Origin of the sequence: Actinophytocola sp. (assembly GCF_035762905.1) — a bacterium.
GTDB lineage: Bacteria > Actinomycetota > Actinomycetes > Mycobacteriales > Pseudonocardiaceae > DASYTH01.
Window position 1 is genome coordinate 1 of sequence record NZ_DASUCC010000097.1, and the last position, 54862, is coordinate 54862.

A 54862-nucleotide genomic window follows, 5' to 3' on the forward strand; every position below is an offset into this window, starting at 1 on the left:
GCCTGGGTCTTGATGATCTTGGCGGCGGCGAGGACGTTGTCTTTGGTGACGGTGAAGGTGCCGGAGGTGAGGGCGCTGTTGTAGGTGTCGAGGTCGGCGAAGGCCTGGGTGAGGCCGCGGCCGATTGGTCCGAGAAGGTCCATCCCCTGCACGCTCCCTGTGACCGTACGCTCTCGCTTCGCAGGCTACCCCACTTGGACGGGGGATCTGGGGGGTTCGGTTCCCCGGGCGGCGTGCAGGGCGATGTCGGTGCGGTGGTGGGAACCGGGCAGGTGCACGGCGGCCACCTTGTCGTAGGCGGCGGTGCGGGCCGCATCGAGGGTGGCGGCGGTGCCGACGGCGCAGAGCACCCGGCCGCCGGAGGAGACGATGGCGCCGTCTTCGCGGCGGCGGGTGCCGGCGTGCAGGATGCCGTCCAGCTCGGCGCCGGTGATCACGTCGCCGGAGCGCGGGCGGCCGGGATAGCCGTCGGCGGCGATCACGACGGTGACCGCGTAGCCGTCGGACCAGTCCAGCGGCGGTTGGGCGGCAAGGGTGCCGGTGGCGGTGGCGTGCAGCAGGCGGGCAAGGGGGGTGCGGAGCAGGGGGAGCACGACCTGGGTTTCCGGGTCGCCGAACCGGCAGTTGAACTCGATGACCTGGGGGCCGCTGGAGGTGAGCGCGAGGCCGGCGTAGAGCAGGCCGGAGTAGGGCGTGCCGCGGGCGGCGAGTTCGGCCACCACCGGACCGACGATCCGGTCGACCACGTCCGCGACCAGGTCGGGGGCGGCCCACGGCAGCGGGGCGTACGCGCCCATGCCGCCGGTGTTCGGACCGGTGTCGTCGTCGCCGACCCGCTTGAAGTCCTGGGCCGGCAGCAGCGGCACCACGGTGGTGCCGTCCACCAGACAGAACAGCGACGCCTCCGGACCGTCCAGAAAGGACTCGAGCAGGACCGGGTGGCCGGCGTCGAGCAGGGTCATGGCGTGCGCCCGGGCGGCGGCCGGGTCGGCGGTGACCACGACGCCCTTGCCGGCGGCCAGACCGTCGTCCTTGACCACCCAGGTCGGGCCGTACCGGGCGAGCGCGGCGTCCAGCCGGGCCGGGTTGTCCACCACCTCGGCCTTCGCGGTGGGCACCCCGGCCGCGGCCATGACGTCCTTGGCGAACGCCTTGGAGCCCTCGATCCGGGCCGCCTCGACCGACGGCCCGAAGCAGGCGATTCCGCGCGCCCGCACGGCATCGGCGGCACCGGCGACCAGCGGCACCTCGGGCCCGATCACCACAAGCTCTGCCCGCCACTGCACGGCCAGGTCCGCCACCGACGGCGGCGCCGTCACGTCGACGCCGTAGGACTCCGCCAGCGCGGCGGTGCCGGCGTTACCCGGCGCGCACGCCAGCGCGGTCACCTCTGGGTCGTGCGCCAGTGCGAGCAGCAACGCATGCTCGCGGGCGCCGGACCCGATCACGAGGACACGCACGGTGACGAGCCTAGATGTTCGCCCCTGGTCAGCCGCCGAGGGCCTGCCGCGCGCCGGGGTGCAGTGGCACCGGGTCGGTCTTCGGCGCGGTGTCGCGCGAGAGTTCCTTGGCCGACGGGTGCACCTTCTCCAGGTCGGCCTGCTTGTCGAAGATCAGCTTGGTGATCGCGCACGCGTTGCCGGCGGTGAAGTCCTCGCGCACCAGCAGCATGTTGGGCACCACGATGGTGGGCGCGTCGCCGGGCAGCTGGTAGGTGGCGGCCGGGATGCCGCCCCGGTCGTACACCGGGTTGATCTTCTTCAGCGCGTCCAACTGGCCGGTGATGTCGATGAACTTCACCTGGTCCCGCAGGGACGTGGTGAGGTCGGTGATCTCCGGGGTGGGCAGGCCGCCGGACCAGACCAGCCCGTCGAGCTGACCGGACTTCATGCCGTCCACGGTGGGCCGCAGCGCCAGCCGCTGCGCCTGCACGTCCTTGGCCGGGTCGAGGCCGGCGGACTGGAGCAGCCGGTTGGCGATCACCTCGGTGCCCGAGTTGGCCGAGCCGGTGGAGATCTTCTTGCCGCGCAGGTCGGCGAGGCTGTTGATCCCGCTGCTCGTCCGCACCACCACGTGCGTGTAGTTGGAGTAGATCCGGGCCAGCGCCGCGACCTTCTGCTTGCCCTCGAAGCTGCCGGTGCCGTTCACCGCGTCGGCCGCGGTGTCGGCGAGCGCGAAGGCCACGTCGTAGTCGCCGGCCACCAACTGCTTGATGTTCTGCACCGAAGCGCCGGTTTCCGCCGCGGTGGCGCGCAGCTTGGTGTTGGCGCTGATCAGCTGCGCCAGCCCGCCGCCGAGGGTGTAGTAGACGCCGCCGGTGTTGCCGGTGGCGATGGTGATCCGGCCGTCCGCGGCCTCGCAGGCGACCTGCTCGCCGGACCCGGCGGCGTCGGACGGCGCGTCGGTGCGCTTCCCACCACATCCGGTGCCGATCAGGCCGATCGCCAACAACCCGGCCAGGACTGACAACTTACGCGTTCGCACGGTCGGCCTCCTTGCCCTCATCCGCTTCCTCGGCTTCTACCGGGTTCCTTCGGCCGAGCACGTGCACGACGACGGCGGCGGCCAGGCACGCCACGCCGATGCCGACGGACACCGGTTGCAGGTACAGCAACAGCGCCGCGGCCGGCAGGCAGAGCAGCCGCTCGGGCAGCCGCGCCGGGCCGAGCAGCCAGCCGCCGGTCAGCCCGGCAAGCGCCGCAACGCCCAGCGCCGAGGCCGCGGTCACCCACAGCACCTGGAGCGCGGTGCCGTTCAGCAGCAGGGCCGCGCCGTTGTCGGTGAGCACGAACGCGATCGGCACCAGGAACGCCGGCAGCGTGTACTTCCAGGTCTGCCACATGGTCGCGGTGACCGAGCCACCGGTGATCGCGGCCGCGGCCACGGCGGCCAGCGCGGTCGGCGGGGTCACCTCGGAGAGCACCGCGTAGTAGAAGATGAACATCGCGGCTTCCGGCCGGTCCACGCCGAGGTCGATCAGCGCCGGTCCGATCACCACCCAGGCGATGATGAACGACGCGGTCACCGGGACGGCGAGGCCGAGCACGCTCACCGCGACCGCGGCGAACAGCACGGTCAGGATCAGCACCACGGTGGCGTTCGGCGACAGCAGCCGGGCGAACTCGACCAGCGCCTCGGCCAGCACCTGGCCGAGCCCGGTCTTGGTGATCACCGACGTGATCACCCCGGCGGCCGCGCACACGGCGACGACCGGCAGCGCCCCGCGGATGCCCTCGGCCAGCGCGCCGGCGAGCGCCGCCAGCCAGCGCCGCAGGACCCGGACCCACAGCGGCCGGCCGTCCGGATCCTCGGCCCGGACCGCGAACACCGTCGCGCCGAGCGCGAACAGCGCGGCCACCCCGGTGGCGTAGACCACGGCGGTGAACGGCGGGATGTCCAGCGCCAGGAACACCACGATGACGGCCAGCGAGGCGAAGTGGTGCACGCCGCGGCGCAGCACCCGCCACACCCCGGGCACGTCCACGGCCACCTCGCGGGCGCCGAACCGGCGCGCGTCGATCTCCACCGCCAGCACGATGCCCAGGTAGTACAGGACGGTCGGGATGATCGCCCAGACCATCACGGTCAGGTACGAGGTCTCCAGGTACTCGGCGATGATGAACGCCGCGGCACCGAGCGTCGGCGGCGAGAGGATGGCGCCGATGCCGGACGCGGCGAGCAACCCGCCGGCATTCTCCTTGGGGTAGCCGGCTCTGCGCAGCACCGGCCAGGTCACCGCGCCGAGCGTGACGGTGGTCGCGGTGCCGGAGCCGGACACGGTGCCGAGCAGGAACCCGGACGTGGCCGCGGTCCGGCCGGGCGCGGTGCGGGAGCCGCGGAACAGCGCGAAGCTGAAGTCCACGAAGAACTTCCCGGCGCCGGAGGAGTTGAGCACCGCGCCGTAGATGGTGAACAGCACGATGTAGCTGGCCGCCACCCCGGTCGGGATGCCGTAGAAACCGCTCTGGTCGTTGAACAGTCCGTTCACGATCTGGCTGAAGTCCACGCCGGCGTGCGCGACGCCCCAGTTCTGCGGCAGGTAGCCGCCGTAGTAGGCGTAGCCGAGGAACAGCAGGCAGACGATCGGCAGCACCAGCCCGGTGGTGCGCCTGGTCGCCTCCAGGATCAGCAGGAGCAGCACGGTTCCGGCCAGAATGTCCCATGTGGACAGTTGGCCGCCACGGTCGAGGAACGCGTCGTAGCCGCCCGCGAAACCGCCGGACCCGAACGGCAGCACCGGATACAGGCCGGTCAGCAGGGACAGCGCGGCCAGCGTGAGGTCCAGCGCGCCGGGATCGTCGGCGGCGTCCGGGTCACGGCGGCGCGCGGTCCGCCGGTAGCTCAGGAACACCAGCGGCAGGGTGAGCGCGACGAAGATCATCAACCAGAACTGCACGCCCTGGGCGAACGGGAAGAACACCTGCCAGAGCACCAGCAGCGCGATGCCGATCGCGCAGACCTGGACGAACCGGTCCCACCAGGGGCCCAGCCGGCGGGCCGGACGCTCCTCGTCGTGCGCGCCGACGGTCTCGACCGGCGCCGGGCGCTTGTCGAGTTCGCCGGTCGGTGGTTCCTGGATCATCAACTGGCAACCTACCCGTGGTGGGTGTTCGAAAGAATTTTTCCGCCGTACCGTCAATCGGCGTTTATCGCACCGTGACCTCTTGGGAGACGACCATGCGCACGAAGATCCCGCGGCTGGCTGTGATCTCGACCCTGACCCTGGCGCTGGCCGGCGGCGCGTCGGCGGTGGTCGCCGAGCCCGCCGCACCGGCCGGCGGGGACGGCCGCAACGAGGCGCGGCCGCTGGTCCTCGGCCACCGCGGGGCTTCGGGCTACCGGCCGGAGCACACCCTGGCCGCCTACGAACTCGCGGCGCGGATGGGCGCCGACTACATCGAGCCGGACCTGGTGATCACGAAGGACGGCGTGCTGGTCGCCCGGCACGAGCCGGAGATCGGCGGCACCACCGACGTGGCCGACCGCCCGGAGTTCGCCGCCCGGCGCAGCACCAAGTCGCTCGACGGCGTGCCCACCACCGGCTGGTTCACCGAGGACTTCACGCTGGCCGAGCTGAAGACGTTACGGGCAAAGGAACGCATCCCGCAGTTGCGCCAGGAGAACACCATCTGGGACGGCCGGGAGCGGGTGCCCACCCTGCAGGAGGTGATCGACCTGTCCCGGCGCATGTCCCGCGAGTTGGGCCGGGAGATCGGCATCTACCCGGAGACCAAGCACCCCACCTACTTCCGCAAGCAGGGTCTCGCGCTGGAGCCGCGGCTGGTGGCCACGCTCAACCGCAACGGGCTGAACCGGGGCAATGCCAAGGTGTTCGTGCAGTCCTTCGAGGTGTCCAACCTCAGGGCGCTGGACCGGGAGCTGCGGGTGCCGCTGATCCAGCTCACCTCATCGGTCGGCGCCCCGTTCGACTTCGTCGACACCGGCGACCCGCGCACCTACGCCGACCTGGTCACCCCGGCCGGGTTGCGGGAGATCGCCCGCTACGCCGACGGCGTCGGTCCGGAGAAGGTCCAGGTGATCCCCCGGGACGCGGCCGGAAACCTGACCACGCCGACTCCGCTGGTGCGCGACGCGCACGCGGCGGGACTCGAGGTGCACCCGTACACGTTCCGCGCGGAGAACAACTTCCTGCCCACCAACCTGCGCAGCTCGGCCGACCCGACCGCGTACGGCAACCTGTTCGCCGAACTGGACGCGCACTTCGCCGCCGGCATCGACGGGTTCTTCACCGACAACACCGACATCGGAGTAGCCGCCCGCAGCTAGGGCCTGTCCCTTGGATCTTGTGTGAAAGTCCGCACCCGGCCAACAGTTACCTCAGGGGCACCGTGACGGCACCCAGCCACAATCAATCCGCCAACCGCACCACCGGCTGGAACGCATCAACAGCAGTTGATCCCCGGAGAGGCGGAACAGTAGAGCCGTGGGGTGGGGAACTCCTCTGGGTTGGGGTCGCGGCGGTGCTGCTCGAGGACCGCGAAGCCGGCGGCCTCGAGCAGCCCGGCCAGCTCCGGCAACTCCACCAGGGTGGCTCGGGTGGACACCGCGCGGCCGAACCAGTCGTCCACGCCGACCTCGCCGGTGCCGCCGTGCATGGCGATCAGCAGCTCGCCGCCGGGTGCCAGCACCCGGTGGAACTCGGCGAACACGGCCGGCAGCTCCGGCCGGCGAATGTGGATCACCGAGTAGAACGCGACCAACCCGGCCTGGCTGGCATCCGCGACCGGCAGCGCCCGCAGGTCGGCGACCGCGAAGCCGATGTCGGGATGGCTGGCCGCGGCCAGCGCGACGCCCTTCGGGGAGAGGTCCACGCCGTGGATCGCGACGCCGCGGTCGGCCAGGTAGCGGGCGATGTGCCCGGCCGGCCCGCAGCCGACGTCGAGCACCGGGCCGCGGACCCGCTCCGCGAAGGCGTCCAGCAGGCCCCGGTCGAACGGCTTGCCGGCCAGCTCGCCGGCGAACCGCTCGGCGTAGTCGGCGGCCACCGCGTCGTAGGTGCGCGCGAGGTCCGGCCAGGCTTCCGTCACGGCGTGAGGTCGTGCCGGACGATCGTCTGGTCGCGGCGCGGGCCGACGCCGATCGCGGAGATCCGGCAGCCGGCCAGCTCCTCGAGACGCTCCACGTAGGCGCGCGCGTTGGCCGGGAGGTCGTCGAACGTGCGGCACTCGGAGAGGTCCTCCCACCAGCCGGGCAGCTCCTCGTAGACCGGGTGGGCGTGGTGCACGTCGGTCTGGGTCATCGGCATGTCGTCCACCCGCCGGCCGTCGATCTCGTAGGCCACGCAGACCGGAACCCGGTCCAGTCCGGACAGCACGTCGAGCTTGGTCAGGAAGTAGTCGGTGATGCCGTTGACCCGGGCGGCGTACCGGGCGATCACCGCGTCGAACCAGCCGGTGCGCCGGGCCCGGCCGGTGGTCACGCCGACCTCGCCGCCGGTCTTGCGCAGCCGCTCGCCCATCTCGTCGTGCAGCTCGGTCGGGAACGGGCCGGAGCCGACCCGGGTGGTGTACGCCTTGAGGATGCCGATCACCGTGTCGATCCGGGTCGGCCCGATGCCCGAGCCGGCCGACGCGCCGCCCGCGGTCGGGTTGGACGAGGTGACGAACGGGTAGGTGCCGTGATCGACGTCCAGCAGGGTGCCCTGCGACCCCTCGAGCAGCACCACCTCGCCGCGCTCGAGCGCCTGGTTGAGCAGCAGCCGGGTGTCGGCGATGCGGTGCGCGAACTTCTCGCCGTGGGCCAGCACCGAGTCGGCCACCTGCACCGGGTCCAGAGCCTTGCGGTTGTACACCTTGACCAGGATCTGGTTCTTGAAGTCCAGCGCGGCCTCGACCTTCTGCCGCAGGATCTTCTCGTCCAGCAGGTCCTGCACCCGGACCCCGACCCTGGCCACCTTGTCCTGGTACGCCGGCCCGATGCCCCGGCCGGTGGTGCCGATCTTGGACTTGCCCAGGTAGCGCTCGGTGACCTTATCGATGGCCACGTGGTAGGGCATGATCAGGTGCGCGTCGGCGGAGATCAGCAGCCGGCCGGTGTCCACGCCGCGCCCCTCCAGCCCGGTCAGCTCGGCGAGCAGCACACCCGGGTCGACCACCACGCCGTTGCCGATCACGTTGGTGACGTTCGGGGTGATGATCCCGGACGGGATGAGGTGCAGGGCGAAGTCCTGGCCGTTGGGGAGCACCACCGTGTGCCCGGCGTTGTTGCCGCCCTGGTACCGCACGACCCACTGGACCCGCTCCCCGAGCAGATCGGTCGCCTTGCCCTTCCCCTCGTCGCCCCACTGGGCTCCGATGAGCACGATTGCCGGCATGTGAGACTCCCAGGGTGGCTCAGCCGTTCAGGTGAAAACGCCGGTAATCGAGCGTAGTGCAGGAGGTGGCGGTGGACGCACTGGTGTTGGCCTGCGGCCCGGTGCCGAGCCGGCCGGGGTGGGTCGCCGTCCCGGAGCGGCCCGGCCGGGCCGACCTCGACCCGCTGCTGGCCGCCGGGCCAGACCGGGTCGTGGTGGCCGGCACGGACGCCGACCTGGCCGCCGTGGTGCTCCGGCTGCTCCGGGCCGAGCGGCTCGACCTGCCGGTCGGCTACGTTCCGGCGGTCCGCTCGGTGGCGGCGTCGGTGTGGCGGCTGCCGGCCGACGCCCTCGGCTTCGCCCTTGCCGGCCCGCCGGCGCGGCTGCCGCTCATCCGGGACGACTCCGGCGGCGTGCTGGTCGGCCTCGGCCGGATCGGGCCGGTGGACGGCGAGGCCTACTGCGACGACCAACTGGCGCTGCGCGGCCGGGCGGCCCGGATCGAGGCGCGGCCGGACCCGGCCGGCGGGGTGTGCGGCCGGGTGGTGCCCGGCGGGCTGCGCCGGGCCCGGGAGTTCCGGGGTCGGGCACTGCAGGTCGGCTGCCATCCGGCCGCCGTGGTGTCCGACGGCGTGCCGCACGACCGGCCGGTGCGCCGGTTCACCTGGTACCGGCACACCGAGGACCTGCGCGCAATCGCGTTGCCGGGCTGAGCAACCGGGCGTGACGCGGCCGCCCGGCTCGGCCGTACTAGGCACATGAAAATCCCTCTCGTTATCGCCGCGCTCGTGCTGAGCGGCACCGGCGTGCTGGTCGCCACCCCGGTGCGGGCCGCCCAGACCGACACGATCACCGCCGACCGGGCCACGGTCCGCGAGGTGCCCGGCCGGCTGGTGCTGGCCAACGCCACCGCGGGCGACCAGGCCGAGGTGACCGCCTACTGCGGCGGCTGGGTGCGGGTCCGGCTGAACCCGCGGCACGCCATGGCCACCCCGGTCGGCTGGGTCATGCGGGGCCACCTGCGCCGGGCCAGCCAGCCGGGCGGGCTGGACGGGGTCCGCGAGGCGTGCGGCACCGACCTGGACCGGTGGCGGGACTGGGTGGGCGCGATCAACGCGCCGTTCCACTCGCTGCGCCAGGTGGACGGCCGCTGGCGGCGGGTGGTGTTCGGCACCGGGGTCACCCTGGCCGCCACCGCGGACTGCGTGCTGTCGCTGAACTACACCCGCCACGCCGACGGGCCGGACCAGGTCGACCCGGCGCAGCGGGTGTCCGGGCTGGACCTGAACCGGGTCGCCTACCGGTACGTGACCAAGGACGGCTCGGTGGCGCTGGTCAGCGCGCCGCGGCCGGGCGGCAGCTACGGGGTGTGGGGGTTCGTGCCGGCCGGCTGCGTGCAGCCCAAGGGGGACCGGTCCACGGTGTACTTCGACGAGCCGATGATCCAGCTGCGGGACATCGGCGGTCTGCGCCCCGGGGTCGGCTACTCGTCGGCGACGGTCCGGGAGCGGGGTTGCTCGGCGGCGGTGCGCAGTCCCGGGCAGCCGCGGTTCGGGTACTGGCCGAACCCGAACCCGGAGAACCGGCCGCTCTGCCCGGTCTGAGTGTTAACCGGGGATTGTTGACCCCGTTCACCTGCGTGCGACAGATTCGGTGACGTTCCGACGTGACCCTGCACACGGAGGTGCCATGTTTTCCCTGCGAAATCTGTGCGCCCTTTTCACGGCGTTACTCGCGGTGCTCGTGTTCGCCGCCCCGGCGAACGCGACACCGCCCGGCATTCCCAGCACCACCACCGCCCGTTCCGAGCTGGCCGAGCTGCGGGTGGCCGCGGACGGGTCCAGCTCCGGCTACTCGCGGGATCTGTTCCCGCACTGGAGCACGGTCTCCGGCAGCTGCAACACCCGGGAAACCGTGCTGCGCCGGGACGGCACCAGCGTGGTGACCGACTCGTCCTGCGCGTCGGTGTCCGGGCGCTGGTTCAGCCCGTACGACGGCGCCACCTGGACCGCGGCGTCCGATGTGGACATCGACCACATCGTGCCGCTGGCCAACGCCTGGCGCACCGGCGCCTCGAGATGGACCACCGCCCAGCGCCAGCAGTTCGCCAACGACCTGTCCGGCCCGCAGCTGATCGCGGTGACCGACAACGTCAACCAGTCCAAGAGCGACCAGACCCCGGCGACCTGGAAGCCGCCGCGCACCACGTACTGGTGCACCTACGCGAAGATGTGGGTGCACACCAAGTTCCGGTGGACGCTGACGGTCAACACGGCGGAGAAGGCGGCGCTGACCGACATGCTCAACCGCTGCTGATCGCCTTCGCGGCGGCCGGGTCGGAGTCGTCGAGGAACCGGGCACAGCGCTCGTACTCCTCGGTCTCGCCGATCGCCTGCGCGGCGCTGGCCAGTGCGGCCAGCGCCCGCAGGAAGCCCTGGTTGGGGCGGTGTGACCAGGGGACCGGGCCGTGACCCTTCCAGCCGGCCCGGCGCAGCTGGTCCAAGCCGCGGTGGTAGCCGGTGCGGGCGTAGGCGTAGCCGGCCACCGGGTCGCCGGCGGACAACGAACGCTCGGCCAGTGCCGCCCAGCCCTCGCTGAAGTCCGGCCAGGAGCTCACCACCTCGACCGGGTCGGCGCCGGAGTCCAGCGCGGCCTGCGGCTCGGGACGGTCGGGCAGCCGGGTGGGTTCCGGCCCAAGGAGGTTGGTCATCAGCCGGCCAGCATCCGGCCGGCGGAGCGCAGGTCGTCGCAGGCCTGGGTGACCCGGACGGCCATCGCCTGCTCGGCGGCCTTGAGGTAGCTGCGCGGGTCGTAGGTCTTCTTGTTGCCGACCTCGCCGTCGATCTTGAGCACCCCGTCGTAGTTCTTCAGCATGTGGTCGGCGACCGGGCGGGTGTAGGCGTACTGGGTGTCGGTGTCGATGTTCATCTTCACCACGCCGTAGGACAGCGCCTCGTGGATCTCCTCGAGCAGCGAGCCGGACCCGCCGTGGAACACCAGCTCGAACGGCTTGGACCCGGGGGCGAGGCCGAGCTTCTGCGCGGCCACCTCCTGCCCGCGCTTGAGCACCTCCGGGCGCAGCTTGACGTTGCCCGGCTTGTAGACGCCGTGCACGTTGCCGAACGTCGCGGCCAGCAGGTACCGGCCCTTGTCGCCGGAACCGAGCGCGTCGATCGTCTTGAGGTAGTCGTCCTCGCTGGTGTAGAGCTTCTCGTTGATCTCGGCGATGACGCCGTCCTCCTCGCCGCCGACCACGCCGATCTCCACCTCGAGGATGATCTTCGCCTTGGCCGTCTCGTCGAGCAGCTCGGCGGCGATCTTGAGGTTCTCGTCGAGCGGAACCGCGGAGCCGTCCCACATGTGCGACTGGAACAGCGGGTTCGCCCCGGCCGCCACCCGCTCCTGACTGATCCGGACCAGCGGCCGGACGAAGCCGTCCAGCTTGTCCTTCGGGCAGTGGTCGGTGTGCAGCGCGATGTTCACCGGGTACTTCGCGGCGACCACGTGGGCGTACTCGGCGAGCGCGGTGGCGCCGGTGACCATGTCCTTGATCTTGGTGCCGGACGCGAACTCCGCGCCGCCGGTGGACACCTGGACGATGCCGTCGCTCTCGGCCTCGGCGAACCCGCGCAGCGCGGCGTTGAGGGTCTCCGACGAGGTCACGTTGATGGCCGGATAAGCGAACTCGTTCGCCTTGGCCCGGTCCAGCATCTCGGCGTAGACCTCGGGTGTGGCGATAGGCATGGGAAACGTCCTCCTCGAAGCCGGCACGGCGCTCTTACCGTCGGTCAGATCCTATTCGCCGGCCGGAGCGAGGAACTCACGCCGCCAGGAGGATATTGGGTACATGGCAACCGCACGCTGGAATGGCGAGATCATCGCCGAGAGCGACCAGACCACCGTGGTCGAAGGCAACCACTACTTCCCCATTTCGTCGGTGCGCAAGGAGTACCTGCGCCCCTCCGAAACGCACACCACCTGCCCGTGGAAGGGCGAGGCCAGCTACTACACGCTGGACGTCGGCGGTCAGCGCAACGAGGACGCCGCCTGGTACTACCCGGAGCCCAAGAAGGAGGCCGCGCAGATCCGGGACCACGTCGCGTTCTGGCGCGGGGTCGAGGTCAGCGCCTGAGATCGAGCAGCGCGGGAGCCAGCCGGCCAAGCGCCGCGAGCCGGTCGGCTCCCGCGTTGAGCACCTGGATCGCGACATGGTCGGCACCGGCCCGCAGGTGTTCGGCCACCCGGTCCCGCACGGCCCGCTCGTCGCCCCAGGCGACCAGGTCGTCCACCAGCCGGTCGCTGCCGGCACCGGCCAGGTCGCCGTCGGCGTAGCCGAGCCGGCGCAGGTTCCTGGTGTAGTCGGGCAGCGCAAGGTACGGCCGCACGGCGCACCGGGCCACCGCCCGGGCCCGGTCCGGATCGGTCTCCAGCAGCACCTTCTGCTCGGGCGCGAGCAGCGCACCGGGGCCGAGGATCTCCCGGGCCCGGCGGGTGTGCTCGGGCGGGACCAGGTACGGGTGGGCGCCTGCGGCGCGCCCGGCGGACAGGGCGAGCATCCGCGGGCCGAGCGCGGCCAGCACCCGCTGACCGGCCGGCACGCCCCGCTCGTCGAACCCATCGAGAAACTCGGTCAGCCGCTGGTACGGGCCGGCGCCGGCCGCCTCCCGGTGCCCGGCGCCGATGCCGAGCACGAACCGGCCGGGATGGTTGCCGTCCACCCGGTGGAAGGCATGCGCCAGTTCCGCCGTTCCGGTGTCCCAGAGGTTGACGATCCCGGTCGCGACCGGGATCCGCGCCGAGCCGGCGAGCAGCGCCTCGGCCAGCCCGAGATCCCCGGACGGGGAGCCGCCGAGCCAGAACGCGCCGTAGCCGAGCCGGTCCAGCTCGGCGACCGCCTCGGTGAGATCGATTCCCTGCCAGCGTTGCGGCGCGGCCCAGACGCCGACCGCCCCGATGTCGACTGCCATACCGCATGCCTACCCGGATCGGCCGGCCCGGTCCACTTTCTGACTCGCAGTAGCTTACTGCCGGTAGGTTTCGGTACGGTGCCCGCATGGGTGCACGCGGACGATCGGTCAAGGGCAAGGTCGTGCTGATCACCGGAGCGGCCAGGGGCATCGGCGCCGGGGTGGCGAAGGACCTGGCCGCGCGCGGCGCGAAGGTGGCGCTGGTCGGCCTGGAACCGGAGGAGCTGGCCGCGGTCGCGGCGGCGTGCGGGCCGGACGCCGGTGCCTGGCCGGCGGACGTGACCAGTTGGCCGGACCTGGAGCGGGCGGTCGCCGGGGTGGTCGAGCGGTACGGCGGGATCGACGTGGTGATCGCCAACGCCGGCATCGCGGCCACCGGCTTCACCCGGTCCATCGACCCGGCCGCGTTCGAGCGGGTGATCGAGGTGGACCTGCTCGGCGTCTGGCGCACGGTCCGGGTCACCCTGCCGCACCTGATCGAGCGCCGTGGCTACGCGCTGCTGGTCTCCTCGCTCGCGGCGATCGTGCACATCCCCGGCAACGCGGCGTACAGCGCGGCCAAGGCCGGGGTCGAGGCGTTCGCCAACAGCCTGCGGGCCGAGGTCCGCCACCTCGGCGTGGACGTCGGCGTGGTGCACCCGACCTGGATCGCCACCGACATGGTCAACAGCGCGTCCGAGCATCCGGTGTTCGGGCCGCTGCGCGCGTCCAGTCCGGGCCTGTCCGGCAAGACCTACCCGCCGTCGGTGGCGGTGAAGCTGATCGTGGCCGGCGTCGCGCGGCGGGCCCGCGCGGTGCACGTGCCCGGCTGGGTCGGCGTGGTCAAGCTGTTCCGCGCGCTGCTGCCGCGGATCGTCGAGCGGCAGGCCCGCGCGATCGTGCCGGGAGCGGACGCCGCCGCGCTGGCGGACATCGAGAACCGGGGCGCGGCGGAGGCGAGCATGGTCGGGCCGGGCGGGCGGGCCGCGGCGGACAGCGCGAACACGCGGACGGCGGGGTAGCGGCATGGCATCGCGGCGCGACGAGATCCGGATGACACCCGAGGAGATCTCGGGACTGCTGGCGGACGAGCTGACCGCGCAGGTCGCCACCATCGGACCGAACGGCCGGCCGCACCTGGTGCCGGTGTTCTACGTGCCGCGCGGCGCGGGCCTGGCCACCTGGACCTATACCAAGTCGCAGAAGGTGGCCAACCTGCGCCGGCTGCCGCAGGCCACCGTGCTGGTGGAGACCGGAACGGTCTACGCGGAGCTGCGCGGGGTGTCCATGGAGTGCGACGTGGAGATCAGCACCGACCTGGAGGAGATCACCGCGATCGGACAGGAGCTGACCGTGCGGATGCTGGCCGGCGCCGACGACGTGGCCACCTCGGCCAGCCAGTTCATCCGGGCGCAGGCGGCCAAGCGGGTTGGCCTCGTGTTCACCCCGACGAAGGTGGTCAGCTGGGACCACCTCAAGCTCGGCGGCGGCTACTGAGGCGGCGCGGCCCAGGGCCCCAGCGTGATCGTCCACTCGCGCACCACCCGGCCGTCCGAGACCTCCTCTGTGGTGTACGGATCCCCGGCCAGCAGCAGGTTCAGCTCGTCGATGTCGGCCACCCGGTACACCGCGAACCCGGACTCGCCGTCCACGAACGGTCCGCCGGCGAGCACCTTGCCCTGCGCCGCCAGATCGTCCAGGTAGGCCCGGTGCCGCGGCCGGACCGCCTGCAGCCGGTCCCGGTCGGCCGTGTAACGGGTCTCCACCGTGAAGTCGGGCATAGGGGCAACCCCTTTCCGCCAGGTAGGGTCCTCACGTGCCAGGGGATGGTATAGACCGCATCGAGGGAACCGCCGAACGCAGCGTCGAGCGCACGCTGTCCCGGCTGCATGCGATCGACACGCGCAGCGTGCCGCCGCCCGCGCCGGAGGCTCCGCTGACGCTGGAGGACCTGTACCGCACGCATCGGATGCGGCTGATCCGGCTGGCCCTGCTGCTGGTGGACGAGCCGGCCACGGCCGAGGACGTGGTGCAGGAGGCGTTCACCGGCCTGCACCGCAACTGGGGGAACCTGCGCGACGCCGCCGCCGCGGTCGGCTACCTGCGCACCGCCGTGGTCAACGGGTCGCGCAGCGTGCTGCGCCGGCGCAAGACCGCGCGCGAGTACACCCCGCCGCACGCGGTGAACGCCCGGTCGGCGGAGAGCCTGGCGATGCTCACCGCCGAGCACCAGTCGGTCGTCCGGGCGCTGTCGCACCTGCCGCCGCGCCAGCGGGAGGTGTTGGTGCTGCGGTACTACGGCAACCTCACCGAGTCCGAGATCGCCGAGGCGGCCGGGATCTCGAAGGGCACGGTCAAGTCCACCGCCTCGCGGGCGCTCGAGGCATTGCAGAAGATCATGAACCCGCCGCACTGAATCGCACTATGGTATAGACCAATGAGTCGTTTGGTCGGTGCCATGGAGAGTGGGTGCGGCATGCGAGGGCAGCTGATCGCCGGGGGACGGGTGGTCACCCCTGACGGAGTGCTCGACCCGGGATGGGTCCTGGTGGAGCGCGGGTCGATCGGCGCGGTCGGCACCGGCCCGTCGCCGGCCGGGGCCACCGAGGTGGTCGACGCCGGCGGCGCCTGGGTGGTGCCCGGGTTCGTCGACATCCACTGCCACGGCGGCGGCGGCGAGTCGTTCGCCGGGGCCGAGCCGGAGCGGGCGGCCCGGGCGGTCGCCGCGCACCGCCGGCACGGCACCACCACGCTGCTGGCCAGCCTGGTCTCCCGGCCGGTGCCGGAGCTTGCCCGGCAGATCGCCGCGCTGGCCGACCTGGTCGACGACGGGCTGCTCACCGGTATCCACCTGGAGGGCCCGTTCCTGTCCGTCGCGCGGTGCGGGGCGCACGACCCGGCCGTGCTGCGCCCGCCGGACGAGGACGCCGTGACCAGCCTGCTCACCGCCGGCCGCGGCGCGGTGCGCATGGTCACCATCGCGCCCGAGCTGGACGGCGCGCTGCCCGCGGTGAAGCAGCTGGTCAGCTCCGGCGTGCTGGCCGCGATCGGGCACACAGACGCCACCGAGGCCCAGGTGCGGCCGGCCATCGACGCCGGCGCGGCCGTGGCCACCCACCTGTTCAACGGGATGCGCCCGCTGCACCACCGCGAGCCCGGGCCGATCGGCACGCTGCTCGACGACGAGCGGGTGACCGTCGAGCTGATCTGCGACCTGGTGCACGTGCACCCCAGCGTGATCCGGATGGCCGCCCGGCACGCCGGCACCGGGCGGACCGTGCTGGTCACCGACGCGATCGCCGCGGCCGGGGTCGGCGACGGCGTCTACGACGTCGGCGGGTTGGCCGTGACCGTGGTGGACGGCGTGCCCACCCTGGCCGGCGGCGCGGCGCTGGCCGGCAGCACGCTGACCATGGACGCCGCGTTCCGCAACCTGGTCCGCGGCTGCGGCCTCGGCGTGCTCGAGGCGGTCGCCGCCACCGCCACCCGGCCGGCCGAGCTGCTCGGCCTGGCCAAGGTGACCGGCGCGCTCGTCCCCGGGCTCGCCGCCGACCTGGTGATCATGGATGCCAGCCTCCGGCCGACCGCGGTGCTGCGCCGGGGCGCCTGGGTGAGCTGACGCCGGTGCGCTACCCGGCCGGGTAGCGTGCGAACCGTGGCGGAGAAGGAGGAGCGGTTGATCGCCGAGGCGCTGCGCGCGCAGGCGGCGAGCACCCCGGAGCCGAGCCCGCCGGCCGAGCCGAGCCTGGCCGGGTACGGGCTGTACTCCGGCACCGACCTGCCCCGCACCGCGCCGGTCGAGCCGGCCAGCCCGACCCGCCGGTTACCGCCGCCCGACCGAGGCGTTCCGGTGCTCGCCATCCTGATCCTGGCCGCCGCGCTCGGCCTGGCCGCCGGGGCTGTGGTCGGTCTGCTGACGCTGCTCTAGCCCGCGCAGGTAACGTCATGCGTGTGCCCGTGAACACGATGTCGATCCTGCCGTCCTGGCTCGATCCCGAGGTCCTGCTGACCAGCCTCGGCCCGTTCCTGCTCCCCGGCCTGTGCCTGATCATCTTCGCCGAGTGCGGCCTGCTGATCGGCTTCTTCATGCCGGGTGACTCGTTGCTGTTCACCGCCGGCCTGTTCGTGGCCAAGGGCTACATCGACACGCCACTCTGGGTGGTGTGCGCGTTGCTGACCGTGTGCGCGTTCGTCGGCAACATGTGCGGGTACTGGATCGGCGCCAAGGCCGGCCCGGCACTGTTCAACAAGCCCGACTCCCGCCTGTTCAAGCAGGAGTACGTCGACAAGACCCACGAGTTCTTCGAGAGGTACGGCCCGCGCGCCATCGTCCTGGCCCGCTTCGTCCCCATCGTCCGCACGTTCATCACGGCCATCGCCGGCGTCGGCCGCATGGACCCGCGCAAGTACTTCATCTACTCCGCCATCGGCGGCGTCCTCTGGGCAACCGGCGTCACCGTGCTCGGCTACTACCTCGGCCGCATCCCCTTCGTCCACGAGAACATCGAGCTGATGCTCATCCTGATCGTGCTGATCTCGGTCCTCCCCATCGTCATCGAGGTCATCCGCGCCCGCCGCTCCCGCAAGGCCGAGGTCAGCTAGACCTTCGACACCCGCACCCGGGCGATCGTGTTCGCGGCCAGAGCCGACATGTCCTTCGGATCGCTGGTCAGGATGAGGCCGCCGCCGGCATGGTCGGCGGTCGCCGCCACAATGGCGTCGATTGCGGATACCCGCGCCTTGGCTGTGTGCCGAAGTGTTGCGGCATGCCGGGCGATGAGGTCCGTTACCGGCCGGACGACACACTTCCGAACCAAGCGGTTGACCAGGAAGTCCCGGCGGTGATCGCCGGTCAGCGACTCGACGAGCACGCCGGTCGACACCACTGGCGGCCACTCCCCCCAGGCCATGACCTGCCGGAGTTTCGCGATGTCACCGGCGAGTGCGGACAGGCCGCCGGAATCCAGGATAAGCGTCATGCGAGCTTGCGATCTTCCTTGTCTGAGCCGAAAACCCGCTGGGCCCACACTTCTGCCTCGGCGATCTGCTCATCGGTCGGCGGCCCGAGTTCGGCCTCGAGTTCTGCCATATAGGCCTCGAAAGCGGCGATCTTGGCGAGGCGATCCAGCTCAGTGAGGATCGCGTCGCGGGTGAGCTTGGAGATGTTCAGGCCGGCTTCTTTGGCCTGGCGGAGGATCTCGTCGGGGACCGTGATGTTCACGCGGGCCATGCGCATAGGATACGCATCACATGGCGAACATGGAGCCGGGGTTGAACAGGTTCGTCGGATCGAGTGCCTTCTTGATGGCGCGGTGGACGCGCAGGCCGATGGGGCCGATCTCGCGTTCGAGCCACTCGCGTTTGATCTTGCCGATGCCGTGTTCGCCGGTGACGGTGCCGCCGAGGCCGAGGCCGACCGCGAGGATGTCGTCGAAGGCCTGGTGGGCGCGGGCGAACTCGGACTCCGAGGTCGGGTCGTAGACGATCGTCGGGTGCATGTTGCCGTCGCCGGCGTGGCCGACCACGGCGATGCGCAGGCCGACCTCGGCGCTGATCCGTTCGCACCCCGAGATCAGCTCGGCGATCCGGGTCCTGGGGACGCACACGTCGTCGGTGAGCCAGGCGCCGTAGACCTCGAGGGCCATCAGCACGGCGCGGCGGGCCTTGAGCAGCATCTGGCCCTCGGCCAGGTCGTAGGTGGTGTGCACGAGCGACGCGCCCTCGTCGCCGCAGACCTGCTCGATCGCGGTCAGCTCGCGCCGGGCCGCCTCGCCGCCCGAGTCGGACTGGCAGATCAGCAGCGCCGCGCAGCCCTTGCCGGCGCCGAGCTCGGTCTTCAGGTACTCCTCGACCGCGGCGATCGACGAGGCGTCCATGATCTCCATCAGGGACGGCACGATGCCCTCCCGGACCACCCGGCTGACCGCCGCGCCGGCCGCGCTCACCGAGTCGAACGCGGCGAACATGGTGCCCGGGGCCTGCGGCAGCGGGCGCAGCGCCAGGGTGGCCTGGGTGATCACGCCCAGGGTGCCCTCGCTGCCGATGAACAGCTTGGTCAGGTCGTAGCCGGCCACCCCCTTGACCGTGCGCCGCCCGGTGCGCAGCAGTTCGCCGTCGGCCAGCACCACGTCCAGGCCGAGCACCGAGTCCGTGGTGACCCCGTACTTCACGCAGCACAGCCCGCCGGCGTTGGTGGACAGGTTGCCGCCGATCGTGCACCAGTCGTAGCTGGACGGGTCCGGCGGATAGAACAGCCCGTGCTTCTCCACCGCGTCGCGCAGGTCCAGGTTGACCACCCCCGGCTGCACCACGGCCAGCCGGTTGTCCGGGTCGACCTCGATGATCTCGTTCATCCGGGTCAGCACCAGGACCACGCAGCCGTCGATGGCGTTGGCCGCGCCGGACAGCCCGCTGCCGGCACCGCGCGGCACGATCGGCACACCGGCCGCGGCGCAGGCCCGGACCACCTCCTGCACCGCCCCGACCTCCGCCGGCAGCACCACGGCCAGCGGCGCTCCGTGCGGGGCCAGCGGCATCATGTCCCGCTGGTACGAGGCCGTGACATCGGGATCGACGAGCACGGCGTCGTCACCGACCGCCGCCCGTAACCTGGCCAGAAGATCATCGGCGCCCATCAGCAAACCGTAACTCTTCTCCAGCGATGTTCGAGTGCCCTCATACACATTTGCGACTGGGCGATATGACCTACAGTCTGCCCACCCCCGTCGAGGGAGGAACGGCGTCGGAAGGTGGTGCATCGTGCCGAGCATGCAGAGCCGGGCCCTGGCCCTCGTGCTGATGAACAGCATGCGCCGCGTCGGCGACCGCACCCGGCTGCACAACCCGGTGCACCGGCGCCTGGTCCGCGAGCTGTTCGACCTGGCCGGCCGCCGCCCGCTGGCGCGCGGCACCCGGGTGACGCCGGTCGCCGCGGCCGGAGTGCGCGGCCGGTGGATCGCCGCCCGCACGGCCGACGAGGACGCCGGGGCGATCCTCTACCTGCACGGCGGCGGGTTCGTGTTCGGCGGCCCGGCCGCCCACCGGCACCTGGTCGCCGAGCTGTCCGCGGCCAGCGGGTTGCCGGCGGCGCTGCTGGAGTACCGGCGGGCGCCGGAGCACCCGTTCCCGGCCGCGGCCGACGACGCGCTGGCCGGCTACCGGTGGCTGCTGGATGCGGGCTACCCGGCCGAGCGGATCGTGCTTGCCGGCGACTCGGCCGGCGGCCACCTGACGGCCGGCCTGCTGGCCGACCTGAACCGCAGGCGGCTGCCGATGCCGGCCGCGGCGGTGCTGCTGTCCCCGTTCCTGGACCTGACCGGCGCCGCCCTGGACGCGCGCGACGCCGCCCGGCGCGACCCGTTCGTGCCGCCGGAGCGGGCCCGGGAATGTGGGCTCGCCTATGCGGGTGGCCGCGCGTTCACCCATCGGCGGCTGGACGTGCTCAAAGGTGACAAGCGCCGCTGGCCGCCGGTGCTGATCCAGGTCGGCGACACCGAGTGCCTGCTCGGCGACTCCGAGCGGCTCGCCGAGGCGATCTGGGCCGCCGGCGGGCACTGCGACCTGCAGGTCTGGCCCGGCCAGGTGCACGTGTTCCCGGCCTTCTTCCCGCTCATCCCGGAGGGCCGGGACGCGCTCCGGCATGCCGGCCGGTTCCTGCGTGCCGCGGTCGGGGATCCGGTGGCGGCGACCGCTTGAACCCCGGGACCCGTACGCTACCGGCGTGATGGAACTCATGGTGGCCGAGGCAGGCGGGCTCAGTCCCGCGGTACTCGAGTCCGCCGGACCCTTCATGGTGTGGGCGATCGTGCTCGGGTTCGTGTTCACCGAGTGCGCGTTCATCATCGGGCTGTTCCTGCCCGGCGACTCGCTGCTGTTCGCCGCGGGGGTGGTGCTGGCCCAGAACGACCACGAGTTCCACGCCTGGGCGCTGTCCATCGTCGCCACGATCACCGCGATCGTCGGCAACATGGTCGGGTACTACATCGGACACAAGACCGGCCACGTGGTCGTGACCCGGCGCGGCGGCAAGGTGCTCAACGTCGCGAACCTGGCCAGGGCCCGGGAGTTCCTGGACCGCCGGGGGTTCTGGGCGATCGTGCTGGCCAGGTGGATCCCGTGGATCCGCACGTTCGCCCCGCTGATCGCCGGTGCGGCCCGGATGGACCCGCGCCGGTTCATGATGGCCACCTCGGTCGGCGCGGTCGCCTGGGTGCCGACGCTGGTCCTGGCCGGCTACTACGCTGCCGACCTGGTCTCCGACCTGCCCTGGCTGCAGGCGGCCGCGCTGTGGGGCAGCATCGCGTTCTTCGTGGTCGGCACCGTCTACGGGATCTACCGGTGGCGCCAGGAGATGCACCGCCCGGCCGAGACGGTGGGCGCCGCCCGGGAGTGACTGGTCCGCCGCTCCGGAATTCACTTCTGTCGTTACGTTCCAGCGGACATGCGGATCGCCGGTTGACCTTATTTTTCGGCGGCCTTGTCCACCCACAGCACCAGCTGGATGCCGTCCGGGTCGCGCAGCGCGATCACCGCGGTGCCCGGCGCGGTGGACTCCTCCGCGATCGGCGAGAACGTCACGCCGTGCTCGGCCAGCCGGTCGGTCCACGCGCGCAGCGACTCCACGGTGGGCACCGTGAACGTCAGGTGATCCAGGCCGGGCCGGCGCTCGTCGAACAGCGCCCCGCCGGTCACCGGGTGTTGCACCAGGGTGAGCGTGATCCCTAAGCCCGGGCCGCGCAGGAACACCTTGCGCACCCCCGACTCGTCCTGATCCTCCCGGCCGATCGTGCTGAACCCGAGCACCCGCTCGTACCAGGGCACGCTGCGGTCCACGTCGGTCACGGTCAGCGCGACGTGGTGCACGCCAGTCAACTCGGGCATGGCGTGTCCTTTCGGGACCATTCGGGGGAGGAGACTCCGCCATCCTGCCCCAGCCGGACCTCCGGCACCGACTCCGTTACGGGATCTTTGACAGGACGAGATCGGAACTGTGCGCGGTCGCGTTCACACGGTCGGCGTTGGCCTGGTCCGAGCCGAGCGCCCGGTCCCGGGCCGCCGGCACCGAGCGCCCGTAGGCCAGGTGCCGCTCGATCAGCCGGCGCACCCGGTCCGCCTCCGGCGGGGCGAGGAACCACACCTCGTCCAGCAGCGGGCGGACCTCGCGCCACGGCGGGTCGGGCAGCAGCAGGTAGTTGCCCTCGGTGACCACGAGCGGGACCTCCGGCGACACCGGCACCGCGCCGGCGACCGGCTCCTCGATCTCCCGGCGGAACTCCGGCGCGTACACCACCTCGGCGCGCCGGGCCCGCAGCCGGCCGAGCAGGTGCACGTAGCCGGCCGCGTCGAAGGTGTCCGGCGCGCCCTTGCGCTCGGCCCGGCCGAGCCGGTCCAGCTCCGCCTGGGCCAGGTGGAAGCCGTCCATCCCGACGTAGGCCGCCCGGGAGCCGAGCGCGTCGACCAGCCGCGTGGCCAGCGTGGTCTTGCCGGCGCCGGGCGGACCGGTGATCCCGAGCAGCCGGCGCTGTCCCGGTCCGGCCAGCGCCGCGGCGCGGTCCACCAGCTCGGCGAAGGAGGTCACCGGCCCCCCGAGATGGTCAGCACCGAGCCGGTCACGTAGGACGCGGCCGGCCCGAGCAGCCAGACGATCCCCTCGGCGATCTCCTCGGGGCGCCCGGCCCGGCCCATCGGGGTCAGCGGGGCCAGCCGCCGCAACCGGTCCGGCAGCCCGGCGCTGACGTGCAGGTCGGTGTCCACCAGGCCGGGCGACACCGCGTTGACCCGGATCCCCTCGCCACCGACCTCCTGCGCCAGCCCGACGGTCATGGCCTCGACCGCCGCCTTGCTGGCCGCGTAGTGCACCCACTCGCCGGGCCCGCCGCGCCGCGCCGCGACCGAGGACACGTGCACGATCGACCCGCCGCGCCCGCCGTACCGGGTGGACATCCGGCGCACCGCGGCCCGCGCGCACAGGAACACACCGGTCACGTTGACGTCGAGCACCCGCCGGACCACCTCGACCCGCTGCTCGTCCAGCCGGCCGGGGGTGTTGCCGGTGATCCCGGCGTTGCTCACCACGCCGGCCAGCGGCCCGCGTTCGCCGGCCAGCTCGAACAGCCGCTCGACCGCGGCCTCGTCGGACACGTCCGCGCCGGCCGCCACGGCCCGGCCGCCGGACTCGGCGATCCCGGCCACGACCCGCTCGGCCGCCGCCCGGTCCGCGGTGTAGTTCACCACCACGTCGTACCCGTCGGCCGCGGCCAGCCGGCACACCGCGGCGCCGATCCCGCGACTGCCCCCGGTCACCACCACGACGCCGGTACCCATCAGAGGGTGCGCTCCAGCAGCGCGGCCGCCTCGACCAGCATCCAGCCGCCCAGCTGGACCGACAGGTCCCGCTCCAGCCGGGGATCGCGGGGCGAGCGCGGGCTGACCGCCGGCTGCGACCACTCCGGGCCGAACAGCGGGCCGCCGCGGGCCAGCGCCCGGTTGCGCCACGCCGCCTCGGCCGAGCCGAACACCAGACCGGCGGCCACCGCGCCGCCGGTCGAGCCGAGCAGCGGCAGCCGCAGCGCCGCCAGCGCCAGGTAGCGGGCCAGGATGCCGGCGAACAGCCCGCCGTCGCCGGCGCCCTGCCCGGGCAGCACGCCGCCCTCGGCGACCCGTTCGGCGACCGCGCCGACCGTCCGCTCGGCCCTGCCCACCCACACCCCGGAACGGTCCCCGGCGGCCAGTTCCAGGCAGGCGCCGAGGAACACGCCCTGGCAGTAGGTGTAGACGGTCCGCTCGATGTCCCGGATCGTGCCGTCCGGGTTGACGTGCATGCCGTCCCAGACCAGCCCGGTCGCCTGGTCCAGCAGGTACCGCTCGATCCACTCGGTCATCGACCGGGCCCGCTGCAGGTCGGTGCGTTCGCCGCCGGCCCGGCTCCACCTGGCGAGCAGGATCGCGCCGGGGCCGTTGGCCGGCACGTTCTTGAAGTCGTCCTTGCGCCGCCACCAGATCCCGCCGCCGCCGTGGTCGGTCCAGCCCTCCCGCAGCCGGGCGGCGACCGGTCGCAGCGCCGCGTCCACCGGCACGCCGGTGGCCTCCGACGCCCGCAGCAGCGCCAGTCCCAGCCAGGCGATGTCGTCGTAGTAGTCGTTGATCCAGCTGCCGAAGTTGCGCATCCGCAGGCCGCGCACCAGCCGGCCGATCCGGGCGGCGCGGGCCGGCTGCGGGTCGCGCAGCTGGGCGTCGGTCAGGCAGTCCAGCAGGTGCGCCTGCCACCAGTAGTTCCAGCGGGTGTGCAGCCGCCCGGCCATGGACACCGGCCAGCCGCGCACCCCGAGCTGGGTGCCGGGGATCGCCCACACCCGGCGCAGGTGCCGGGTCACCACCGCCTGCTCGGCCACCGCGGCCCGCTCGGCCCACGGCTGCGCAGCGTCGTGCGCTCCGGCACTCTCCGCGCGCTCTGCCCCGTGTCTCATCGCACCATGGTGACCGCTGGATCGGTTCGGAAGCTGAATGCCGGTGGGGCGTGTCGGGGCGCTGTGTCATGGTGATTCCCATGACGACCACGGCGCATGTCACCTGTCCCCTGTGCGAGGCCACCTGCGGTCTCTCGGTGACCATCGACGGCGGGCAGGTCACGGCGGTGCGCGGCGACGCCGAGGACACGTTCTCGCACGGGTTCATCTGCCCGAAGGGCGCCTCGCTCGGGGCGCTGCACCACGACCCGGACCGGCTGCGCGCGCCGATGGTCAAACGGGACGGCGAGTGGGTCGAGGTCGGCTGGGACGAGGCGTTCGCCGAGATCGACGCCCGGCTGATGCCGATCATCGAGCGGCACGGGCGGGACGCCGTCGCGGTCTACGCCGGGAACCCGTCGGTGCACAACCTGTCCACCGCGCTGTACGGGCCGGTGTTCTACAAGGCGCTCGGCACCAGGAACTTCTACACCGCCGGCACGGTCGACCAGGTGCCGAAGCACTTCTCCGCCGGGTACATGTTCGGCCACCCGCTGACCATCCCGGTCGCCGACATCGACCGCACCGACCACCTGCTGATGCTCGGCGCGAACCCGTTGGTGTCCAACGGAAGCCTGATGACCATGCCGGACGCGCGGGGCCGGCTCAAGGCGCTGCGCAGGCGGGGCGGCAAGCTGGTCGTGGTCGACCCGAAGCGCACCCGCACGGCGGAGATCGCCGACGAGCACCACGCCATCCGGCCCGGGACCGACGCGCTGCTGCTGTTCGCGATGGTGTCGGTGCTGTTCGAGGAGAACCTGGTCGCGCTCGGCCGGGTGGAGTCCCATGTGGACGGTGTCGATCGGGTGCGCGAGCTGGCCGGGCCGTTCACCCCGGACGCGGTCGCGCCGGTCACCGGGATCGCGGCCGGGGAGATCCGGCGGATGGCCCGGGAGCTGGCGGCGGCGCCGCGGGCCGCGGTGTACGGCCGGATCGGCACCACCACCCAGGCGTTCGGCACGCTGGCCAGCTGGCTGGTCGACGTGCTCAACGTGTTGACCGGCAACCTGGACACCGAGGGCGGGGCGATGTTCCCGCTGGCCGCGGCCGGCCAGGCCAACGCCCGGCCGGGCCGCGCCCGGCGCGGGTTCACCACCGGCCGGTTCCGCAGCCGGGTCCGCGACCTGCCCGAGGTGATCGGCGAGATCCCGGTGGCCACGCTGGCCGACGAGATCCTCACCCCGGGCGAGGGTCAGGTGCGCGCGCTGATCACCGTCGCCGGCAACCCCTGCGTGTCCACCCCGAACGCCGGCCGCTTGTCGGATGCGTTGCGCCAGCTGGACTTCATGGTGTCGCTGGACGTGTACCTGAACGAGACCTCCAGGCTCGCCGACGTGATCCTGCCCGGCCCCACCGCGCTCGAGCGGCCGCACTACGACCTCGGCCTGTACCAGTTCTCGGTCCGCAACGTGGCCAACTGGACCCCGGCCGTGCTGCCAACCGACCTGCCCCAGGAGTGGCAGACCCTCTTACGCCTCACCGGAATCGTCACCGGCCAGGGCCCCGGCGCCGACCTCGCCGCGCTGGACGCCTTCGTGGCCGCCGAGACCGCCCGCCGCTCCGGTGTGGACGTATCGCTGGCCGGCGACCGCACCGGCCCAGAGCGCCTGCTCGACCTGCTGCTCCACGCCGGCCCCTACGACCTCACCCTCGCCGACCTCGAAGCCGCCCCACACGGCATCGATCTCGGCCCGCTCCAGCCCCGGATGCCGGACATCATCGGCACCCCGTCCGGCAAGGTCGAGCTGGCCCCCGACCCGATCACCGCCGACATCCCCCGGTTGCGCGCCGAGCTCGACCGGCACGTCAACGGCCAACTCCTGCTGATCGGCCGCCGCCAGCTCAGCTCCAACAACTCCTGGATGCACAACGTCGAAACCCTGGTGCGTGGCCAGAACCGCTGCACCGCTCAGCTGCACCCCGACGACGCCAGCCGCCTCGGCCTGCGCGACGGCGCCCTCGCCGTGATCCGCTCGCGCGCCGGCAAGGTCGAACTCCCGGTGGAGATCACCGACACGCTGCGCCCCGGGGTGGTCAGCATCCCGCACGGCTGGGGCCACGACGTCGACGGCGTCCGCACCGCCGTCGCCACCGCCCACCCCGGCGCCAACTCCAACCTGCTCGCCGACGACACCCTGCTCGACGCCCTCTCCGGCACCGCCGTCCTCAACGGCATCCCGATCGACATCGAACCCGCCCGCACCCGAACCTGAGCCCCGCACCCCAAACCACTCCACCCCCACACCTCACCGACCCCACAACTCGCGTGCCCCACCCGACAACTCGCCCACCCCACCCGACAACTCGCGTGCCCGAGCCAGCAACTCACCACGCGCTCGGTCCCTACCAGGCCCGCCCGAGATCGGCATGCTGCCGAATCCACGCGTGCATCACGATCCCCGCCGCCACCCCGGCATTGATCGACCGCGTCGACCCGAACTGAGCGATCGACACGACCAGCCCGGCCCCGTCCCGAGCCGGCTCGCTCACCCCCGGCCCCTCCTGCCCGAACACCAGCACACACCGCCGCGGCAACACGGCCTGCTCCACCCGCACCGCCCCCGGCATGTTGTCCACCGCCACCACCGCCAACCCCGCCCCCGCCGCGAATGCCAGCAACGACGGCACATCCGGATGGTGCTCGATGTGCTGGTACCGGTCGGTCACCATGGCACCGCGCCGGTTCCACCGCCGCCGCCCCACGATGTGCACCGCCCGCGCCGCGAACGCGTTGGCCGTGCGCACCACCGTGCCGATGTTGTGGTCGTGCCGGAAGTTCTCGATCGCCACGTGGAAGTCGTGCCGGCGCGGGTCCAGGTCGGCGATGATCGCGTCCCGGCGCCAGTACCGGTAGGCGTCCACCACGTTGCGCCGGTCTCCGCCGGCCAACAGCTCCGGGTCGTAGCGCGGATCGGTCGGCCAGTCCCCCGGCCACGGCCCCACCCCGACCGGCTCGCCGAACTCCCACTCGGTGGGCCCCTGCGTCTCGGTCAACGCGCCGCCACGACGGCCTCGCGGCGCCGGCGCCACAGGACGTAGGCGCCCACATAGGACACCACCAGCAGCACCACCGCGGCCACCACGACGAACGGCAACCACGCGCGCGGGATCAGGTCGTCGTAGATGTAGTACTCGTTGAAACCGCCGGGCAGCGGTTCCAGGCCCTGCCGCGCCCGCAGCGAGTCCTCGAGCGCGGTCAGCGGGCAGGGCAGCCCGGGCACCGTGTTGATCGCCACCCCCCAGAGCGCGAAGAACACGTGCAGGAAGATCGTCTTCGGCCAGCGCCAGGCCAGGAAGCCGCCGAGGCCGATGTAGATCAGCGCCGCGAAGTGCACCAGCACGGTGACGTCGGCGAGAAAGGCGGCCATGCCGCCAACGTTAGCCGGGCGCCGGCCGTGGCCGCCCCATCGGCTACCCCGGCGAAAGGCCCAGGTCGGCCAGTCCGAGCAGCGACCGGTAACGCAGCCCGCGCGCCTCGATCGCCCGGCGCGCCCCGGTGTCCCGGTCGACCACGGTCACCACGCCGACCACCGCGGCCCCGGCCTCGGTGACCGCGTCCACCGCGGTCAATGCGCTGCCGCCGGTGGTGGAGGTGTCCTCGACCACGAGCACCCGCTGCCCGGCCACCTCGATGCCCTCGATCCGGCGCTGCATCCCGTGCTCCTTGGCGCTCTTGCGCACCACGAACACGTCCAGCACCTCACCGGCGGCGGCCGCGGCGTGCATCATCGCGCAGGCCACCGGGTCCGCACCGAGGGTCAGCCCGCCCGCGGCCACGTAGCTCCAGTCGGCGGTGAGCGCCCGCAGCAGCCGCCCGATCAGCGGCGCGGCCGCGTGGTGCAGGGTCGCCCGGCGCAGGTCGACGTAGTAGTCGGCCTCCCGGCCGGAGGCGAGCACGACCCGCCCGCGCACCACGGACAGCTCGGTCACCAGCCGGGCCAGCTCGCCCCTCGCTATCGGATCCACCAGCGGAACAGCACCAGTTCGCACAATTTCCCAGCCTCGCACACCGGGCCGCGACCGGGCGGGCGCGACACAGGGTCAGACCCGGTCCCGGCCGCCGGACGCCTTGCCGACCAGCCGGTGCAGCAGACCGCGGGGCAGCAGCTTGCCGAACCCGACCAGCGCCTTGTACTGCAGCCCGGGTACCGAGCGGGTTCGGCCGCGTCGCAGGTCGGCCAGACAGTCGGCGACCACCCGGTCCGCATCCAGCCACAGCCACTCGGGACCGTCCGGCTCTCCCGAACCGGTCCGCGCGTGGAACTCCGTGTGGGTGAAGCCGGGGCACAGCGCGAGCACCCGCACCCCGGTGCCGGCCAGCGCGATCGCCATCCCCTCGGAGAACGTGGTCACCCAGGACTTGGTCGCCGAGTAGGCCGGGCCGGGTCCGGGGAAGAAGCCGGCGACGCTGGACACGTTGACCACCGCGCCCCGGGCTCTGGCCATCATGCCCGGCAGCGCCGCCCTGGTCAGCCGCAGCACGCTGGTGACGTTCACGTCCAACTGGGCCTGCAGCTCGTCGATGTCGGCGGTGACGAACGCCCCGGACATGCCGAACCCGGCGTTGTTCACCAGCAGGTCGATCGGTTTGGTGTCGTCGGCCAGCCGCTCCTCGACCCGCTTGCGCGCCCGGGTGGTGGACAGGTCGGCGGACATCACCTGGACGTCCACGTGGTGCGCGTCGGACAGCTCGGTGGCCACCTCCTTGAGCCGTTCCCGGTTCCGGGCGACCAGCACGAGGTCGTAGCCCTCCGCGGCCAGCTTTCGGGCGAACGCGAGACCGATCCCCGCGGTGGCCCCGGTGACAAGCGCTGTTGACATGCTGTTCCGCCTCTCCGGAGTTTTACTGTTCCGCCCCTCCGGGCTTTACTGCTGTCGTTCCGTCCCAGCCGGTGGTGCGGTTGACGGATTGAGTGTGGCCGGGTGCCGTCACGGTGCCCCTGAGGTCGCGTTCGTTGGACCAAGACGTCACCCCGGTGATCACTGTGGATGAGCCCTGGCTAGCCGCCGCTCTGCTCGCCGTCCCGGGCGGTGGACTCCTCCGACTCGCCGACCGGATCGATCTCGGCGTCGAACGGGTCGACCACGTCGGCCACCTCGCCGATGCTGCGCAGCAGCCGCTCCAGCCGGGACGGTCCGGCGCTCGGCGGCGCGCTGGCCAGCACCCAGCCGCCCTCGATCCAGGCGACCGGGATGTCCCCGCCGATGTCCTCGGTGGCGTCCACCAGGTCCGGCGTGATCAGCCCCCGGGCGGTGGCGATGTCGGAGACGAAGGCGTAGCGCTGGCCGACCGGGCCGAGCAGCTCGGGCATCTGGTCGCGCTGGAACGGCACGTTGGGCAGCCACAGCTCGACCACGACGGGATGGGTGCGCCGGCACTGCACGGCCGCGATCACCGCGCCGATCCGCCCGCCGGTGTCCAGGTCGAACACGTACACGCGGCGCCGCCCGTCGGCGGTGAAGGTGGAGCCGGCCACCACGTCGCGGGCCGTGCCGCCGCCGTAGTAGGCGATCGCCCCTGCCGTCCACTGGGTGGGTAGCGCCGGGTCGTTCTCGGAGAACTGCCAGCCGCGCAACGCCGCCCAGCGGTGCCGCTCGCGGTTGCGCGAGGTCAGCCGCGCGCGGTCGCGCAACAGCAGCACCGCTCCGAGGAGGCCGGCCACGGCCGCCGCGGTGAACCAGGCCCAGGCGGGTACACCCACGCCCGGCAGCGTAGTCGCCGCCCCCCTGGACCGAAGATCACAGGGGGGCGGCGCGTCGCCGGTTACTTGCGGCTGACCGTGAGCGCGCTGTTGTCGTCGGTGATGTCCACCAGCACGGTGTCGCCGTCGCCGATGTCGCCGGACAGCAGCGCCCTGGCGAGCTGGTCGCCGATGGCCGAGGCGACCAGCCGGCGCAGCGGGCGGGCGCCGTAGATCGGGTCGAAGCCGTTGAGCGCCAGCCAGTCGCGGGCCGACGGGGTGACGTCCAGGGTGAGCCGGCGCGCCGCCAGCCGTTTGGCCAGCCGGGTCACCTGGATGTCCACGATGCTGGTCAGCTCCTCGGTGGCCAGCGAGTGGAACACCACCACGTCGTCCAGCCGGTTGAGGAACTCCGGCTTGAAGTGCCGCTGCACCACGGCGAGCACCGCGTCCTTGCGCTGCCGCTCATCCAGGGTCGCGTCGGCGATGGCCTGCGAGCCGAGGTTGGAGGTGAGCACCAGGATCGTGTTGCGGAAGTCCACCGTGCGGCCCTGGCCGTCGGTGAGCCGGCCGTCGTCGAGCACCTGGAGCAGCACGTCGAACACGTCCGGGTGGGCCTTCTCCACCTCGTCGAGCAGCACCACGCTGTACGGCTTGCGGCGCACCGTCTCGGTGAGCTGGCCGCCCTGGTCGTAGCCGACGTAGCCGGGCGGGGCGCCGACCAGCCGGGCCACCGAGTGCTTCTCGGAGTACTCGCTCATGTCGATCCGCACGATGGCCCGCTCGTCGTCGAACAGGAACTCGGCCAGCGCCTTGGCCAGCTCGGTCTTGCCGACACCGGTGGGGCCGAGGAACAGGAACGAGCCGGTCGGCCGGTCCGGATCGGCCACCCCGGCGCGGGCCCGGCGCACCGCGTCCGACACGGCGCGCACCGCCTCCGCCTGGCCGACCACGCGTTCGGCCAGCGCGTCCTCCATCCGCAGCAGCTTGACGGTCTCGCCCTCGAGCAGCCGGCCGGCCGGGATGCCGGTCCACGACGAGACCACGTCGGCCACGTCGTCCGGGCCGACCTCCTCCTTGAGCATCACCTGCTCGCCCCGGGTGGACCGGGTGGCCACCTCCAGCTCCTTCTCCAGCGCCGGGATCCGGCCGTAGCGCAGCTCGGCGGCCCGGCCGAGGTCGCCGTCCCGCTCGGCCCGCTCGGACTCGCCGCGCAGCTGCTCGAGCTGCTCCTTGAACTCCCGGACCCGCTCGATCGAGCCCTTCTCGTTCTGCCAGCGCGCGGTGAGCCCGGAGAGTTGCTCACGCTTCTCGGCCAGCTCGGCGCGCAGCGCGGCCAGCCGCTGCTTGGAGGCCGGGTCGTCCTCCTTGGCCAGCGCCATCTCCTCGATCTCCAGCCGGCGCACCGCGCGCTCCACCTCGTCGATCTCCACCGGCCGGGAGTCGATCTCCATGCGCAGCCGGGAGGCGGCCTCGTCGATCAGGTCGATGGCCTTGTCCGGCAGGAACCGGGCGGTGATGTAGCGGTCGGACAGGGTGGCGGCGGCGACCAGCGCGCCGTCGGTGATCCGCACGCCATGGTGCACCTCGTAGCGCTCCTTGAGCCCGCGCAGGATGCCGACGGTGTCCTCCACCGACGGCTCGCCGACCAGCACCTGCTGGAAGCGCCGCTCCAGGGCGGCGTCCTTCTCGATGTGCTTGCGGTACTCGTCCAGCGTGGTGGCGCCGACCATGCGCAGCTCGCCCCGGGCCAGCATGGGCTTGATCATGTTGCCGGCGTCCATCGCGCCCTCACCGGTGGCCCCGGCGCCGACGATCGTGTGCAGCTCGTCGATGAACGTGATCACCTGGCCGGCCGACTCGGTGATCTCCTTCAGCACCGCCTTGAGCCGTTCCTCGAACTCGCCGCGGAACTTCGCCCCGGCCACCATCGAGCCGAGGTCCAGCGCGACCACGCGCTTGCCGCGCAGCGACTCGGGCACGTCGCCGGCGATGATCCGCTGCGCAAGGCCCTCGACGATGGCGGTCTTGCCGACGCCCGGCTCGCCGATCAGCACCGGGTTGTTCTTGGTCCGCCGGGACAGCACCTGCACCACGCGGCGGATCTCGGTGTCCCGGCCGATCACCGGGTCCAACTCGCCGGACCGGGCCCTTGCGGTGAGGTCAAGGCCGTACTTCTCCAGCGCCTTGTAGGTGCCCTCGGGGTCCGGGCTTGTCACCCGGGCCGAGCCGCGGACCTTGACGAACGCCTCCCGCAGCGCCTCCGGGCTCACGCCGTGCCGGCGCAGCAGCTCCGCCACGTTGCCGCCCTCGGCGGCCAGGCCGACCAGCAGGTGCTCGGTGGAGACGTACTCGTCGCCCATCTCCGTGGCCAGCTTCTGGGCGTGGGTGACCGAGCGCAGCGCCTGCGCGTCCAGCTGCGGCGCGGACACCGTGGCACCGGTGGCCGAGGGCAGGGCGTTGGCCAGCTGGTCGTTCTCCTTGCGGATCAGGGTGGGATCGGCGCCGACCGCGGTGAGCAGCGGCGCGGTCAGCCCGTCGCCCTGGGCGAGCAGCGCCCCGAGCAGGTGCACGGGCTTGACGTCGGGGTTGCCCGCCACCGAGGCCGCCTGGGCCGCCGCCGAGATCGCCTGCTGTGTCTTCGTGGTCGGATTGAAAGCGTCCATCCCTCACCTCGGGTCGCAGGGCCGGTGTTCCTACCTCTCCAACGACGGAAAAGTTGAGCCTGTTCCGCTCAATTCGGGCCGTCGTCCCGCGGTCTCACCCGGGTGTACCAACGGCCTGTCCACACCGGGCACCGGCTTGTCCCCAAACCCCAGGTGTCTGTCCACATGGCGCCGGGAGACGGTAGGCACAGCGTGATCACTCGGGTACCGCAACCGCCACTCGAGTGATGTCTCGTCCCGCTCTCACCAGCCGTTAGTGCCTGACGTAGAGATCATGGCACCTGATCGTGACCGAAGACATCACGCGTTCCGGGCCCGGATCTGTCCAATCCGTAGCAATATGTCACCTAGACGGGCTATCACGGCTGACCGCCGCCAAGAATCGGTCTAACCTCCACACAGTCGGGGGATAGGTGCTCGAGTACGGTGGCGTCTAGCGTAGGGCGCCCGGAATTTGGAGCTGCCCCGACAACATGACAGCCAAGGCCCCGGTGAGCCCCACTCCGCAGCAGAGCGACGACCAGCCCGCGGCGGTCGCACTGATGGTGCGGCTGGTCCGCGAGAGTTTTGCTGTCGTCGAACCGCACGCCGATGCCGTCTGCGAGTCGTTCTACGCCACCCTGTTCAGCATCGCGCCGGAGATCCGGGAGCTGTTCCCGCTGAACATGCAGGTCCAGCGGTCCCGGTTCCTGCGCGCCCTGGTGCACATCGTGCAGATGATCGACCGGCCCGAGGAGCTGGGCCCGTTCCTGCGCCAACTCGGCCGCGACCACCGCAAGTTCGGCGTGCTGACCGGGCACTACGAGCCGCTGGGCATGGCGCTGCTCTCCTCGATCAAGAAGTACGCCGGGCCGGCCTGGACGGTGGAGGTCGAGCACGCCTGGGCCGAGGCCTACACGATCGTCGCCCGGGCCATGCTGGACGCCGCGGCCGCCGACGACGGGCCGGCCTGGTGGTCGGCGACCCTGGTCGACCACCAGCGCAAGGCCCGCGACCTGGCCATCGTGCGGCTGCAGCCCGAGTATCCGGTGCCGTACCTGCCGGGCCAGTACGTGAGCATCGAGATTCCGCAGCGGCCGCGGATGTGGCGTTACCTGACCCCGGCCAACGCACCGCACGGCGACGGGATGCTGGAGTTCCACGTCCGGGCGGTGCAGTCCGGCTGGGTCAGCCGGGCGATCGTGGCCGAGGCGCAGCAGGGCGACGTGTGGCGGATCGGTCCGGCGATGGGCCGGCTCCGGGTGGACCGCACGGCCGGCCGGGACGTGGTGATGATCGCCGGCGGGACCGGTCTCGCGCCGATGCGGGCCATTCTCGAGGACCTCGCGCAGTGGGGGGAGAACCCCCGGGTGCACCTGTTCTACGGCGGCCGGGTCCGGGCCGACCTCTACGACCTGCCGTACCTGGTCAGCCTGGCCGCGACCAACCCGTGGCTGACCGTGGTCCCGGTGGTCGAGTCCGACGCCGACGCCACCAACATGCAGCAGGGCACCCTGGCCGACGTGGTCACCCGCTACGGCGCCTGGGCCGACCGGGACGTGCTGGTCTCCGGCTCGCCGTCGATGATCAGGTCAACGGTGTCCCGGATGCTCGTCGCCGGCACACCGCTGGACCACATCACCTACGACCCGTTCACGCTGGACTGATTTACCGCCGGCGCTGAGGGCGCCAGACGACCAGGGCGGTCTGCTGGCGTACCGGGACCAGCTCGTTGCGGTATGAGGCGTGCACCGTCGCGGCCGCGCGCTCGGCCGCCGCGTACGCCGCCGCCAGTTCCTCGGTGAGCGCGTGCACCTGGGCGCGCAGCGCCTCCACCTCGGTGGCCAGCTCGATGATCCGCTTGATGCCGGCCAGGTTGACGCCCTCCTCCTGGGACAGCCGCTGCACCTCGCGCAGCACGGCGATGTCCCGCATGGAGTAGCGCCGGCCGCCGCCCGCGGTGCGCCCCGGCGAGACCAGCCCGAGCCGGTCGTAGCCGCGCAGCGTCTGCGCGTGCAGCCCGGCCAGCTGGGCGGCCACCGAGATCACGAACATCGGGGTGTCCTCGTCGGCGCCCGGAGGGAACGACGGCCTGCTCATGATCCGGTCCTCCGCTCCAGCATCCGGGTCAGCTCCGGCCGCGGGTCATGCCCGGCGGTGGCCTGCGCGTAGGCCTCCAGGGCCGCCCGGGCCTTGCCGTCCAGGTTGGCCGGCACCGCCACCTGCAGGGTGACCAGCAGGTCGCCGACCTGGCCGTCCCGGCGGGAGATGCCCTTGGCCCGCACCCGCAGCACCCGGCCGCTGGCCGTGCCCGGCGTCACCCGCAGCGACACCTTGCCGTCCAGCGTCGGCACGTCCAGCGTGGTGCCGAGGGCCAGCTCGTCGAAGGTCACCGGAACCTTGAGCGTCAGGTCGTTGCCGGACCGGCCGAACACCGGGTGCGGGGAGACGTGCACCCGCACGTACAGGTCGCCGTTGTGCCCGCCGTTGCTGCCCGGCTCACCCTGCTCGGCCAGCCGGATCCGCTGGTCGTCGTCCACCCCGGGCGGGATCCGTACGGTGAGCGTCCTGGTCTTGGTGCTCACCCCGTCGCCGGCGCAGTCCACGCACGGGTCGTCGACGATCCGGCCGGTGCCCCGGCAGTCCCGGCACGGCTCGCTGAACGAGAACGCGCCTTGGCTGCGGCTGACCAGCCCGACCCCGTTGCAGGCCGGGCAGGTGCGCGGGGTGGTTCCCGGCCGGGCCCCGCTGCCGTGGCAGGTGTCGCAGGTGGACGGGCTGGACAGGCGCAGCGGCACGGTCGCGCCGCGCACCGCCTCCAGGAAGTCGATCCTGATCTCGGTCTCCACGTCGGCGCCGCGCCGCGGCCGGCCGGCCGTCGACGTGCCCGAACCGCGCCGGTTGAACAGGTTGCCCAGCATGTCGCCGAGGCCGCCGAACCCGCCGGACGCCGTGTTGCCCTGCGGCGTGCCGCCGAACAGGTCACCGAAGTCGAAGTTCCCGGTACCGCCGAAGTTGCCCCCGCCGAACCCGCGCATGCCGCCGGCGCCGAACAGCCGGCGGGCCTCGTCGTACTGCTTGCGCTTCTCCGCGTCCCCGAGCACCCCGTACGCCTCGGACACCGCCTTGAACCGCGCCTCGGCCCGCGAGTCACCCGGGTTGGCGTCCGGGTGCAGCTCGCGGGCCAGCTTGCGGTAGGCCTTCTTGATCTCGGCGTCGGAAGCGTCGGAGGAGACCCCCAACTCGCGATAGAAGTCCTTGTCGATCCAGTCTCTAGCGCTCATCGGACATCCCCTCCTTCCGCTCAGTTCCGCTCAGTGGAGCCGTCGCCCGGACCGAACCAGTCCGGACCGGCGGGTCCCCCGGCCGCGCCGTCGGGCGCCGCGGCCGGTTCGTGATCGGTCACCGCGACCAGCGCGGCGCGCACCACCCGGTCGCCGAACCGGTAGCCGCGGCGCAGCACCGCGGTCACGGTCGGACCGGACACCTCCGGCGAGGTGTTGTGCTGCACCGCCTCGTGCACCGACGGGTCGAACGGCTCTCCCTCGTGGCCGAACGGCTCGAGGCCGGACCGTTGCAGGGTGGCCACCAGCTTGTCGGCCACCGACTTGAACGCGCCGGTCAGGTCGCCGTGCTGCTCGGCGCGCTCGATGTCGTCGAGCACGCCGAGCAGCTCGGTGGCCACCCCGGCCTTCGCCGAGTTGATCACCGCCTCGCGGTCCCGGTCGATGCGCTTGCGGTAGTTGGCGTACTCGGCCTGCAGCCGTTGCAGATCCGCGGTGCGCTCGTCGAGTTGCAGCTTCAACTCGGCCTCCAGGTTCGCCTCGGCACCCGGCGTCTCGCCGGCCGGCGCCGCGCCGGCCTGCTCGGCGGTGTCCTCCGGGACGCCGGCCTCGGGCGCCACGCGAACCTGACCGGTCTGCGGATCGATGCGCCGGCGGTCCCGAACCACCACCCGGGGCTCCTCGCCGGGATCGCCCTCGGTTCGCTCGTCCGGGCTCACTTCTTGCCTTCCTCCTCGACGATCTCGGCGTCGACGACGTCCTCGGCGCCGGGCGTGCCGCCGGCACCCGGGTCGCCACCGGCCGGGCCGGAGCCGTCACCGGACGCGGCGCTCGGGCCGCCCTGGGCGTACATCGCCGAACCCATCGCCTGGGACTCGGTGGCCAGCTTCTCCATCGCCGCCTTGATCTTGGCGGTGTCGGTGCCGGCCAGCGCCTCGTTGGCCTCCTTGATCGCGACGTTGACCTTCTCCTTGGCCTCGGCCGGGATCTTCTCGTCGTTGTCCTTGACGAACTTCTCGGTCTGGTAGACCAGGGTCTCGGCCTGGTTGCGGGTCTCGGCCTCCTCGCGGCGCTTGCGGTCCTCCTCGGCGTGCGCCTCGGCGTCCTTGACCATCCGGTCGATGTCGTCCTTGGGCAGCGCCGAACCGCCGGTGATGGTCATCGACTGTTCCTTGCCGGTGCCCAGGTCCTTCGCGTTGACGTGCACGATGCCGTTGGCGTCGATGTCGAAGGTGACCTCGATCTGCGGCACGCCGCGCGGTGCCGGCGGGATGCCGGTCAGGTCGAAGGTGCCCAGCTTCTTGTTGTGGATGGCGATCTCGCGCTCACCCTGGAACACCTGGATGCCGACCGTGGTCTGCCCGTCGTCGGCGGTGGAGAAGATCTCGCTCCGCTTGGTCGGGATCGTGGTGTTGCGTTCGATCAGCTTGGTGAACACGCCACCCTTGGTCTCGATGCCCAGCGACAGCGGGGTGACGTCGAGCAGCAGGACGTCCTTCACCTCGCCCTTGAGCACGCCGGCCTGCAGGGCCGCGCCGACCGCGACGACCTCGTCCGGGTTGACGCCCTTGTTCGGCTCCTTGCCGCCGGTCAGCTCCTTGACCAGCTCGGTGACGGCCGGCATCCGGGTCGAGCCGCCGACCAGCACCACGTGGTCCATGTCGCCGACCTTGATCCCGGCGTCCTTGATCACGTTGTTGAACGGTGCCCTGGTCCGGTCGAGCAGGTCCGAGGTGATCCGCTGGAACTCGGCCCTGGTCAGGGTCTCGTCCAGGAACATCGGGTTCTTGTCCGCGTCGACGGTGATGTAGGGCAGGTTGATGTTCGCGCTGTTCGAGCTGGACAGCTCGATCTTGGCCTTCTCGGCGGCCTCGCGGATGCGCTGCAGCGCCATCTTGTCCCGGTTCAGGTCGATGCCGGCGGACTGCTTGAACTTGTCCACCAGCCAGTCGACGATGCGCTGGTCCCAGTCGTCGCCGCCGAGGTGGTTGTCACCGCTGGTGGCCCGGACCTCGACCACGCCGTCGCCGATCTCCAGCAGGGACACGTCGAAGGTGCCGCCGCCGAGGTCGAAGACCAGGATGGTCTGCTCCTTCTCGCCCTTGTCCAGCCCGTAGGCCAGGGCGGCCGCGGTCGGCTCGTTCACGATCCGCAGCACGTTCAGGCCGGCGATCTGCCCGGCCTCCTTGGTGGCCTGCCGCTGGGCGTCCTCGAAGTAGGCCGGCACGGTGATCACCGCGTCGGTGATCTGCTCGCCGAGGTAGGCCTCGGCGTCCCGCTTGAGCTTCATCAGCACCCGGGCGCTGATCTCCTGGGCGGTGTAGGTCTTGCCGTCGATCTCGGTCTTCCAGTCGGTGCCCATGTGCCGCTTGACCGACCGCACCGTGCGATCCACGTTCGTGACCGCTTGGTTCTTCGCCGGTTGCCCGACGAGGACCTCGCCGTTCTTGGCAAAGGCCACGATCGACGGCGTGGTCCGCGAACCCTCCGAGTTGGCGATGACCGTGGGCTCACCGCCCTCGAGGACGGCGACGACTGAGTTGGTCGTCCCCAGGTCGATGCCGACCGCTCGCGCCATGGATTCCTCCTGATTCGTTGCTGTGCATAACGCTGTGTTGAGCGTGTTCAGCTCAAGTCTGCAACCCGCCGGTCAACCCGTCAAAACCAGACTTGAGCCCCGCTCGCTCAACCTTCCTGCAGGCTCAACGTGCGGGGCTCGGCCGGTGTTCCCGGATCAGTTGTAACGGATCGTGATGTCGCCGCTGTCGGCGTGCAGATCCAGGGTGTGCGCGCCGGCCTGATCGTCGGCCACGTCACTGTGCACGTCGCCGCTGTCCGTGCCGGTGCGCACCCGGTAGGCGGCCCGCGGCACGGCCACCGTGATCTCGCCGCTGTCCGCCCTGGCCCTGACGTTCTGTGCCGCGGACAGCTCGACGGTGATACTGCCGGAGCCGCTGCGGACGTCGACCGGGCCGGTGACGCCCTGGGCCCGCACGCCGCCGGACTCGGCCGCCACGGTCACCGCGGCCCGTGCGCCCTCGACCGCCACGTCCCCCGAGCCGGACTGCACGGCCACGGCCGCGCCGATGTTGGACAGCCGCACGTTGCCCGAGTCCAGCTCCAGGTTCACCGTTCCGGTGACCCCGCGCACGTCCACGTCGCCGGAGCTGGCCTTGAGGTTCACCGAGCCGGCTCCGTCCACCGCGACCGAGCCGGACGACACGTCGCCGTCCACCCGGGTTCCGGCCGGCACGGTCAGCTCGTAGTCGATCCAGCAGTTGCGCACCGGGCAGTCCTCGATCACCAGCACGTCACCCTCCAGCCGGTGGGTGGCGCCGGGGCGCTGCTGGTCGAAGTGCACCGTGCGGCGCACGGTCGTGGTGTCGCCGGTCCTGATCTTCACGTCACCCGACTCGTTGACGATCCGGACGCTGGCCACCCGGCCGTCCACCGGGGCGTCGTCGCTCTCCACGTTGCGGGCGATGTCCCAGTCGCACGCCCCCAGTAGCAGCAGCAGTCCGGCCGCGGCCCCCACGGCAATCCACCGTCGCATCGCACACCCCTCAGCTCAGCAAGCTTGCGTCTCCTCGACGCTAGGGGCGCGGCGGCGGGGGAACCATCGGGGACGCCCCCGAATCGACCCGGGGGTTACCCCTACCCCAGCTACCCGTCTCGCCGGGTCTCGGTGCGGTGGAAGTTGAGATACGCCCGCGACGGCGTCGGGCCGCGCTGGCCCTGGTAACGCGAGCCCACCTGCGCCGAGCCGTACGGGTTCTCCGCCGGCGAGGTGAGCCGGAACAGGCCGAGCTGCCCGATCTTCATGCCCGGCCAGAGGGTGATCGGCAGGTTCGCCACGTTGGACAGCTCCAGCGTGATGTGCCCGGAGAACCCCGGATCGATGAACCCCGCCGTCGAGTGCGTCAACAGTCCCAACCGCCCCAGCGACGACTTGCCCTCCAGCCGCGCGGCCAGGTCGTCCGGCAACGTCACCTTCTCGTAGGTGGACCCGAGCACGAACTCGCCCGGATGCAGCACGAACGGCTCGTCCCCCACGGTCTCCACCAGCGTGGTCAGCTCGTCCTGCTGCACCATCGGATCAATGTGCGTGTACCTCGAGTTGTCGAACACCCGGAAGTACCGGTCCAACCGCACGTCCACGCTGGACGGCTGCACCATGCTCTCGTCGAACGGCTCCAGCCCCAGCCGCCCCGACTCCAACTCCTTGCGCAGATCCTGATCGCTCAGCAGCACCGGCCCACCCTAACGCCGCTTCCCCCGCCACCAGGGCGGCTCCCCAGGCTGTTCCCCCTCCACCCGCCGCTGCACCTGCTGCTCGAACCGCAGTTGCTCCCGATACACCGTCGGATCCCACATATCCTGAATCGGCCCCAAGATCGACGCCCCGCCCTTCCCCGCCCGCGCCCGCCGCGCCAACCACACAATCCCCCCCAGCACGACGACGAACATCCCCACCGTCACCAAGAACCCGATCACACCCGCCAGGTTACGTGCCCCAAGCCCCCGTGTCGGGCCACGACGACCCTCGATGATCCAGAACCCCACCACGGCACCCAGAACGTCCGACGGAAAGACCTTCAGCCATCCAGCGAAGCACGAAGTCGGCGGATCGTCCGCACAAGTTCGTCACGGTGCTTCGCGGATTTCATCCACGCAGGCAGGCGAGCAAACATAGTCATACGGCCAGGAAATGCGCGCTCGCGTAATCGCGCGGCTATATAACCCTCCAGCAGGTCCAGATGGTCCTGATTGAAGGCCCACAACGTATGACCCCCACAGCACTCGGCCTGCAACCACAACGGCACGCCAAAGAATGAATCAACCGGGCGGCCCCACACCGTGGAGCCGGACCCGCCCTCCACATATACCCGGGAACTAGGCTTCCACGCTGCTGAGTAACCACAACTCGCGCACGCCAGCCGACGCGGCCACCACAGAACGGAGCCCGACTCCGTCGGCCGCGGCGCGTCAACTGCCCGTGCTCGACATCGCGGGCACACGACATGAATGTCCTTCGCCGCCAGCGCCTGCACCCTGATCAAGGGACCCCGGAAGCGCTCTGCATCAATCCCCCGCCGCGCGCTCATCTCGCCATCCTGCCAACCACACCACGGCATGACCCGCAACCAGGGTGGAGATCACAAAGGCCCACTTCGGAAAGCTCCGAGAGCGGGCCGGTCACTGCCGGAATCAGCCTGGAGCGGATGACGGGAATCGAACCCGCATTCTCAGCTTGGGAAGCTGATGTTCTGCCATTGAACTACATCCGCGCGGTGGGGTGAGCGTACACGACTAGGCGGGGCGGATGTGGTGGCGGAGGGCGGGGAGGCCGAAGGTGGTGAGCATGGTGAGGACTTCGCGGGCCAGGGAGTCGAAGGGGTGGCCGACTTCGAGTTCCCACCAGAGGTCTTCTACGGGGTGGCCGCCTACCTTCACGAGTTGGCCGATGGTGGCTTCCCAGCCGTTGGTGGCTGAGGGGCGGGGGGTGGAGTAGGGGCGGACTCGTAACTGTTGGGACCACTCGTCGCGGCTGGGGACGCGGAGGTTGAGGGTGAACCGGACGCGGGCGTCGATCAACGACTGGGACTGGACGATCTCGACTTCGGCGCGGTGGCCGGACATCTCCATCCGGTAGCGGCGGCCGGCGCCGACGAAGCCGAGGGCGCGCAGACCGGGCGCGAGGCCCATGTCGATCATGAGCCGGAACCAGTCCTGGGCGCTTCGGTTCGTCCCTGCCTCCACCGGTCGCCCCTCTTCTCGTTCCGGCCCCTGCTCCCAGATCAACCGACCACACCTACACCGGTAAGGAAACGACCCCCGTCAGAGGTGATCAATGTAGTCAGTGAATCTTCCCGTCTACTAACTCTTCGCTATACGTGCGCCCGAACGAACACATGTGATAGAAGTATTACGTAATGAATGTGCTACACGATCCGGACGACCACGTCTGGCGGGCGCTGTCCAATGTGGCCCGCCGGGCCATCCTGGACGCGCTCCGCGATCAACCGCGGGCAACCGGTGATCTCGTCGAGGTGCTTGGCCTGGACCGGCATGTGCTGATGCAGCACCTGGCCGTGCTGCGCGAGGCCGGTCTGGTGCACGTCGAGGCACGTGGGCGGCAACGGATCAACCACCTGAACCCGATCCCGATCCAGCGCATCCACCAGCGGTGGGTGTCCAGGTACGAGGAGAACTGGATGGCCGCGCTGATCGGGCTCAAGGACACCCTCGAATCCCGCCGACACCGGAAGGGCCGCGACATTGGCTGATCAGGAACTCGTCCACACCATCGAGATCGCGGCGCCGATCGACGCGGTCTGGGCGGAGATCACCCGGCTGGACGGCCGGCAGCGGGCGATGATGGACACGATCCTCAAGGCCACCCTCGAGGCCGGCGCCCCGCTGTACTACCGCTCCCCGGACGGCAAGCGGGTGTTCATCGCCGGCCGGATCGTCGCGGTGGAACCGCCGCGCCGGCTCTCGCACACCTGGCGGCTGCTCACCAGGGACGACCCGTGGACGCTGGTCACCTGGGAGCTGACCGAGACCGCCGCCGGCACCACGGTCACGCTGCGGCACACCGGCTGGCCGGACGACCCGAAGGCGATCCGCGGGGTGGACGGCACCTGGCGGATGATCCTGCCGGAGCTCAAGCGGCTGGTGGAGACCGGCGACATCAGCACCGGGCTCAAGGCCAGATACGTGCTGATGCGGGCGTTCATGTGGGCTTTGCCCGCTCGGACCAGGACCGAGAACGTCCCCGAACCCGCCTAACTATCTCGAAAAGCTCGTCACGGCACCGCGGCAGGCACGTCCCCTCCCTCGACAGGGTGAGTACCCGGGGAGGGACGAATGCCGCAGTTCACTCGGCGCCCGGTGCAGCCGGGCGGGTTGACCGTCGCACTGGTCGACGGCATCCCGCTGTTCCGGGATGGTTTGACCGCGCTGATCCACCGCACGCCTGGCTTGCGGTGGGTCGGCGCCGCCGAGCGGCCGAACGCGGCATTACAACTGTGCGAGCGGTTCCGGCCGAACGTGCTGGTGATCGACTCCGATCTCGATCCGCGCAACCACCTGAGCAGCATGCTGCTGGCCGGCGACCCGATGCTCGCCCTGCTGGTGCTGGTCACCTACGCGCACCGCACCACCCGGTACGTGGCCAGCGCGCTGGCCGCGGGCGTGCACGGGGTGCTGCTCCGCTCGGCCGAGGCGGGCCAGGTGGTCGACGCGATCCGGTCGGTGCACGCCGACCGCCGGTACGTGGACGCGGCCCTGGCACCGATGCTGACCGCGCCGCGCGGCCGCCTGGCGCACCCGACCGGCCCGGTGCAGCCGCCGCTGTCCCAGCGCGAGTACCAGGTGCTCCAGCTCATCGCCGACGGGCTGGAGAACCAGGCGATCGCCAAGCTGCTGTTCGTCTCGGTGGAGACCGTGCGCACGCACGTGAAGAGCATCCTGCGCAAGCTGGTCGCCAGGGATCGCACGCACGCGGTGGCGGTCGCATTCCGTACCGGGGTGCTCACGCCAGAGGACGGGGCCGACACGAACCCGTTCAGCACGCCGATTCTTCCTCCTGAGGAGGGCTCTAGCAGCGAGTGACGGAGGCCATAGTCATCCTCTGGGGGCATCGGGTGCACTTCACCTTGCCGGGGTTACCGGCAGGTAATACCCTGTATGTTACTGACGAGTAGCGATCTCGCCGGCCGAAGGGGAGAACCAGATGGGCCACTACAAGAGCAACGTCCGGGACCTGGAGTTCAACCTGTTCGAAGTGCTCGGTGTCCAGGACCGGCTCGGCAAGGGCGTCCTTGCCGAGGCCGACGAGGAGACCGCGCGCGGCGTGCTGGCCGAGCTCGCCAGGCTCGCCGAGGGCCCATTCGCCGAGTCGTTCACCGCCGGCGACCGCAACCCGCCGGTGTTCGATCCGGCCACGCACACGGTCACCGTCCCGGAGGCGTTCAAGAAGTCCTACCGCGAGCTGATCGACGGCGAGTGGTGGCGGCTCGGGCTGACCAACGAGATGGGCGGCCTCGGCCTCCCGCCGACCGTGCAGTGGGCCGCGTCCGAGCTCGTGCTCGGCACCAACCCGGCCCTGTTCATGTACATGGCCGGCCCGAACTTCGCCACCATCCTGGACAAGAACGGCACCGACGAGCAGCGCCGTTGGGCCCGGATCATGATCGACCGCGGCTGGGGCGCCACCATGGTGCTCACCGAGCCGGACGCCGGCTCCGACGTCGGCGCCGGGCGCACCAAGGCGGTCCGGCAGGACGACGGCTCCTGGCACATCGAGGGCGTCAAGCGGTTCATCACCTCGGGCGACCAGGACATGACCGAGAACATCATGCATCTCGTGCTCGCCCGGCCGGAGGGCGCCGGCCCCGGCACCAAGGGTCTGAGCCTGTTCCTGGTGCCCAAGTTCCACTTCGACACCGAGACCGGTGAGCTGGGCGAGCGCAACGGCGCCTTCGTCACCAACCTCGAGCACAAGATGGGCATCAAGGTCTCCAGCACCTGCGAGGTGACCTTCGGCCAGCACGGCGTTCCGGCCACGGGCTGGCTGCTCGGCGAGGTGCACGACGGCATCGCGCAGATGTTCCAGGTGATCGAGTACGCCCGGATGATGGTCGGCACCAAGGCGATCGCCACGCTGTCCACCGGCTACCTCAACGCGCTGGCCTACGCCAAGGAGCGGGTGCAGGGCGCCGACCTGACCCAGATGCTGGACAAGGCCGCGCCGCGGGTGACCATCACCCACCACCCGGACGTGCGGCGCAGCCTGATGCTGCAGAAGGCCTACGCCGAGGGCCTGCGCGCCGTGTACCTCTACACCGCCTCGTTCCAGGACCAGCTCTGGACCGGCGAGGGTGACGAGGACGCCCGCAAGCTCGCCGAGCGGGTGAACGACCTGCTGCTGCCGATCGTCAAGGGCGTCGGCTCGGAGCGCGCCTACGAGCAGCTGGCCCAGTCGCTGCAGACCCTGGGTGGATCCGGCTTCCTGCAGGACTACCCGATCGAGCAGTACATCCGCGACTCGAAGATCGACTCGCTGTACGAGGGCACCACGGCCATCCAGTCGCTGGACTTCTTCTTCCGCAAGATCGTCCGGGACAAGGGCCAGGCGCTGGCCTACCTGGCCGGCGAGATCTCCGGCTTCATCGAGGCGGAGCGGGGCAACGGCCGGCTCAAGGAGGAGCGGCTGCTGCTCAAGCAGGCGCTCGAGGACGTGCAGGGCATGCTCGGCGCGATGATCGGCTACCTGACGAAGTCGCCGGAGGACCCGCGCAGCGTGTACCTGGTCGGCCAGCACAGCGTCCGGCTGCTGTTGGCCACCGGCGACCTGCTGGTCGGCTGGCTGCTGCAGCGGCACGCCGAGGTGGCCATCGCCAAGCTGGACGCCGGCGACGTGTCCGCAAAGGACCGGGTGTTCTACGAGGGCAAGATCGCGGTCGCCTCGTTCTTCGCCCGCAACGTCCTGCCCGAGCTGTCCGCCGGCCGCAAGATCGTCGAGTCCGCCGACAACAGCCTGATGGACCTGGACGAGGCGGCGTTCTGAGCTGACCAGACAACGGGAGCGGGCCACCCCGAGGGGTGGCCCGCTCTCGTTTTCCGTTCGCGTCAGGCCGGCGGTGGGGCGGCCGGGCAGAGGATCTTGGGTTGGGCGTTGTAGCGCACGGTGCGGGTGCTGCGCTTGATCTCCCGGCCGGACAGGTCCTTGATGATCCGGGTGTCGGTGACGGTGAACCCGCGGATGCCGGCGGTGGTGTGACAGTTCTGCGCGGGACCCTGCTTCTCCTGCGGGTCCACGAAACCGCTGCGCTCGCCGGTGACCGACTCGATGATGTAGCGCTTGGTGCCCCAGATCTTGACCGTGATGCTGGACGGGGTCCAGATGGTCTGGATGGCAACCCCCGTGGGTGCGTCGTTGGTGAACTTGAGGTCGATGACGCTGCCGCCGCTGGGGCTCTGGAACACCGTGGCCTCGCGGGCGGCCGGGTAGCGGCTGATGTAGTAGCTGTGCTCCTTGTGTCCGGCGTCGGTCATGCCGGCGAAGTAGGAGGCGTTGTAGAGCGTGGTGGCGAACTGGGAGATGCCGCCGCCGACCTCGCGGCCGGGGGCGCCGTCCTTGATCACGCCGGCCTCGACGTAGCCCTGCGCTGCGGTGCGCGGGCCGGTGAAGCCGTTGAGGCTGAAGGTGTCGCCTGGCTTGACGATGGCGCCGTTGACCTCGCCGGCGACCCGGCGGATGTTCTGGCCGGAGTCGGCCGCGAAGCCGCCGGTGGTGAACTCGCCGATCACCTCGTTGATGCCGAGGCCCTTGGCCGCCTCGGTGGTGACCTTGGCCGGCTTGGTGGCGTACTCCGCCTTGACCTCCCGGTTGGCGGTCAGCTTCAGCACGTCCAGCAGGCCCTTGAAGCTGTTGTCCCAGTTGATCGCCTTGCCGTCCACCGACGGCTGCACGGTCGGCCGGCCGCCCTCGAAGACGATCGCCGCGTCCTTGCCCTCCTTCTCGGTGCTGGCCAGCTGCGGCTGCACCGCGGCGACCACCTTGGCCTGGTCCAGCTTCACCGCGAGGCCACCGTTGCCGTCCGGCTCGAACACCAGCGCGCCGGCGATCGCGGCCGGCTCCAGCGTGGCGTCCTTGCCCTCGCCGTGCACGGTCACCGGGCCGGACACCGCCGGTTGCGCGACCTGCTGCAGCGCGTCGCGCACCGCGTCGGCGTTGGTCTTCACCGGCGTGCTGTCCACCGGCAGCTCGATCGTGCCGCCGTTGGCCCACTGGTCGACGATCGCCTCTCGGGAGCCGTCGACGTCGAGCTTCTGGCCGTTCTGCGCCTCGATCGCGACCGGGGTGGCGCCGTCGAACCGGATGCCGCCCTCGACCGGCTCCCGGTCGATCTTCGTCCGCAGCTCCTCGACGGCGCCGGTCAGGGCCAGGTTGTCGGTGCTGGTGGCCACGCCGATCTCGTGCGAGCCGCCGAACAGCGAGGTCAGCCGGGTGAACGGGTTCAGCGGCTGGGATCCGGCCCCGTCCAGGGTGGCCGCCCAGTCCAGGCGCAGGCCCGCCGTGTCCGGCTCCAGGGTCGCGTCGGTGCCGCCGGCGCGCAGCTTCACCGGCTGGGTCAGCCGCGGCTCGATCTCTCGGTGCAGCTTCTGCTCCGCCTCGGCGCGGGACAGCCCACCGATGTCGACGCCGGCCACGGTGACGCCACGTGGCACGTCACCGCTGCTGAGTATCAGGTCGACCGCGTAGAGCAGGCCGAGAACGCCGAACACCGCGCCGGCCACGATGCCGGCCCGCCGTAACTTGCGCCGGGCCGGGTCCGGTGACGGGTCCGGCCCGACACCGTCGAAGCCCGGCGCGGCCATGATCACGGTGGGCAGCACGTCGGTCTGCTCCATGTGTGTCTCTGGCCACGTGTGTCGCTCCACCACGCCTCCCTCAGAGGTAGAGACCGGTTCCGTGCTCGGTGCGTTCGCTCGCCATCGCGTGCAGGTCACGCTCGCGCATCACCAGGTAGGAGTGCCCCTGTACCTCGACCTCAAGCTGGTCCTCGGGGTTGAACAGGACACGGTCTCCCACCTTGATGTTGCGGACATTGGTGCCAACACCGAGTACGTCCCCCCAGGCCAGCCGCCGGGCCATCTGAGCCGTGGCCGGGATGACGATACCGCCGGTGCTACGCCGTTCCCCTTCCTCGGGAGTGAGCCGCACCAACACCCGGTCGTGCAGCATCTGAATCTCGAGTTTGGGCTCCGGCACCGCCGAATGGTATCGGCAGGCCCGCCGTGGGTGGCGAATACCTACCTAACTCGTCCGGCGCAGCATCCGGGTGAGTCCCGCGGCCACTGTCGTGGCCAGCACCCACCCGGCGGCGATCAGCGTAGCGGAGATCCACTGCGACGCGCCGGTGACCAGCCAGCGGTTCTTGTGACCGAAGTCGACGATCGGGATCAGCGTGTCCAGCGTGTACAGCAGCGGGCTCCAGACCAGCCGGTCGTCGGCGTTGGCCTCGACCGGCGCGGGGTGCAGCGCGAACCACATGCTGCCGGCCACCAGGCAGGCCACCAGCCACAACAGCGCGCGCATCGGCCGGTAGCCGTAGCCGACCATCCACAGCTGTAACCAACTCCACACCCGCACCATCGGGCCGAGCACCCGGTAGCCCTCGGCGAGCGCCACGTACCGCCACCGTTGCTTGGCGATCAGCACGGTGGCCGCGTGCTCCTCGTTCCCGCTGGCCCGCAGCATCGCGGCGAACTGCTCGTACGGGCCGGGCCGGTAGACGTCGCGCATGCCGTGCCGCAGCCAGCGCAACCGTTCCCGGACCGCGGCGTCGTCCTCGAGGTCGATCGGCACGGCGAGCGCGTCGTAGCGGAAGTCCTCCAGGTCGATGCGGCCCTCGGAGTCCCAGAACCGGGCGTTGTCGGCCAGCGAGGCGCACCGCGCGTGCCGCAGGACGATCCGGCCGCGCGGCACCGTGCCGACGTCCAGCCGCAGCTCCTGGGTGATCAGGCCGAACGCGTTGAGCGCCACCCCGGTCAGGGTCGAACCCAGCTCGGCGCCGCGGAAGTTGGTCTCCCGGCCGATCATCGCCCGGCGGGCCCGGATCTCGCCGTGCGAGGAGAACGCCCGGCCGGCCCGGATGGCGCAGATGAGGTCCCGGCCGATGTTGGTCACCCGCAGATCGACGGACGGTTTGCGGGTGCGGTCGCGGTAGTGGCCGGGGCTGATCAGCCGGCTGCCGCCGAGGTCGAGGTTGGCACCGATCTTGGCGCCGGGTAACAGGATCGAGCCGAACACCACGATGTTGCGGCCGTCCAGGTTGCCCCCGGTGGTGAACCGGCGGCCCTCGACCGCGTCGCCGCCCCGGTTGGACAGCACCGAGCCGTCCAGCAGCACGGTGCCCCGCACCACCACGTCCACCAGCCGGACCTGACCGGCGATCCGCGCCTCCCTGGCGTCGATGCCGCCGCGGATCTCGGTGCCGTCGAAGTGCACCGCCAGATCCTGGTACGGGCCTGGGCGCGGCCCCTCGGTCAGTTCCTCGAACGGCTCCTGTCCGCCGGACAGGTCGATCAGCGCGCCGGAGAGCCGGACCGAGCCGCCCACGTAGGCGTTGACGATGCGCAGTGTCCCGGTGCTGTCGAAGCCGTGGTCGGCGTCGACGTTGCCGGACACCCGGATCCGGTCGGCGATCAGCGTGGCCTGCGGGTCGAAGAACGGCTCGCTCACCGGCCGCTCGCGCACCTCGTCCGGCGGCGGCCGCAGCTGGGCGCCGCGCATCGAGAAGTCGCTCTCGATCCGGGCGCTCGGCAGGAACAACCGACCGGTCGAGGTGAACCGCCCGGTCCGCGGGTCGGCGGTCAGGTGCAGGTTGCCGCCGACGTGCAACCCGTTGCCGTTGAGCGAGTAGCCGTTGGGGTTGGACAGTCGCGCGCCGGCGAAGTTCACGTTGCCGCCGCTGCGCAGGCCGGGGATGCGCAGCTCGCCCCGGGTCTTCAGCCGGGCGCCGAGCAGCGCGCCGGCCAGGATCAGCCGGTCGGCGTGCAGGGCAAGGCCACCGGGGTTGTTCAGCTCGGCGTCGCGCAGCGACAGCGAGCCGTCGATGTGCGCGTCGGTCAGGTCCACCGTGCCGTCCACCACGGTGCCGTCGGTCAGCGACAGATCGTTGTCACAGCGCAGGTTGCGGCCCTCGAGACCGGGCAGCCAGCACCGGTTGAACTCAAGGCCGGCGAGCTTGGCCTGGCGCAGGTCCGGCGGGTTCTGGAACCGGCAGCGGACGAAATCCAGCAGGAACGGGAACTCCACCGCGCGCAGGTCAAGCGTGCCGACCAGGAACTTGTCCGACACGGTGAGCACCGGCGCCACGTTCGGCCGGCGCACCAGCCGCAGCACGCCGCCGGTGTCCCGCTCCAGCGCCTCGCGCACCACGAGGTTCACGTCCATGTACGCCCAGCGCGGTGGGTACTCCTCGAACGGATCGAGGGTGCGCGCGCCGGTGTCCCCGGGTTCCGCCATGACTCCTGCCCTCCCCCTTCCCCCGCCGTTGTGACGAGGAGCGCTGGTCCGGCGTTCCGCTACTCCCGGTCGGAGATGGGGTTGAGCACCCGGGACAGGAACGACCGGGTCCGCTCGTGCTGCGGGTCGCCGATCACCTGGGCGGGCGGGCCCTCCTCGACCACCATGCCGGCGTCCATGAACAGCACCTTGTCGGCGACCTCGCGGGCGAAGAGCATCTCGTGGGTGACCACGAGCATGGTCATGCCCTCGAGGGCGAGCTTGCGCATGACGTTCAGCACGTCGCCGACCAGCTCGGGGTCCAGCGCCGAGGTGGGCTCGTCGAACAGCATCACGTCCGGGTTCATGGACAGCGCGCGGGCGATCGCCACCCGCTGCTGCTGACCGCCGGAGAGCTGATGGGGCATGGCGTTGGCCTTCTCGGCCAGCCCGACCCGCTCCAGGTTCGCCAGCGCCACCTTCTGCGCCTCGTCCCGGTCCCGGCGCAGCACCTTGCGCTGGGCGAACATCAGGTTGTTCAGCACGTTGAGGTTGGCAAACAGGTTGAACGACTGGAACACCATGCCGATCCGGCGGCGCGCGGCGTCGATGTCGACGTCCGGATCGGTCAGCTCGACGCCGTCCACCACGACGGTGCCGCCGTTCGGCTCCTCCAGCATGTTCACGCAGCGCAGCAGCGTGGACTTGCCCGAGCCGGACGGGCCGATGACGCAGACCACCTCGCCGCGGTTGACCGTCAGGTCGATGCCGCGCAGCACCTCGAGCGGTCCGAAGGACTTGGTCAGGCCGGTGATCTCGATAGCGACGTCGACGTCGCTGGTCGCCTCGGTCATGCCTTCGCCTCCACCGTGGGTGACTCTGGGGTGCTGATCTTCTTCCCGCCGGTGCTGCGCTCCAGGTAGCGGGACAGGTAACCGAGCGGGATCGTGATGATCAGGTAGCAGAAACCGGCCACCACGACCGGGGTCAGGCTGCGGTACTGGTTCAGCGCGACCCGGCCGAACTGGGTCAGCTCGTACTCCAGCACGGTCGAACCGAGGAACAGCGCCAGCGACGAGTCCTTGGTGAGCATGATCAGCTCGTTGGTCAGCGGCGGCAGAATGATCTTGAAAGCCTGCGGGACGACCACGAACGTCGTGGTCCGCCCGGCGGACAGGCCCAGCGACCGGGCCGCCTCCACCTGACCGGCCGGCACCGCCTGGATGCCGGCCCGGAACGTCTCCGCCATGTACGCCGAGGCCACGATGCCCAGGGCGATCGCCAGCGCGGTGTACTTGTCGAAGAACGTGCCGGGGAACGCGATCGGGACGCCGGTGCCGATCGCCAGGATGATCAGCAGGGCCGGCAGACCGCGGAAGAACTCGATGTAGGCGCCGGCCACCCAGCGGTACACGCGGATGCTGGACAGCCGCATCAGGGCCAGCACCAGGCCGACGACCAGGCCCACGCTGAACCCGAGCGCGGTGTAGATCACGGTGTTCTTCAACCCGACGGTGATGACCTCGGGAAACATCGCCTTGGCGACCTCGACGTCGAAGAACGTCGCGCGGATCTTCGCCCAGTCGGCGGTGACCGCGAGGACCAGCACGACCACGAGGCCGATCCCGTACTGCACACCGCGGAACACCTTTGCGCGCTGGCGCTTGGACAGGGCCATGCACCCTCCTCGGGGTGGGGGACGTGGGGCGGCGAAGGGGGCCCGCGCGAGTATCGCGCAGGCCCCCTCGGATCAGACGGTCACTCCGGCTTCTTGCCGAACCACTTCTCGTAGATCGTGTCGTACTGGCCGCTGGACTTGGCCTCGGCGAGCACCTCATTGATCACCTTGAGCAGCTCGGCGTTGCCCTTCTTCAGGCCGATGCCGTACTGCTCGCCGGTGTCGAACTCCTTGCTCACCTCGAAGTCGGTCTTCTCCTTGATCCAGTCGTAGAGCACGCCGTTGTCGTTGATGCCGGCGTCCACCTGGCCGGTCTCCACGGCGGTCAGCAGCAGGCCGAGGTCCTCGAACACCACCAGGTTGGCGCCGGAGGCGTTCTTCGTCGCGTACTCCTGGCCGGTGGTGGAGTTCTGCACGCCCAGCTTCTTGCCGGACAGCTTCGACAGGTCGTCGATCCCGGAGCCCTTCTTGACCAGCAGCGCCTGGGTGGCGTCGAAGTACGGGTCGGAGAAGTCGATGTTCTGCTTGCGGGCGTCGGTGATGGTCATCCCGGCCGAGGACAGGTCGCACTTGCCAGCGCTGAAGTCGGCGCCGGACTGGATGCCGTCGAACGGGGTGTCGATGACGTCCTGGGTGACGCCGAGCTTCTTGGCGACCAGGTCGACCAGGTCGATGTCGAAGCCGATCACCTTGCCGCCCTCTTCGTACTCGAACGGCTTGTACGGCAGCCCGGTGCAGTTGGTCAGCTTGCCGGAGGCGACGAGCTGGACGTTCGGAGCCGCACCGGCGTTCGTGCCGGACGGCTGGCTACCGGGGGTGTTGCTGTCCCCACAGCCGGCGACCGCGATGGCCATAGCGGGCAGCACGGCGAGCACCCTCAGTTTGGACAGACCTGCCACGATGTCACTCCTCGTTACTTCGATCGGGCGAGTGCCCGCATACTGCCACCTCATCGGGCGCGTGCCCAAAGTCGGCCGATCCGTTGCGGCTTGGCAGCGTAGTTGTTGCGGGACGTTAACCGGTCACCGGTGCCGGTGCCCGGGCCAGCCCACCAGGAGAACCGCCACGAGCGCGGTCCATCCGGTCTGGTGGGTGGCGCCGAGGCCCTCGCCGGTGTCGCCGTCGAAGTACTCGCTGAACGTGAGGTGATCGGACCACAGCGGAGAGTCACCGGCCTCGACCCGCTTGCCGTCTGCCGGGCGACGACCGTCCGTGCCGGGCAGGAACAGCGCGGCCAGCCGGCGGGACAGCTCCGCGGCCACCGCGCCGAGCGGGCGGCTCCGCCCGGAGCCGGTGGGCAGCTCGACGGTGAACGCGCCGCCGTGGAACGCGTCCAGCTCGTAGAGCGCCTCCACCAGCAGCGCGTTGCACGGAAACCAGACCGGCCCGCGCCAGTTGGAGTTCCCGCCGAACATCGGGGTGTGCGACTCGCCCGGCTCGTAGCCGACCCCGTGGTGCTGCCCGGCGATCTCCACCGCGAGGCCGTCCCGGTGCGCCGCGGACATCGACCGGATGCCGTGCGGGGACAGGAACTCCGCCTCGTCCAGCATCCGGTGCAGCACCCGGCGCAGCTTGTCCTCGTCCAGCAGGGACAACAGCGCGCGGCGCCCGTCCGGCCCGGTCCGCCAGGCGATGAACTGGCCGAACTCCGGCTGATGGCGCAACAGGTAGTTGAGCCGGCCGGCGAAGCCCGGCAGCTCCTCGAACACCCAACGCTCCAGCGGAGCACAGGCCAGCAGCGGAATCAGCCCGACCATCGAGCGCACCCGCACCGGCCGCGACTCCACCCCGCCGTCCGGGCGGTGCCGGGACACCAGGTCGTAGCAGAACCCGTCGCGCTCGTCCCAGATCCCCCGGGACGCCGAGCCGAACTGGGCGGAAACCTGGGCGATGGAAAGGAAATGCTCGACGAACTTGGTGGCCACGTCCTCGTAGGCCTCGTCCACCCGGGCCAGCTCGAGCGCGATCTGCATGAGGTGCAAGGAATACGTGGCCATCCACGAGGTGGCGTCGGACTGCTCGAACCACCAGCCCTCCGGCAGCCGGGCCGACCGGTTCACCGGGCCGATGTTGTCCATGCCGAGAAAGCCGCCCTCGAACAGGTAGTTGCCGTCGGCGTCCTTGTTGTTGACCCACCAGGAGAAGTTCAGCAGCAGCTTGTGGAACACCCGGGCCAGGAACACCCGGTCGCCGGTGCCGGTCGCGGCCTGCTCGGCGCGATAGACCTGCAGGCTCGCCCAGGCGTGCACCGGCGGGTTGACGTCGCCGAACGACCACTCGTATGCGGGCAGCTGGCCGTTCGGGTGCATCATCCACTCCCGGCACAGCAGCAGCAGCTGCTCCTTGGCGAACGCCGGATCCACCAGGGCGAACGGCAGCATGTGGAAGGCCAGGTCCCAAGCGGCGAACCAAGGGTACTCCCACTCGTCCGGCATGGACAGCACGTCGGCCACGTCCAGGTGCCGCCAGTGCACGTTGCGGGCATAGGCGAGGCGCCGCTCGCCGGGCGCCGGCGGGCTGGCCGGGTCGCCATCCAGCCAGTGCCGAAGCCGGAACCGGTAGATCTGCTTGGTCCACAACAGACCGGCAAGCGCCCGGCGCATCACCCGGGTCTCCTCCGGGCCGTCCGCGGCGGGCAACCCGGCGTAGAACTCGTCCGCCTCGCGGCCTCGATCGTCCATTGTGGACACGAAGGTGGGGCCGAAGGCGCTGCCGTGGCCGGCGCCGGCGATCAGCCGCAGCCGCACGGTGACCGCCTCGCCCGGAAGCACCGCCGGGAAGTGGTACCAGGCCGCGGCCTTGGTGCCGGGCTGGGAGGCGGTGCCCGGCGGCACCACCTGGCAGCTGTCCGGCACGCCCCGGACCACGTGGTTGTCGATGCCGGACTTGGTGTAGCGGCTGGGGTTGGCCGCCGCCCCGTACAGCTCGACCGCGTCGGTCTCGTTGTCGGTCACCAGCATCGTCGGCGTCCCGTCGGCGTGCAGGGTGTACCGGCCGAGCCGGGAATGCTCGGCAACCACCCGGGCCCAGCCGCCCGCCGTCGAGGCGATCAGCGCCGGCCGGCGGGCGTCCCGGCCCCACGACCAGGTGTTGCGGAACCACAGCTGCGGCAACAGGTGCAGCGGCGCAGGCTCGGGCCCGTGGTTGACCGCGGTGATCTCCACGCAGATGTCGTCCGGAGCCGCCTTGGCGTAGCTGACCGTGACGTCGAAGAACCGGTTCTCGGCGAGCACCCCGGTGTCGGCCAGCTCCGGCTCCCGCTCGTCGCGGCGCGCCTCGGCGGCCCGCGCG

General features: G+C 71.2%; 56 protein-coding genes and 1 tRNA gene (1 of these 57 cut by a window edge). 19 read left to right on the forward strand and 38 right to left on the reverse strand.

The genetic code is table 11. From position 1 onward, the window contains the following. Positions 1-185 precede the first annotated feature (185 nt). The 3 genes from purD to VFV67_RS20255 are packed head-to-tail and all read right to left on the reverse strand — an operon-like array spanning position 186 to position 4582. Positions 186-1460 carry a phosphoribosylamine--glycine ligase gene (gene purD, locus VFV67_RS20245; RefSeq protein WP_326472123.1) on the reverse strand — a complete coding sequence of 425 codons (1275 nt, stop codon included), beginning with the start codon at positions 1458-1460 and terminating at the stop codon, positions 186-188. 28 nt (positions 1461-1488) lie between these two features. Continuing rightward, complete coding sequence (locus VFV67_RS20250) at positions 1489-2484, reverse strand: TAXI family TRAP transporter solute-binding subunit (RefSeq protein WP_326472124.1); 996 nt, start codon at positions 2482-2484, stop codon at positions 1489-1491. Then, positions 2471-4582, reverse strand: a complete 2112-nt coding sequence (locus tag VFV67_RS20255) for a TRAP transporter fused permease subunit (RefSeq protein WP_326472125.1) — start codon at positions 4580-4582, stop codon at positions 2471-2473. The genes VFV67_RS20250 and VFV67_RS20255 overlap by 14 nt, the downstream gene beginning before the upstream one ends. Before the next feature lie 95 nt (positions 4583-4677). On the opposite strand from VFV67_RS20255, the gene VFV67_RS20260 reads away from it, so the two are divergent. Continuing rightward, positions 4678-5787, forward strand: coding sequence for a glycerophosphodiester phosphodiesterase (locus VFV67_RS20260; RefSeq protein WP_326472127.1), 1110 nt, complete (start codon positions 4678-4680; stop codon positions 5785-5787). A 116-nt stretch (positions 5788-5903) separates the two neighbouring features. Here VFV67_RS20260 and VFV67_RS20265 read toward each other — a convergent pair whose 3' ends face one another. Continuing rightward, entirely contained in the window at positions 5904-6548 is a 645-nt protein-coding gene (locus VFV67_RS20265; RefSeq protein ID WP_326472128.1) for a class I SAM-dependent methyltransferase, read from the reverse strand. Beyond that, the gene (locus VFV67_RS20270; RefSeq protein ID WP_326472129.1) at positions 6545-7834 is read right to left on the reverse strand and encodes an adenylosuccinate synthase; all 1290 of its coding nucleotides are present in this window, start codon (positions 7832-7834) and stop codon (positions 6545-6547) included. Before VFV67_RS20270 ends, VFV67_RS20265 begins: the two co-directional genes overlap by 4 nt. Positions 7835-7905: 71 nt before the next feature. Between VFV67_RS20270 and VFV67_RS20275 the strand changes: the two genes are divergently transcribed. From VFV67_RS20275 to VFV67_RS20285, 3 genes are all read left to right on the forward strand, one after another. Continuing rightward, positions 7906-8526 carry a hypothetical protein gene (locus VFV67_RS20275; RefSeq protein ID WP_326472131.1) on the forward strand — a complete coding sequence of 207 codons (621 nt, stop codon included), beginning with the start codon at positions 7906-7908 and terminating at the stop codon, positions 8524-8526. A 45-nt stretch (positions 8527-8571) separates the two neighbouring features. Continuing rightward, the gene (locus tag VFV67_RS20280; RefSeq protein WP_326472132.1) at positions 8572-9417 is read left to right on the forward strand and encodes a hypothetical protein; all 846 of its coding nucleotides are present in this window, start codon (positions 8572-8574) and stop codon (positions 9415-9417) included. A gap of 85 nt (positions 9418-9502) precedes the next feature. Then, on the forward strand, positions 9503-10129 hold the full coding sequence (locus tag VFV67_RS20285; RefSeq protein ID WP_326472133.1) for an HNH endonuclease family protein: 627 nt from the start codon (positions 9503-9505) through the stop codon (positions 10127-10129). Here VFV67_RS20285 and VFV67_RS20290 read toward each other — a convergent pair. Next, on the reverse strand, positions 10116-10523 hold the full coding sequence (locus VFV67_RS20290; RefSeq protein WP_326472135.1) for a DUF3151 domain-containing protein: 408 nt from the start codon (positions 10521-10523) through the stop codon (positions 10116-10118). The two genes, VFV67_RS20285 and VFV67_RS20290, sit on opposite strands and share 14 nt — an antisense overlap. Next, complete coding sequence (fbaA, locus tag VFV67_RS20295) at positions 10523-11557, reverse strand: class II fructose-bisphosphate aldolase (RefSeq protein ID WP_326472138.1); 1035 nt, start codon at positions 11555-11557, stop codon at positions 10523-10525. Before fbaA ends, VFV67_RS20290 begins: the two co-directional genes overlap by 1 nt. 103 nt (positions 11558-11660) lie before the next feature. Between fbaA and VFV67_RS20300 the strand changes: the two genes are divergently transcribed. Further along, a complete protein-coding gene (locus VFV67_RS20300; protein ID WP_326472140.1) occupies positions 11661-11945 on the forward strand; it encodes a DUF427 domain-containing protein in 285 nt (94 codons plus the stop codon). Here the strand turns inward: VFV67_RS20300 and VFV67_RS20305 are convergent. Further along, the gene (locus tag VFV67_RS20305; RefSeq protein WP_326472142.1) at positions 11935-12780 is read right to left on the reverse strand and encodes an LLM class F420-dependent oxidoreductase; all 846 of its coding nucleotides are present in this window, start codon (positions 12778-12780) and stop codon (positions 11935-11937) included. The genes VFV67_RS20300 and VFV67_RS20305 overlap by 11 nt on opposite strands. 86 nt (positions 12781-12866) lie before the next feature. Here VFV67_RS20305 and VFV67_RS20310 point away from each other — a divergent pair, with 86 nt between their 5' ends. Together VFV67_RS20310 and VFV67_RS20315 are read left to right on the forward strand one after the other, a co-directional pair. Then, complete coding sequence (locus tag VFV67_RS20310; RefSeq protein ID WP_326472144.1) at positions 12867-13781, forward strand: short-chain dehydrogenase/reductase; 915 nt, start codon at positions 12867-12869, stop codon at positions 13779-13781. A 4-nt stretch (positions 13782-13785) separates the two neighbouring features. Further along, on the forward strand, positions 13786-14256 hold the full coding sequence (locus VFV67_RS20315; RefSeq protein WP_326472146.1) for a pyridoxamine 5'-phosphate oxidase family protein: 471 nt from the start codon (positions 13786-13788) through the stop codon (positions 14254-14256). Here VFV67_RS20315 and VFV67_RS20320 read toward each other — a convergent pair. After that, positions 14250-14540 carry a YciI family protein gene (locus VFV67_RS20320; RefSeq protein WP_326472147.1) on the reverse strand — a complete coding sequence of 97 codons (291 nt, stop codon included), beginning with the start codon at positions 14538-14540 and terminating at the stop codon, positions 14250-14252. The two genes, VFV67_RS20315 and VFV67_RS20320, sit on opposite strands and share 7 nt — an antisense overlap. Positions 14541-14575: 35 nt before the next feature. Between VFV67_RS20320 and VFV67_RS20325 the strand changes: the two genes are divergently transcribed. The 4 genes from VFV67_RS20325 to VFV67_RS20340 are packed head-to-tail and all read left to right on the forward strand — an operon-like array spanning position 14576 to position 17361. After that, positions 14576-15175 carry a SigE family RNA polymerase sigma factor gene (locus VFV67_RS20325; RefSeq protein ID WP_326472149.1) on the forward strand — a complete coding sequence of 200 codons (600 nt, stop codon included), beginning with the start codon at positions 14576-14578 and terminating at the stop codon, positions 15173-15175. Positions 15176-15235: 60 nt separating this feature from the next. Further along, positions 15236-16378, forward strand: coding sequence for an N-acetylglucosamine-6-phosphate deacetylase (gene nagA / locus VFV67_RS20330; RefSeq protein WP_326472150.1), 1143 nt, complete (start codon positions 15236-15238; stop codon positions 16376-16378). Positions 16379-16414: 36 nt separating this feature from the next. Next, positions 16415-16687 carry a hypothetical protein gene (locus tag VFV67_RS20335; protein ID WP_326472152.1) on the forward strand — a complete coding sequence of 91 codons (273 nt, stop codon included), beginning with the start codon at positions 16415-16417 and terminating at the stop codon, positions 16685-16687. A gap of 17 nt (positions 16688-16704) precedes the next feature. After that, positions 16705-17361, forward strand: coding sequence for a DedA family protein (locus tag VFV67_RS20340; protein WP_326472154.1), 657 nt, complete (start codon positions 16705-16707; stop codon positions 17359-17361). Here VFV67_RS20340 and VFV67_RS20345 read toward each other — a convergent pair. The 3 genes from VFV67_RS20345 to VFV67_RS20355 all read right to left on the reverse strand — a co-directional run bounded on the left by VFV67_RS20345 (position 17358) and on the right by VFV67_RS20355 (position 19394). Further along, positions 17358-17642 carry a type II toxin-antitoxin system VapC family toxin gene (locus VFV67_RS20345; RefSeq protein WP_326472156.1) on the reverse strand — a complete coding sequence of 95 codons (285 nt, stop codon included), beginning with the start codon at positions 17640-17642 and terminating at the stop codon, positions 17358-17360. The two genes, VFV67_RS20340 and VFV67_RS20345, sit on opposite strands and share 4 nt — an antisense overlap. Before the next feature lie 92 nt (positions 17643-17734). After that, positions 17735-17989 carry a type II toxin-antitoxin system CcdA family antitoxin gene (locus VFV67_RS20350; protein WP_326472158.1) on the reverse strand — a complete coding sequence of 85 codons (255 nt, stop codon included), beginning with the start codon at positions 17987-17989 and terminating at the stop codon, positions 17735-17737. A gap of 16 nt (positions 17990-18005) precedes the next feature. Further along, positions 18006-19394, reverse strand: coding sequence for an FAD-binding oxidoreductase (locus VFV67_RS20355; RefSeq protein WP_326472160.1), 1389 nt, complete (start codon positions 19392-19394; stop codon positions 18006-18008). A gap of 133 nt (positions 19395-19527) precedes the next feature. On the opposite strand from VFV67_RS20355, the gene VFV67_RS20360 reads away from it, so the two are divergent. Both VFV67_RS20360 and VFV67_RS20365 read left to right on the forward strand, forming a co-directional pair. Next, positions 19528-20454 (forward strand): alpha/beta hydrolase, encoded by a 927-nt coding sequence (locus tag VFV67_RS20360; protein ID WP_326472444.1) that lies wholly within the window; start codon positions 19528-19530, stop codon positions 20452-20454. A gap of 28 nt (positions 20455-20482) precedes the next feature. Next, positions 20483-21151 (forward strand): DedA family protein, encoded by a 669-nt coding sequence (locus VFV67_RS20365; RefSeq protein WP_326472445.1) that lies wholly within the window; start codon positions 20483-20485, stop codon positions 21149-21151. 68 nt (positions 21152-21219) lie between these two features. Here the strand turns inward: VFV67_RS20365 and VFV67_RS20370 are convergent, their stop codons facing one another. The 4 genes from VFV67_RS20370 to VFV67_RS20385 all read right to left on the reverse strand — a co-directional run bounded on the left by VFV67_RS20370 (position 21220) and on the right by VFV67_RS20385 (position 24224). After that, entirely contained in the window at positions 21220-21639 is a 420-nt protein-coding gene (locus tag VFV67_RS20370; RefSeq protein WP_326472161.1) for a VOC family protein, read from the reverse strand. Positions 21640-21715: 76 nt separating this feature from the next. Next, on the reverse strand, positions 21716-22336 hold the full coding sequence (locus VFV67_RS20375; RefSeq protein WP_326472162.1) for a nucleoside/nucleotide kinase family protein: 621 nt from the start codon (positions 22334-22336) through the stop codon (positions 21716-21718). After that, positions 22333-23082 carry an SDR family oxidoreductase gene (locus VFV67_RS20380; RefSeq protein WP_326472163.1) on the reverse strand — a complete coding sequence of 250 codons (750 nt, stop codon included), beginning with the start codon at positions 23080-23082 and terminating at the stop codon, positions 22333-22335. Before VFV67_RS20380 ends, VFV67_RS20375 begins: the two co-directional genes overlap by 4 nt. Further along, the gene (locus VFV67_RS20385; protein WP_326472164.1) at positions 23082-24224 is read right to left on the reverse strand and encodes a glycoside hydrolase family 76 protein; all 1143 of its coding nucleotides are present in this window, start codon (positions 24222-24224) and stop codon (positions 23082-23084) included. The genes VFV67_RS20380 and VFV67_RS20385 overlap by 1 nt, the downstream gene beginning before the upstream one ends. Before the next feature lie 80 nt (positions 24225-24304). Between VFV67_RS20385 and VFV67_RS20390 the strand changes: the two genes are divergently transcribed. Next, entirely contained in the window at positions 24305-26476 is a 2172-nt protein-coding gene (locus VFV67_RS20390; protein WP_326472166.1) for a molybdopterin-dependent oxidoreductase, read from the forward strand. A 130-nt stretch (positions 26477-26606) separates the two neighbouring features. Here the strand turns inward: VFV67_RS20390 and VFV67_RS20395 are convergent, their stop codons facing one another. The 6 genes from VFV67_RS20395 to clpB form a co-directional block, all read right to left on the reverse strand. After that, positions 26607-27257 carry a TrmH family RNA methyltransferase gene (locus VFV67_RS20395; RefSeq protein WP_326472167.1) on the reverse strand — a complete coding sequence of 217 codons (651 nt, stop codon included), beginning with the start codon at positions 27255-27257 and terminating at the stop codon, positions 26607-26609. Beyond that, the gene (locus tag VFV67_RS20400; protein ID WP_326472169.1) at positions 27254-27631 is read right to left on the reverse strand and encodes a DUF2784 domain-containing protein; all 378 of its coding nucleotides are present in this window, start codon (positions 27629-27631) and stop codon (positions 27254-27256) included. Before VFV67_RS20400 ends, VFV67_RS20395 begins: the two co-directional genes overlap by 4 nt. 43 nt (positions 27632-27674) lie before the next feature. Continuing rightward, positions 27675-28229, reverse strand: a complete 555-nt coding sequence (pyrE, locus tag VFV67_RS20405) for an orotate phosphoribosyltransferase (protein ID WP_326472170.1) — start codon at positions 28227-28229, stop codon at positions 27675-27677. Positions 28230-28304: 75 nt separating this feature from the next. Then, positions 28305-29084 carry an SDR family oxidoreductase gene (locus tag VFV67_RS20410; RefSeq protein ID WP_326472171.1) on the reverse strand — a complete coding sequence of 260 codons (780 nt, stop codon included), beginning with the start codon at positions 29082-29084 and terminating at the stop codon, positions 28305-28307. Between the two features lie 179 nt (positions 29085-29263). After that, positions 29264-29965 carry a hypothetical protein gene (locus tag VFV67_RS20415; RefSeq protein WP_326472172.1) on the reverse strand — a complete coding sequence of 234 codons (702 nt, stop codon included), beginning with the start codon at positions 29963-29965 and terminating at the stop codon, positions 29264-29266. A gap of 62 nt (positions 29966-30027) precedes the next feature. Next, positions 30028-32610: an ATP-dependent chaperone ClpB gene (gene clpB, locus VFV67_RS20420; protein WP_326472173.1), complete on the reverse strand. Its 2583-nt coding sequence runs from the start codon at positions 32608-32610 to the stop codon at positions 30028-30030. 473 nt (positions 32611-33083) lie between these two features. Here clpB and VFV67_RS20425 point away from each other — a divergent pair, with 473 nt between their 5' ends. After that, positions 33084-34256 carry a globin domain-containing protein gene (locus tag VFV67_RS20425; RefSeq protein ID WP_326472175.1) on the forward strand — a complete coding sequence of 391 codons (1173 nt, stop codon included), beginning with the start codon at positions 33084-33086 and terminating at the stop codon, positions 34254-34256. Position 34257: 1 nt separating this feature from the next. Here the strand turns inward: VFV67_RS20425 and VFV67_RS20430 are convergent, their stop codons facing one another. The 9 genes from VFV67_RS20430 to VFV67_RS20470 all read right to left on the reverse strand — a co-directional run bounded on the left by VFV67_RS20430 (position 34258) and on the right by VFV67_RS20470 (position 41675). Then, positions 34258-34689 carry a heat shock protein transcriptional repressor HspR gene (locus VFV67_RS20430; RefSeq protein WP_326472177.1) on the reverse strand — a complete coding sequence of 144 codons (432 nt, stop codon included), beginning with the start codon at positions 34687-34689 and terminating at the stop codon, positions 34258-34260. Beyond that, complete coding sequence (dnaJ, locus tag VFV67_RS20435) at positions 34686-35873, reverse strand: molecular chaperone DnaJ (protein WP_326472178.1); 1188 nt, start codon at positions 35871-35873, stop codon at positions 34686-34688. Before dnaJ ends, VFV67_RS20430 begins: the two co-directional genes overlap by 4 nt. Before the next feature lie 20 nt (positions 35874-35893). After that, the gene (gene grpE, locus VFV67_RS20440) at positions 35894-36592 is read right to left on the reverse strand and encodes a nucleotide exchange factor GrpE (RefSeq protein ID WP_326472179.1); all 699 of its coding nucleotides are present in this window, start codon (positions 36590-36592) and stop codon (positions 35894-35896) included. Further along, positions 36589-38451, reverse strand: coding sequence for a molecular chaperone DnaK (gene dnaK, locus VFV67_RS20445; RefSeq protein ID WP_326472181.1), 1863 nt, complete (start codon positions 38449-38451; stop codon positions 36589-36591). Before dnaK ends, grpE begins: the two co-directional genes overlap by 4 nt. A 156-nt stretch (positions 38452-38607) precedes the next feature. Then, entirely contained in the window at positions 38608-39426 is an 819-nt protein-coding gene (locus VFV67_RS20450) for a DUF4097 family beta strand repeat-containing protein (protein WP_326472183.1), read from the reverse strand. Positions 39427-39536: 110 nt separating this feature from the next. Beyond that, positions 39537-40124, reverse strand: a complete 588-nt coding sequence (gene dcd / locus VFV67_RS20455; protein WP_326472185.1) for a dCTP deaminase — start codon at positions 40122-40124, stop codon at positions 39537-39539. A gap of 9 nt (positions 40125-40133) precedes the next feature. Then, positions 40134-40367 carry a hypothetical protein gene (locus tag VFV67_RS20460; RefSeq protein WP_326472187.1) on the reverse strand — a complete coding sequence of 78 codons (234 nt, stop codon included), beginning with the start codon at positions 40365-40367 and terminating at the stop codon, positions 40134-40136. Positions 40368-41087: 720 nt separating this feature from the next. Next, a tRNA-Gly gene (locus tag VFV67_RS20465) sits at positions 41088-41161 on the reverse strand. 22 nt (positions 41162-41183) lie between these two features. Then, the gene (locus VFV67_RS20470; RefSeq protein ID WP_326472189.1) at positions 41184-41675 is read right to left on the reverse strand and encodes a hypothetical protein; all 492 of its coding nucleotides are present in this window, start codon (positions 41673-41675) and stop codon (positions 41184-41186) included. A gap of 131 nt (positions 41676-41806) precedes the next feature. Between VFV67_RS20470 and VFV67_RS20475 the strand changes: the two genes are divergently transcribed. The 4 genes from VFV67_RS20475 (at position 41807) to VFV67_RS20490 (ending at position 45447) form a co-directional block, all read left to right on the forward strand. After that, positions 41807-42160: a metalloregulator ArsR/SmtB family transcription factor gene (locus VFV67_RS20475; protein WP_326472191.1), complete on the forward strand. Its 354-nt coding sequence runs from the start codon at positions 41807-41809 to the stop codon at positions 42158-42160. Beyond that, a complete protein-coding gene (locus VFV67_RS20480) occupies positions 42153-42665 on the forward strand; it encodes an SRPBCC domain-containing protein (protein ID WP_326472192.1) in 513 nt (170 codons plus the stop codon). The genes VFV67_RS20475 and VFV67_RS20480 overlap by 8 nt, the downstream gene beginning before the upstream one ends. Before the next feature lie 78 nt (positions 42666-42743). After that, positions 42744-43490, forward strand: a complete 747-nt coding sequence (locus VFV67_RS20485; protein ID WP_326472193.1) for a response regulator transcription factor — start codon at positions 42744-42746, stop codon at positions 43488-43490. A 121-nt stretch (positions 43491-43611) separates the two neighbouring features. After that, positions 43612-45447 carry an acyl-CoA dehydrogenase gene (locus VFV67_RS20490; protein WP_326472194.1) on the forward strand — a complete coding sequence of 612 codons (1836 nt, stop codon included), beginning with the start codon at positions 43612-43614 and terminating at the stop codon, positions 45445-45447. A gap of 62 nt (positions 45448-45509) precedes the next feature. On the opposite strand, the gene VFV67_RS20495 is transcribed toward VFV67_RS20490, so the two are convergent. From VFV67_RS20495 to VFV67_RS20525, 7 genes are all read right to left on the reverse strand, one after another. Continuing rightward, positions 45510-47294 carry a VanW family protein gene (locus VFV67_RS20495; RefSeq protein ID WP_326472197.1) on the reverse strand — a complete coding sequence of 595 codons (1785 nt, stop codon included), beginning with the start codon at positions 47292-47294 and terminating at the stop codon, positions 45510-45512. Between the two features lie 40 nt (positions 47295-47334). Next, positions 47335-47628, reverse strand: a complete 294-nt coding sequence (locus tag VFV67_RS20500) for a co-chaperone GroES (protein ID WP_326472446.1) — start codon at positions 47626-47628, stop codon at positions 47335-47337. A 72-nt stretch (positions 47629-47700) separates the two neighbouring features. Beyond that, entirely contained in the window at positions 47701-49914 is a 2214-nt protein-coding gene (locus VFV67_RS20505) for a hypothetical protein (RefSeq protein WP_326472198.1), read from the reverse strand. 59 nt (positions 49915-49973) lie between these two features. Beyond that, positions 49974-50747, reverse strand: a complete 774-nt coding sequence (locus VFV67_RS20510; RefSeq protein ID WP_326472199.1) for an amino acid ABC transporter ATP-binding protein — start codon at positions 50745-50747, stop codon at positions 49974-49976. Continuing rightward, on the reverse strand, positions 50744-51571 hold the full coding sequence (locus tag VFV67_RS20515; protein ID WP_326472200.1) for an amino acid ABC transporter permease: 828 nt from the start codon (positions 51569-51571) through the stop codon (positions 50744-50746). Before VFV67_RS20515 ends, VFV67_RS20510 begins: the two co-directional genes overlap by 4 nt. An 80-nt stretch (positions 51572-51651) precedes the next feature. After that, positions 51652-52461, reverse strand: a complete 810-nt coding sequence (locus VFV67_RS20520) for a transporter substrate-binding domain-containing protein (RefSeq protein WP_326472447.1) — start codon at positions 52459-52461, stop codon at positions 51652-51654. 132 nt (positions 52462-52593) lie between these two features. Next, a protein-coding gene (locus VFV67_RS20525; protein WP_326472201.1) for an MGH1-like glycoside hydrolase domain-containing protein crosses the window boundary here: on the reverse strand, positions 52594-54862 show its 3' portion. 422 nt of this gene lie beyond the right edge of the window; the window shows 2269 of its 2691 coding nt (coding positions 423-2691); the start codon falls outside the window, past its right edge; it ends in the stop codon at positions 52594-52596.

What these genes read in the sequence shown, in the direction of transcription:
- VFV67_RS20425 (WP_326472175.1), top strand. Translation starts at nt 33,084, where the DNA reads ATGACAGCCAAGGCCCCGGTGAGCCCCACTCCGCAGCAGAGCGACGAC.
- VFV67_RS20290 (WP_326472135.1), bottom strand. Translation starts at nt 10,523, where the DNA reads ATGACCAACCTCCTTGGGCCGGAACCCACCCGGCTGCCCGACCGTCCC.
- VFV67_RS20475 (WP_326472191.1), top strand. Translation starts at nt 41,807, where the DNA reads ATGAATGTGCTACACGATCCGGACGACCACGTCTGGCGGGCGCTGTCC.
- VFV67_RS20365 (WP_326472445.1), top strand. Translation starts at nt 20,483, where the DNA reads ATGGAACTCATGGTGGCCGAGGCAGGCGGGCTCAGTCCCGCGGTACTC.
- dnaK (WP_326472181.1), bottom strand. Translation starts at nt 38,451, where the DNA reads ATGGCGCGAGCGGTCGGCATCGACCTGGGGACGACCAACTCAGTCGTC.
- fbaA (WP_326472138.1), bottom strand. Translation starts at nt 11,557, where the DNA reads ATGCCTATCGCCACACCCGAGGTCTACGCCGAGATGCTGGACCGGGCC.
- VFV67_RS20255 (WP_326472125.1), bottom strand. Translation starts at nt 4,582, where the DNA reads ATGATCCAGGAACCACCGACCGGCGAACTCGACAAGCGCCCGGCGCCG.
- VFV67_RS20450 (WP_326472183.1), bottom strand. Translation starts at nt 39,426, where the DNA reads ATGCGACGGTGGATTGCCGTGGGGGCCGCGGCCGGACTGCTGCTGCTA.
- VFV67_RS20360 (WP_326472444.1), top strand. Translation starts at nt 19,528, where the DNA reads ATGCAGAGCCGGGCCCTGGCCCTCGTGCTGATGAACAGCATGCGCCGC.
- VFV67_RS20515 (WP_326472200.1), bottom strand. Translation starts at nt 51,571, where the DNA reads ATGGCCCTGTCCAAGCGCCAGCGCGCAAAGGTGTTCCGCGGTGTGCAG.
- VFV67_RS20410 (WP_326472171.1), bottom strand. Translation starts at nt 29,084, where the DNA reads ATGTCAACAGCGCTTGTCACCGGGGCCACCGCGGGGATCGGTCTCGCG.
- VFV67_RS20340 (WP_326472154.1), top strand. Translation starts at nt 16,705, where the DNA reads ATGCGTGTGCCCGTGAACACGATGTCGATCCTGCCGTCCTGGCTCGAT.
- clpB (WP_326472173.1), bottom strand. Translation starts at nt 32,610, where the DNA reads ATGGACGCTTTCAATCCGACCACGAAGACACAGCAGGCGATCTCGGCG.
- VFV67_RS20315 (WP_326472146.1), top strand. Translation starts at nt 13,786, where the DNA reads ATGGCATCGCGGCGCGACGAGATCCGGATGACACCCGAGGAGATCTCG.
- VFV67_RS20280 (WP_326472132.1), top strand. Translation starts at nt 8,572, where the DNA reads ATGAAAATCCCTCTCGTTATCGCCGCGCTCGTGCTGAGCGGCACCGGC.
- VFV67_RS20495 (WP_326472197.1), bottom strand. Translation starts at nt 47,294, where the DNA reads ATGGAGCAGACCGACGTGCTGCCCACCGTGATCATGGCCGCGCCGGGC.
- VFV67_RS20300 (WP_326472140.1), top strand. Translation starts at nt 11,661, where the DNA reads ATGGCAACCGCACGCTGGAATGGCGAGATCATCGCCGAGAGCGACCAG.
- VFV67_RS20400 (WP_326472169.1), bottom strand. Translation starts at nt 27,631, where the DNA reads ATGGCCGCCTTTCTCGCCGACGTCACCGTGCTGGTGCACTTCGCGGCG.
- VFV67_RS20285 (WP_326472133.1), top strand. Translation starts at nt 9,503, where the DNA reads ATGTTTTCCCTGCGAAATCTGTGCGCCCTTTTCACGGCGTTACTCGCG.
- VFV67_RS20260 (WP_326472127.1), top strand. Translation starts at nt 4,678, where the DNA reads ATGCGCACGAAGATCCCGCGGCTGGCTGTGATCTCGACCCTGACCCTG.
- VFV67_RS20385 (WP_326472164.1), bottom strand. Translation starts at nt 24,224, where the DNA reads ATGAGACACGGGGCAGAGCGCGCGGAGAGTGCCGGAGCGCACGACGCT.
- VFV67_RS20320 (WP_326472147.1), bottom strand. Translation starts at nt 14,540, where the DNA reads ATGCCCGACTTCACGGTGGAGACCCGTTACACGGCCGACCGGGACCGG.
- VFV67_RS20350 (WP_326472158.1), bottom strand. Translation starts at nt 17,989, where the DNA reads ATGGCCCGCGTGAACATCACGGTCCCCGACGAGATCCTCCGCCAGGCC.
- VFV67_RS20305 (WP_326472142.1), bottom strand. Translation starts at nt 12,780, where the DNA reads ATGGCAGTCGACATCGGGGCGGTCGGCGTCTGGGCCGCGCCGCAACGC.
- VFV67_RS20390 (WP_326472166.1), top strand. Translation starts at nt 24,305, where the DNA reads ATGACGACCACGGCGCATGTCACCTGTCCCCTGTGCGAGGCCACCTGC.
- dnaJ (WP_326472178.1), bottom strand. Translation starts at nt 35,873, where the DNA reads ATGAGCGCTAGAGACTGGATCGACAAGGACTTCTATCGCGAGTTGGGG.
- VFV67_RS20510 (WP_326472199.1), bottom strand. Translation starts at nt 50,747, where the DNA reads ATGACCGAGGCGACCAGCGACGTCGACGTCGCTATCGAGATCACCGGC.
- VFV67_RS20500 (WP_326472446.1), bottom strand. Translation starts at nt 47,628, where the DNA reads ATGCTGCACGACCGGGTGTTGGTGCGGCTCACTCCCGAGGAAGGGGAA.
- VFV67_RS20355 (WP_326472160.1), bottom strand. Translation starts at nt 19,394, where the DNA reads ATGGGCGCCGATGATCTTCTGGCCAGGTTACGGGCGGCGGTCGGTGAC.
- nagA (WP_326472150.1), top strand. Translation starts at nt 15,236, where the DNA reads ATGCGAGGGCAGCTGATCGCCGGGGGACGGGTGGTCACCCCTGACGGA.
- VFV67_RS20270 (WP_326472129.1), bottom strand. Translation starts at nt 7,834, where the DNA reads ATGCCGGCAATCGTGCTCATCGGAGCCCAGTGGGGCGACGAGGGGAAG.
- VFV67_RS20490 (WP_326472194.1), top strand. Translation starts at nt 43,612, where the DNA reads ATGGGCCACTACAAGAGCAACGTCCGGGACCTGGAGTTCAACCTGTTC.
- VFV67_RS20310 (WP_326472144.1), top strand. Translation starts at nt 12,867, where the DNA reads ATGGGTGCACGCGGACGATCGGTCAAGGGCAAGGTCGTGCTGATCACC.
- VFV67_RS20430 (WP_326472177.1), bottom strand. Translation starts at nt 34,689, where the DNA reads ATGAGCAGGCCGTCGTTCCCTCCGGGCGCCGACGAGGACACCCCGATG.
- VFV67_RS20370 (WP_326472161.1), bottom strand. Translation starts at nt 21,639, where the DNA reads ATGCCCGAGTTGACTGGCGTGCACCACGTCGCGCTGACCGTGACCGAC.
- VFV67_RS20485 (WP_326472193.1), top strand. Translation starts at nt 42,744, where the DNA reads ATGCCGCAGTTCACTCGGCGCCCGGTGCAGCCGGGCGGGTTGACCGTC.
- VFV67_RS20505 (WP_326472198.1), bottom strand. Translation starts at nt 49,914, where the DNA reads ATGGCGGAACCCGGGGACACCGGCGCGCGCACCCTCGATCCGTTCGAG.
- VFV67_RS20380 (WP_326472163.1), bottom strand. Translation starts at nt 23,082, where the DNA reads ATGGGTACCGGCGTCGTGGTGGTGACCGGGGGCAGTCGCGGGATCGGC.